The sequence below is a fragment of the Microbacterium sp. W4I20 genome (assembly GCF_030816505.1).
In the GTDB taxonomy this organism is placed as follows: domain Bacteria; phylum Actinomycetota; class Actinomycetes; order Actinomycetales; family Microbacteriaceae; genus Microbacterium.
In genome coordinates, this window is record NZ_JAUSYB010000001.1 from 1,696,662 (window position 1) to 1,754,332 (window position 57,671).

At 68.8% G+C, this 57,671-nt stretch carries 47 protein-coding genes (2 of these 47 cut by a window edge); 21 read left to right on the top strand and 26 right to left on the bottom strand.

Going from position 1 to position 57,671, the window contains the following annotated elements; all coding sequences use genetic code 11:
* Window positions 1-642 carry the 3' portion of a LacI family DNA-binding transcriptional regulator gene (locus QFZ21_RS08295; RefSeq protein WP_307376548.1) on the top strand. Its footprint begins 363 nt before the window's first position, so the window shows 642 of its 1,005 coding nt (coding positions 364-1,005); its start codon lies off the left edge, out of view; it ends in the stop codon at window positions 640-642.
* Window positions 643-679: 37 nt separating this feature from the next.
* Entirely contained in the window at window positions 680-2,494 is a 1,815-nt protein-coding gene (locus tag QFZ21_RS08300; RefSeq protein ID WP_307376550.1) for a glycoside hydrolase family 2 protein, read from the top strand.
* Window positions 2,495-2,546: 52 nt separating this feature from the next.
* Here QFZ21_RS08300 and iolD read toward each other — a convergent pair whose 3' ends face one another.
* The 6 genes from iolD to QFZ21_RS08330 form a co-directional block, all read right to left on the bottom strand.
* Window positions 2,547-4,430, bottom strand: a complete 1,884-nt coding sequence (gene iolD, locus QFZ21_RS08305) for a 3D-(3,5/4)-trihydroxycyclohexane-1,2-dione acylhydrolase (decyclizing) (protein ID WP_307381262.1) — start codon at window positions 4,428-4,430, stop codon at window positions 2,547-2,549.
* A gap of 56 nt (window positions 4,431-4,486) precedes the next feature.
* The gene (iolB, locus tag QFZ21_RS08310; RefSeq protein ID WP_307376553.1) at window positions 4,487-5,374 is read right to left on the bottom strand and encodes a 5-deoxy-glucuronate isomerase; all 888 of its coding nucleotides are present in this window, start codon (window positions 5,372-5,374) and stop codon (window positions 4,487-4,489) included.
* Window positions 5,371-6,318, bottom strand: coding sequence for a deoxyribose-phosphate aldolase (locus QFZ21_RS08315; RefSeq protein WP_307376554.1), 948 nt, complete (start codon window positions 6,316-6,318; stop codon window positions 5,371-5,373). The genes iolB and QFZ21_RS08315 overlap by 4 nt, the downstream gene beginning before the upstream one ends.
* Complete coding sequence (iolC, locus tag QFZ21_RS08320; protein WP_373426007.1) at window positions 6,269-7,270, bottom strand: 5-dehydro-2-deoxygluconokinase; 1,002 nt, start codon at window positions 7,268-7,270, stop codon at window positions 6,269-6,271. The genes QFZ21_RS08315 and iolC overlap by 50 nt, the downstream gene beginning before the upstream one ends.
* A gap of 253 nt (window positions 7,271-7,523) precedes the next feature.
* A complete protein-coding gene (locus tag QFZ21_RS08325) occupies window positions 7,524-8,282 on the bottom strand; it encodes an SDR family oxidoreductase (protein ID WP_307376559.1) in 759 nt (252 codons plus the stop codon).
* Window positions 8,279-9,301 (bottom strand): zinc-binding dehydrogenase, encoded by a 1,023-nt coding sequence (locus QFZ21_RS08330; RefSeq protein WP_307376561.1) that lies wholly within the window; start codon window positions 9,299-9,301, stop codon window positions 8,279-8,281. The genes QFZ21_RS08325 and QFZ21_RS08330 overlap by 4 nt, the downstream gene beginning before the upstream one ends.
* A 58-nt stretch (window positions 9,302-9,359) precedes the next feature.
* Between QFZ21_RS08330 and QFZ21_RS08335 the strand changes: the two genes are divergently transcribed.
* From QFZ21_RS08335 to QFZ21_RS08350, 4 genes are all read left to right on the top strand, one after another.
* Window positions 9,360-10,349 (top strand): aldo/keto reductase, encoded by a 990-nt coding sequence (locus QFZ21_RS08335; protein WP_307376563.1) that lies wholly within the window; start codon window positions 9,360-9,362, stop codon window positions 10,347-10,349.
* A 61-nt stretch (window positions 10,350-10,410) separates the two neighbouring features.
* The gene (locus tag QFZ21_RS08340; RefSeq protein WP_307376566.1) at window positions 10,411-12,759 is read left to right on the top strand and encodes a glycoside hydrolase N-terminal domain-containing protein; all 2,349 of its coding nucleotides are present in this window, start codon (window positions 10,411-10,413) and stop codon (window positions 12,757-12,759) included.
* A 16-nt stretch (window positions 12,760-12,775) separates the two neighbouring features.
* On the top strand, window positions 12,776-13,474 hold the full coding sequence (locus tag QFZ21_RS08345) for a ThuA domain-containing protein (RefSeq protein WP_307376569.1): 699 nt from the start codon (window positions 12,776-12,778) through the stop codon (window positions 13,472-13,474).
* Window positions 13,459-14,562, top strand: coding sequence for a Gfo/Idh/MocA family protein (locus QFZ21_RS08350; RefSeq protein ID WP_307376571.1), 1,104 nt, complete (start codon window positions 13,459-13,461; stop codon window positions 14,560-14,562). The genes QFZ21_RS08345 and QFZ21_RS08350 overlap by 16 nt, the downstream gene beginning before the upstream one ends.
* A 47-nt stretch (window positions 14,563-14,609) precedes the next feature.
* Here the strand turns inward: QFZ21_RS08350 and QFZ21_RS08355 are convergent, their stop codons facing one another.
* Window positions 14,610-16,964: a glycoside hydrolase family 2 TIM barrel-domain containing protein gene (locus tag QFZ21_RS08355; RefSeq protein WP_307376573.1), complete on the bottom strand. Its 2,355-nt coding sequence runs from the start codon at window positions 16,962-16,964 to the stop codon at window positions 14,610-14,612.
* A 352-nt stretch (window positions 16,965-17,316) separates the two neighbouring features.
* Between QFZ21_RS08355 and QFZ21_RS08360 the strand changes: the two genes are divergently transcribed.
* Window positions 17,317-18,642 carry an L-fuconate dehydratase gene (locus QFZ21_RS08360; protein ID WP_307376576.1) on the top strand — a complete coding sequence of 442 codons (1,326 nt, stop codon included), beginning with the start codon at window positions 17,317-17,319 and terminating at the stop codon, window positions 18,640-18,642.
* A gap of 4 nt (window positions 18,643-18,646) precedes the next feature.
* Here the strand turns inward: QFZ21_RS08360 and QFZ21_RS08365 are convergent, their stop codons facing one another.
* Window positions 18,647-19,402, bottom strand: a complete 756-nt coding sequence (locus tag QFZ21_RS08365; RefSeq protein WP_307376579.1) for a FadR/GntR family transcriptional regulator — start codon at window positions 19,400-19,402, stop codon at window positions 18,647-18,649.
* A gap of 258 nt (window positions 19,403-19,660) precedes the next feature.
* Between QFZ21_RS08365 and QFZ21_RS08370 the strand changes: the two genes are divergently transcribed.
* Genes QFZ21_RS08370 through QFZ21_RS08380 form a run of 3 tightly spaced genes read left to right on the top strand, consistent with a single transcriptional unit; the run spans window position 19,661 to window position 23,699 of the window.
* Window positions 19,661-20,641 (top strand): sugar ABC transporter permease, encoded by a 981-nt coding sequence (locus tag QFZ21_RS08370; RefSeq protein WP_307376581.1) that lies wholly within the window; start codon window positions 19,661-19,663, stop codon window positions 20,639-20,641.
* A 5-nt stretch (window positions 20,642-20,646) separates the two neighbouring features.
* Window positions 20,647-21,600: a carbohydrate ABC transporter permease gene (locus tag QFZ21_RS08375; RefSeq protein WP_307376584.1), complete on the top strand. Its 954-nt coding sequence runs from the start codon at window positions 20,647-20,649 to the stop codon at window positions 21,598-21,600.
* A gap of 2 nt (window positions 21,601-21,602) precedes the next feature.
* Window positions 21,603-23,699, top strand: coding sequence for a glycoside hydrolase family 36 protein (locus QFZ21_RS08380; RefSeq protein WP_307376586.1), 2,097 nt, complete (start codon window positions 21,603-21,605; stop codon window positions 23,697-23,699).
* 68 nt (window positions 23,700-23,767) lie between these two features.
* Here QFZ21_RS08380 and QFZ21_RS08385 read toward each other — a convergent pair whose 3' ends face one another.
* Window positions 23,768-27,043, bottom strand: coding sequence for a glycoside hydrolase family 2 TIM barrel-domain containing protein (locus tag QFZ21_RS08385; protein WP_307376589.1), 3,276 nt, complete (start codon window positions 27,041-27,043; stop codon window positions 23,768-23,770).
* 286 nt (window positions 27,044-27,329) lie between these two features.
* Between QFZ21_RS08385 and QFZ21_RS08390 the strand changes: the two genes are divergently transcribed.
* Both QFZ21_RS08390 and QFZ21_RS08395 read left to right on the top strand, forming a co-directional pair.
* On the top strand, window positions 27,330-28,973 hold the full coding sequence (locus tag QFZ21_RS08390) for an extracellular solute-binding protein (RefSeq protein ID WP_307376591.1): 1,644 nt from the start codon (window positions 27,330-27,332) through the stop codon (window positions 28,971-28,973).
* Between the two features lie 84 nt (window positions 28,974-29,057).
* Window positions 29,058-29,942, top strand: a complete 885-nt coding sequence (locus tag QFZ21_RS08395) for an aldo/keto reductase (RefSeq protein ID WP_307376594.1) — start codon at window positions 29,058-29,060, stop codon at window positions 29,940-29,942.
* A gap of 94 nt (window positions 29,943-30,036) precedes the next feature.
* Here the strand turns inward: QFZ21_RS08395 and QFZ21_RS08400 are convergent, their stop codons facing one another.
* The 5 genes from QFZ21_RS08400 to QFZ21_RS08420 are packed head-to-tail and all read right to left on the bottom strand — an operon-like array spanning window position 30,037 to window position 35,588.
* Entirely contained in the window at window positions 30,037-31,041 is a 1,005-nt protein-coding gene (locus tag QFZ21_RS08400; protein WP_307376597.1) for a sugar phosphate isomerase/epimerase, read from the bottom strand.
* Window positions 31,042-31,091: 50 nt separating this feature from the next.
* On the bottom strand, window positions 31,092-32,264 hold the full coding sequence (locus tag QFZ21_RS08405) for a Gfo/Idh/MocA family protein (RefSeq protein WP_307376600.1): 1,173 nt from the start codon (window positions 32,262-32,264) through the stop codon (window positions 31,092-31,094).
* Complete coding sequence (locus QFZ21_RS08410; protein WP_307376602.1) at window positions 32,261-33,823, bottom strand: alpha-N-arabinofuranosidase; 1,563 nt, start codon at window positions 33,821-33,823, stop codon at window positions 32,261-32,263. The genes QFZ21_RS08405 and QFZ21_RS08410 overlap by 4 nt, the downstream gene beginning before the upstream one ends.
* The gene (locus QFZ21_RS08415) at window positions 33,820-34,908 is read right to left on the bottom strand and encodes a Gfo/Idh/MocA family protein (RefSeq protein ID WP_307376604.1); all 1,089 of its coding nucleotides are present in this window, start codon (window positions 34,906-34,908) and stop codon (window positions 33,820-33,822) included. The genes QFZ21_RS08410 and QFZ21_RS08415 overlap by 4 nt, the downstream gene beginning before the upstream one ends.
* Window positions 34,887-35,588: a ThuA domain-containing protein gene (locus tag QFZ21_RS08420; RefSeq protein WP_307376606.1), complete on the bottom strand. Its 702-nt coding sequence runs from the start codon at window positions 35,586-35,588 to the stop codon at window positions 34,887-34,889. Before QFZ21_RS08420 ends, QFZ21_RS08415 begins: the two co-directional genes overlap by 22 nt.
* Window positions 35,589-35,771: 183 nt before the next feature.
* Between QFZ21_RS08420 and QFZ21_RS08425 the strand changes: the two genes are divergently transcribed.
* Complete coding sequence (locus QFZ21_RS08425) at window positions 35,772-36,797, top strand: LacI family DNA-binding transcriptional regulator (protein ID WP_307376609.1); 1,026 nt, start codon at window positions 35,772-35,774, stop codon at window positions 36,795-36,797.
* On the opposite strand, the gene QFZ21_RS08430 is transcribed toward QFZ21_RS08425, so the two are convergent.
* Window positions 36,787-38,619 (bottom strand): beta-L-arabinofuranosidase domain-containing protein, encoded by a 1,833-nt coding sequence (locus QFZ21_RS08430; protein WP_307376612.1) that lies wholly within the window; start codon window positions 38,617-38,619, stop codon window positions 36,787-36,789. The genes QFZ21_RS08425 and QFZ21_RS08430 overlap by 11 nt on opposite strands.
* A gap of 70 nt (window positions 38,620-38,689) precedes the next feature.
* On the opposite strand from QFZ21_RS08430, the gene QFZ21_RS08435 reads away from it, so the two are divergent.
* Both QFZ21_RS08435 and QFZ21_RS08440 read left to right on the top strand, forming a co-directional pair.
* Window positions 38,690-40,879, top strand: a complete 2,190-nt coding sequence (locus QFZ21_RS08435) for an alpha-galactosidase (RefSeq protein WP_307376614.1) — start codon at window positions 38,690-38,692, stop codon at window positions 40,877-40,879.
* Window positions 40,876-42,153, top strand: coding sequence for a glycoside hydrolase family 27 protein (locus QFZ21_RS08440; RefSeq protein ID WP_307376616.1), 1,278 nt, complete (start codon window positions 40,876-40,878; stop codon window positions 42,151-42,153). The genes QFZ21_RS08435 and QFZ21_RS08440 overlap by 4 nt, the downstream gene beginning before the upstream one ends.
* Before the next feature lie 48 nt (window positions 42,154-42,201).
* Here QFZ21_RS08440 and QFZ21_RS08445 read toward each other — a convergent pair whose 3' ends face one another.
* From QFZ21_RS08445 to QFZ21_RS08470, 6 genes are all read right to left on the bottom strand, one after another.
* Complete coding sequence (locus tag QFZ21_RS08445; RefSeq protein WP_307376619.1) at window positions 42,202-43,281, bottom strand: Gfo/Idh/MocA family protein; 1,080 nt, start codon at window positions 43,279-43,281, stop codon at window positions 42,202-42,204.
* A 29-nt stretch (window positions 43,282-43,310) separates the two neighbouring features.
* Window positions 43,311-44,063: a ThuA domain-containing protein gene (locus QFZ21_RS08450; RefSeq protein WP_307376622.1), complete on the bottom strand. Its 753-nt coding sequence runs from the start codon at window positions 44,061-44,063 to the stop codon at window positions 43,311-43,313.
* The gene (locus QFZ21_RS08455) at window positions 44,060-46,369 is read right to left on the bottom strand and encodes a beta-glucosidase (RefSeq protein ID WP_307376625.1); all 2,310 of its coding nucleotides are present in this window, start codon (window positions 46,367-46,369) and stop codon (window positions 44,060-44,062) included. Before QFZ21_RS08455 ends, QFZ21_RS08450 begins: the two co-directional genes overlap by 4 nt.
* The gene (locus QFZ21_RS08460; protein ID WP_307376628.1) at window positions 46,366-47,268 is read right to left on the bottom strand and encodes a carbohydrate ABC transporter permease; all 903 of its coding nucleotides are present in this window, start codon (window positions 47,266-47,268) and stop codon (window positions 46,366-46,368) included. The genes QFZ21_RS08455 and QFZ21_RS08460 overlap by 4 nt, the downstream gene beginning before the upstream one ends.
* Window positions 47,265-48,230, bottom strand: coding sequence for a carbohydrate ABC transporter permease (locus tag QFZ21_RS08465; RefSeq protein ID WP_307376631.1), 966 nt, complete (start codon window positions 48,228-48,230; stop codon window positions 47,265-47,267). Before QFZ21_RS08465 ends, QFZ21_RS08460 begins: the two co-directional genes overlap by 4 nt.
* Window positions 48,231-48,298: 68 nt before the next feature.
* The gene (locus tag QFZ21_RS08470) at window positions 48,299-49,576 is read right to left on the bottom strand and encodes an ABC transporter substrate-binding protein (protein ID WP_307376633.1); all 1,278 of its coding nucleotides are present in this window, start codon (window positions 49,574-49,576) and stop codon (window positions 48,299-48,301) included.
* Between the two features lie 258 nt (window positions 49,577-49,834).
* Here QFZ21_RS08470 and QFZ21_RS08475 point away from each other — a divergent pair, with 258 nt between their 5' ends.
* From QFZ21_RS08475 to QFZ21_RS08495, 5 genes are all read left to right on the top strand, one after another.
* Complete coding sequence (locus tag QFZ21_RS08475) at window positions 49,835-50,836, top strand: LacI family DNA-binding transcriptional regulator (RefSeq protein ID WP_307376635.1); 1,002 nt, start codon at window positions 49,835-49,837, stop codon at window positions 50,834-50,836.
* A complete protein-coding gene (locus tag QFZ21_RS08480) occupies window positions 50,823-51,716 on the top strand; it encodes a nucleoside hydrolase (RefSeq protein ID WP_307376637.1) in 894 nt (297 codons plus the stop codon). Before QFZ21_RS08475 ends, QFZ21_RS08480 begins: the two co-directional genes overlap by 14 nt.
* A gap of 86 nt (window positions 51,717-51,802) precedes the next feature.
* Window positions 51,803-51,952, top strand: a complete 150-nt coding sequence (locus tag QFZ21_RS08485) for a hypothetical protein (RefSeq protein WP_307376640.1) — start codon at window positions 51,803-51,805, stop codon at window positions 51,950-51,952.
* A gap of 426 nt (window positions 51,953-52,378) precedes the next feature.
* The gene (locus QFZ21_RS08490; protein WP_307376642.1) at window positions 52,379-53,086 is read left to right on the top strand and encodes a GAF and ANTAR domain-containing protein; all 708 of its coding nucleotides are present in this window, start codon (window positions 52,379-52,381) and stop codon (window positions 53,084-53,086) included.
* Between the two features lie 23 nt (window positions 53,087-53,109).
* Complete coding sequence (locus tag QFZ21_RS08495; protein ID WP_307376643.1) at window positions 53,110-53,817, top strand: GAF and ANTAR domain-containing protein; 708 nt, start codon at window positions 53,110-53,112, stop codon at window positions 53,815-53,817.
* Window positions 53,818-53,916: 99 nt separating this feature from the next.
* On the opposite strand, the gene QFZ21_RS08500 is transcribed toward QFZ21_RS08495, so the two are convergent.
* Window positions 53,917-54,048, bottom strand: a complete 132-nt coding sequence (locus tag QFZ21_RS08500) for a hypothetical protein (RefSeq protein WP_307376645.1) — start codon at window positions 54,046-54,048, stop codon at window positions 53,917-53,919.
* Between the two features lies 1 nt (window position 54,049).
* On the bottom strand, window positions 54,050-54,184 hold the full coding sequence (locus tag QFZ21_RS08505; protein ID WP_307376647.1) for a hypothetical protein: 135 nt from the start codon (window positions 54,182-54,184) through the stop codon (window positions 54,050-54,052).
* 291 nt (window positions 54,185-54,475) lie between these two features.
* On the opposite strand from QFZ21_RS08505, the gene QFZ21_RS08510 reads away from it, so the two are divergent.
* Complete coding sequence (locus QFZ21_RS08510; protein WP_307376650.1) at window positions 54,476-54,619, top strand: hypothetical protein; 144 nt, start codon at window positions 54,476-54,478, stop codon at window positions 54,617-54,619.
* A 92-nt stretch (window positions 54,620-54,711) separates the two neighbouring features.
* Here the strand turns inward: QFZ21_RS08510 and QFZ21_RS08515 are convergent, their stop codons facing one another.
* The 3 genes in view from QFZ21_RS08515 to QFZ21_RS08525 are tightly spaced (at most 6 nt apart) and all read right to left on the bottom strand, a layout consistent with a single transcriptional unit that may run on beyond the window.
* On the bottom strand, window positions 54,712-56,127 hold the full coding sequence (locus tag QFZ21_RS08515; protein ID WP_307376652.1) for a glycoside hydrolase family 32 protein: 1,416 nt from the start codon (window positions 56,125-56,127) through the stop codon (window positions 54,712-54,714).
* Window positions 56,128-56,133: 6 nt separating this feature from the next.
* On the bottom strand, window positions 56,134-57,060 hold the full coding sequence (locus tag QFZ21_RS08520; RefSeq protein ID WP_307376654.1) for a PfkB family carbohydrate kinase: 927 nt from the start codon (window positions 57,058-57,060) through the stop codon (window positions 56,134-56,136).
* Window positions 57,057-57,671, bottom strand: partial view of a glycoside hydrolase family 32 protein gene (locus QFZ21_RS08525; protein ID WP_307376655.1) — the 3' portion only. The gene runs 765 nt beyond the window's last position; only the last 615 of its 1,380 coding nucleotides appear in the window; its start codon lies beyond the right edge, outside the window; it ends in the stop codon at window positions 57,057-57,059. The genes QFZ21_RS08520 and QFZ21_RS08525 overlap by 4 nt, the downstream gene beginning before the upstream one ends.

Below are 57,671 nucleotides of genomic sequence, written 5' to 3' on the forward strand. Positions count from 1 at the left end.
TTCCAGCCGACGCTCCTCTCCGCCCCGGACATCGAGAAGCTGAGGAGCACGACCCCGCTGGTCCTGCTCGGGGAGATCCCCCCTCCCCCGGCGGTGGATCATGTGATGGTCGACAACCTCGCCGCAGCTCGGACGGCGACCTTCCATCTGCTGCAGTCCGGGCGCACGAGGGTGGCCTTCCTGGGTCGCAACCACGATGTCGGGCACGTCACCGCGACTCTTCGCCTCGCCGGCTACCGCGCGGCCCTCGAGGAACGCGGTGCCGAGCGGGGCGACGACCTCCTCATCCCGATGACGCGCTTCGGAGCCTTCGCCGCCGAGGCCGCCGTCAGCGATGCCCTCCGGGCGGGCGCGCAGTTCGACGGTCTCATCTGCTTCGACGATCTCTCGGCGATCGGCGCGATGAAGGCGCTCGCACGGAGCGGGCGCTCCGTGCCCGACGACGTCGCGGTCGTCGGGTGGGACGACATCCTCATGACGCAGTTCACCACTCCCGCCCTGACGACGATCAGACCCGACAAGGCGACGCTGGTCCAGACGGCGTTCTCGTTCCTCCGCGATCGGATGGGCGGGGAGCGCGGAGAAGGACGCCACGCGCTGGTCGGATTCGACCTCGTGGTGCGCGGGAGCACCGCCACGTAGATTTGCAGCGCTGGAAAAAGTGCGCCACAGTATCCGCATGGACACAACGACGTCATCCGCATCCGAATCCATCGGCTCCTACCCGCGTCCGCAGCTGCGGCGCCCCCTGTGGCACAGCCTCGACGGCGAGTGGCGCTTCGCCTACGACGATTCCGAGATCGGCACGTCCGAGAAGTGGTTCCGTCAGGGGGACTTCCCGCAGACGATCGTCGTGCCGTACCCGCCGGAATCCCCCGCGTCCGGCATCGGCGACCCCTCGTATCACCCGGTCGTCTGGTACGCGCGTACCCTCACCGCCGACGAGACGGCACGTGACGATGACGCCGCACGAGTCGTGCTGCACTTCGGCGCCGTGGACTACGCCGCGACGGTCTGGGTGAACGGCAGCCAGGTCGCCACGCACGCAGGAGGTCATTCCCCCTTCTCTGCCGACATCACCGATTACCTCGACGGCGGCGACGACCTGCTCGTCGTGCGCGCCGTCGACCGTCCGCTCGACGTGGGGCAGCCGAGAGGCAAGCAGGAGTGGCTGCCCGAACCGCACGAGATCTGGTATCGCCGGACGACCGGCATCTGGCAGCCGGTCTGGCTCGAGCAGGTCGCACCGACGCACATCACGGAGCTCTCCTGGCGGGTGACGCGTGGCACCGACAGCGTGGAACTCGAAGTGCTCGCCAACCGGCCGCTCACCGCCGGTGCCACCGTCGACGTCGAGCTGAGCTACGACGGAGAGCCCCTGGCGCGCGTGTCGTCCGTGGTGACCAGTGCGGGCGCGCCCCTCATCGTGATCCCCCTACGGGATCAGCGCAACGGCCAGCACTACGAGAAGCTGACCTGGTCTCCGGAGAATCCCCGCCTCATCGATGCGACCGTGACCGTGACCGACGGCGACTCCGTGGATACGGTCGAGTCCTATCTCGGTCTGCGCACGGTCGGCACCGCTGCGGGGCGCTTCCTCCTCAACGACCGGCCCTACTTCGTCCGGGCGGTGCTCGAGCAGGGCTACTGGCCCGAATCGCATCTCGCCGCACCGAGCGCCGACGCCCTCCGCGCCGAGGTCCAGCTGATCAAGGACATGGGCTTCAACACCGCGCGGATCCATCAGAAGGCGGAGGACCCGCGGTTCCTCTACTGGGCCGACCGGCTGGGTCTGCTGCTCTGGGGCGAGGCTCCCGCCGCCTACGAATTCACCACGAACGCCATCGCCGACCTCACCCGCGAATGGCTGGAGCTCGTGCGCCGCGATCGCTCGCACCCGTCGGTGGTCACCTGGGTGCCGTTCAACGAGAGCTGGGGGCTACGCGACATCCTGACGGATGCTCCGCAGCGCGCGTTCTCGCGCGGACTCGCCGATCTCACCCGCGCGCTCGATCCGACCCGGCCCGTGATCTCGAACGACGGGTGGGAGCACACGCACTCCGACATCCTCACGGTGCACGACTACGACGGCGACCCCGAGACCTTCGCGCGGCGCTACGCCGATCACGATGCGCTGAAGACGCTCTTCTCCGGCTACGGGCCCTCCCATCGGATGCTGATGGCGGAGGGCGAGGCCGACACCGCCGCCCTCCCGGTGATGGTCAGCGAGTTCGGCGGGGTCAAGTACGAGAGCGCACCGTCGGAGCCCGCCTGGGGATATACGACGAGCACCACCGTCGAAGAGCTGGAGAGTCACCTGCGCGGGATCTTCGGCGCCCTGCTCCAGAGCAGGGTCCTGTCGGGCTTCTGCTACACCCAGATCACCGACACCATGCAGGAGGCCAATGGACTCGCCGACGAGAACCGCGTGCCGAAGCTCCCGCTCGACGTGATCCGGTCGATCGTGGCGGCCGAGTCACACTCCACGCCCTGATCGCACGAGTGCCCATCGGGCGGCGACCTCTGGTCGTCGCCCGATACGCGTGTCAGCCGAGCAGCGGTCGCTGAGCGGTGCGGAGACGTTCGTAGTCTTCTCGGGCCTCGCGAGTGCTCGCGAGCGTCGAGCTCTCGGCGACGGGGACGTCCCACCAGCCTCCGCCATCGGGGCCGTAGCGGAGCGGATCCGCATCGACGTGGATGAGCGTCGTCGTCGAGGACTGCTTCGCCCGACGCACGGCGGCGTGAAGATCACCCGCCGCGTCTGGTCCGGGAGCGACCTCGATCACATCGACCCCGTACGATCGCGCGTTCGCCGCGAGGTCCACCGGCACGAATCGTTCTTCGACGAAATCGAGCGTCTCGGGGTCCTGCGCCCGGTACTTGGTGCCGAATCGCGCCGACCCGACGGTCTCCGACAGATGCCCGATCGAGGCGTACCCGTGGTTCTGGACCAGCACCACGATGATCTTCAGCCCTTCGGCGACGGCGGTCACCAGCTCGGTGTGCAGCATCAGGTACGACCCGTCTCCGACGAGGACGAGCACATCGCGGTCGGGGGCGGCGCGGCGGACCCCGAGGCCGCCCGCGATCTCGTAGCCCATCGTGGAGAAGGCGTATTCGACGTGGTAGCCGAGCGGGTCGCGCACGCGCCAGAGCTTGTGCAGGTCACCCGGCAGCGATCCCGCGGCCTGCACGAGCACGTCCGTCGGGTCGCTCGCGGCGTTCACCGCACCGATGATCTCCGGCTGGCCCAGCAGGTCCCCACCGGTCGGCGCGAGCGCCCGATCGACGACAGCATCCCACCGGCTCTTCTCCTCGGCGATGCGCTGCGCGTACTCGGGCCCGACCTGCCAGCCCTCCAGCGCCGCGTGCACGCCCTCGATCGCTCGGCGCGCGTCGGCCACGACGGGGAACGGGGTGCCGTGCTTGTACGCGTCGAACGACGCGACGTTGATGTTCACGAATCGCACCCCCGGATGCTGGAATGCGGTGCGACTGGCCGTGGTGAAGTCGCTGTAGCGGGTTCCGATCCCGATGATGACGTCGGCGTCGGCGGCGAGCGCGTTCGCCGCCGTCGTTCCGGTCGCACCGACGCCGCCGACGTACCGGGGGTGATCCCAGGGAAGGCTTCCCACGCCGGCCTGGGTCGCACCGACCGGCACCCCCGTGGCGTCGGCGAAGGCCCGAAGCGCGTCCTCCGCGCCGGAGTACAGCACGCCGCCGCCGGCGATGAGGAAGGGCCGCTTCGCCGCGCGGATGACCTCGACCGCCCTCGCGAGCTCCTCCGGCTCGGGCACGGGTCGACGCACATGCCAGTCGCGCGGCTGCAGGAACTCCTCGGGCACCTCGAGCGCCTCCGCCTGCACGTCTTCGGGCAGAGCGATCGTCACGGCGCCGGTCTCGGCGGGGTCGGTCAGCACCCGCATCGCCGCGAGGGCGATCGAGAACAGCTGCTCGGGGCGTTGCACCCGATCGAAGAACCGCGACACCGGGCGGAAGGCGTCGGTCACCTGCATCCCCGGATCGTGCGGGTGCTCCAGCTGCTGCAGGACGGGGTCGGCGACGCGGGTGGCGAAGGTGTCAGAGGGCAGCAGGAGCACGGGGAGCCGGTTCGCCGTGGCCAGCGCCGCGCCCGTGAGCATGTTGGCGGCCCCGGGACCGACGGATGCCGTCGCCGCGAAGGTCGCGCGTCGCCGTCGCATCCGGGCATAGCCCACGGCCTGGTGCACCATCGCCTGCTCGTTGCGGGCCTGGTGGTAGGGCATGAGCCCCGGCTCGTCGGTGTGCAGCTGCAGCAGGGCCTGTCCGACGCCCGCGACGTTGCCGTGGCCGAAGATGCCGAAGGTGCCCGCGATCGTCCGCTCCCTGGTGTCGCCGTCGACCGTCCACTGATTCGCGAGAAAGGTCATCAATGCCTGGGCCACGGTCATCCGGCGCGTGCGGCCGTGGCGGGGTGCAGCGCGGTCGAGATCGTCGTTCGGTCGTGTCACTGCGTGGTCTCCTTCGACAGGTACGGCAGACGCGGATCAGGGTGCTCTCCGCTCCAATGCTCTCGGATCCAGGCCTGTGCGGGGTCGTCGGTGATCCGCCATGCGCGTTCCGCCCCGGGGCCGGCCATCACGTTGAGGTAGTAGAGGTCGTACCCCGGCGCGGCGACCGCGGGCCCGTGGAACCCGTAGGGGACGAGGGCGATGTCGCCGGTCTCCACGCGGGCCGCGGTCTCGATCGCCCGGTGGTCGGAGGCATAGGCGGTGAACATCCCGAACGGCCTTGCGTCGAGCGGCGCCTGCACTCCCCGCGCCACTGCGGACTCGAAGTAGTAGATCTCCTCCAGCTCGCTCTCGGATGCGCTGGCGCTGTCGTGTTTGTGCGGCGGATACGACGACCAGTTCTCCGCGGGGGTCACCACCTCGCAGACGATGAGCCGGTGTGCCGCGAGCGCCCCGGGAACGCCGAAGTTGTGCACCTGGCGCGTTGACCGCCCGGCGCCGCGGATCTCGACCGGCACCCGGTCGCGCCGCAGGAGTGACGGCGGCAGCTGCCGGGTCGTCGGCGATTCGGCGACGGCGACGCGACCGACTCCCTCGATCCGGAACCCGGTCATCGTGCCCACGTACAGCACGTCGGTCGGTCCGTCGAAGACGGATCGGCGTCCCTCGAGCATCCATCGTTCCTCGGCCGTCGAAACGACGAACGATCCCGCGAGGGGAACGATCATGCGCTCCGCCGCAGACGGCGGCAGGGTGATCGTTCCGTCGAGTTCGGCGACGCGGATGCCGGTGTGCTGCCATCCGGGATGCTCCGCTCCGACCACGCTCTCCCAGCGCCCCTCGGCGAGCGAGCCTCGGGGGAACACCCATTCGTTGGTCGTCATCGCCCACGCATGTGCGTACGCGCCGCCACGGTCTCATGCACGAGAGAGGCGGCGATGTCGATCGCCCGGACGACGTCGTCATCATGCGGATAGAGCAGGGAGCGTCCCACGACGAGCCCGCGCATTCCGGGGAGTGTGAGCGCGTGCTGCCACGAGGCGAACGTCTCGTCCTGGCCCGTCACCGGGTCTCCCCCGAGCAGCAGCGTCGGCATCGTCGCGGCTTCTGCAACGCGTTCCATGTCGGCGACCACCGGGAGCTTCAACCAGGTGTACGCGGAGGAATCCCCCAGACCCGCAGCGATGGCGATCGAGCGGATCACAGCATCCGTGGAGAGGTCGTTGACGAACCGGTCCCCGTTCCGCCGGCTCATGAACGGCTCGAGCATGATGGGCAGCTGCGCGGCGGCGGCGGCCGAGACCGCTGCGGCCGATCCCTCGAGCACCGAGGCGGTCCCGGCATCCTCCAGGTTGATGCGCAGGAGCAGCTTTCCCAGGTCGATCCCGTCGCGCACCAGCGCCGGCACGTCGTAGGCGGTGAACCTGTCGTCCATCTCGAACGCCGCACCCTGCAGGCCACCGCGGTTCATCGAACCGACGACGACCTTGTCATCGAGCACGCCGAGCAGAGCGAGGTCCTCGATGATGTCGGGGGTGCCGAGGACGCCGTCGACGCCGGGTCGCTCGAGCGCGATCGCGAGACGCTCGAGCAGAGCCACTCGACTGCCCATCGCGAACCGGCGTGCGCCGACTCCCAGCGAGCCGCGCGCCGGGTGGTCGGCGGCGATGATGAAGAGGCGACCGTCGTCGCCGAGCAGCGCGCGCCGTCGTCGTTCGCGCAGCGTCTGCCCGACCAGGGCGGGATTCTCCGCCCGGATCCGTCGGATCTCCGCGATGTCAGGCACGCGCGACCGCCTTTCCGAGGAATTCCTCGACCTCAGCCGCATCCGGCATGGCTGTGGAGCACTCGCGTCTCCCGGCGACGATGGCGCCGGCCGCGTTGGCCCAGAGCATCGTCTGCTCCAGCCCCCACCCGGCCAGGAGACCGTGGCAGAGCGCACCCCCGAACGCGTCGCCCGCGCCCAGACCGTTCACGACATCGACCGCGAACGGGGCGACCTCCACGCGTTCATCCTTCGTCTTGGCGAGCACACCCTTCGGGCCCTGCTTGACGATCGCGAGTTCGACGCCTCGCTCCAGCAGGGCGTCCGCTGCCCGATCAGGATCGGTCTCATCGACGGCGATCTCGCACTCCTCGCGGTTGCCGACCGCCACGGTCACATGATCGAGCGCTCGAGCGACGTGTTCCCTCGCCACCTCCGCGCTCTCCCAGAACATCGGACGGTAGTCGAGGTCGAGCACCGTGAGCGGACGTCGGTCGCGCGCACGCCAGGCCGCGAAGTGCGCGGATCGACTGGGCTCTCGGCTCAATCCGGTGACGGTCGACCAGTACACGCGAGCGCCGATCACCGCGTCGAGGTCGATCTCGTCGGCATGGATCACCAAGTCGGGTGCGATCGGGTCGCGGTAGAAGTAGAGGGGAAAGTGATCGGGCGGAAAGATCTCGCAGAATGTGACCGGAGTGTGCAGCTCAGGTACGACGTCGACGAAGCGGTCCGAGACACCCAGGCGCACAAGCTCGCGGCGCGCGTAGCTGCCGAACGGGTCGTCTCCGGTCCGGGTGATCAGCGCGGATGTGCGGCCGTATCTGGCGGCAGCGATCGCGACGTTGGTGGCCGAGCCTCCGAGGTATCTCCCGAAGCTCGTCACGTCTTCCAGGCCCACGCCGTCTTGCAACGGATACAGATCCACGCCGATCCGCCCGATGGCGAGAACGTCGATCGACGACGCAGGTGGACTGGGGTTCACGGGTGATCCTCTTCGATCAAGAGCCTTCATTTGTTCTAACAAATAGAGACTAGAGCCTGAACACACGATTGGCAATCGCGCACGCTCCGTCGGGTCAGGAGCGCGCGCACGCACCGAGGCTCGTCGGGGACGAAGGGAGTGGCGGCGGTCTATGACGCTGATCCGGGCGCTGAATGAGCCTGTCGGGTGCTGAGCCGAAGTCTGCGTGGTGAGAAATCGACGTCAACGACGGGTACACGGGTGGTGGGACGACCGGTAGCCGCCCCGGGTCGACGTCGTCGTGTCAGCGGCCCAGCCATCCCCCGTCGACCGGCAGGGTGATCCCCGAGACATAGTCGGATGCCGGTGCGGCGAGGAACACCGCGGCCCCACCGATGTCGGATGCCGCGCCCCAGCGTCCCGCGGGGATGCGCTCGAGGATCGACCGCGAGCGCTCCGGGTCGTCCTGCAGCGCCTGGGTGTTGTCGGTCGCGATGTAGCCGGGGGCGATCGCGTTGACCGTGACGCCGCGGGCCGCCCACTCGTTCGACAGTGCTTTGGTGAGACCGGCGATCGCGGACTTCGCGGCCGCATACCCGGGCACGTTGATGCCGCCCTGGAACGCGAGCAGGGAGGCCGTGAAGATGATCCTGCCTCGGCCGCGCTCCAGCATGCCCTGCGCGAGCGCCTGGGTGAAGGCGAACTGACTCGACAGGTCGACCTGGATCACCTCGTCCCACCATTCGCTCGGATGCTCGGCGGCGGGGGCTCGACGGATCGTGCCCGCGTTGTTGACCAGGATGTCGACGGGCCGGTCACCGAGTCGAGCGCCGAGCGCTGCGACGGCGTCGGGGTCGGCGAAGTCGCAGGCGAAGGCCTCGAACGCGCGTCCGCGCGCGGCGACGGCATCCCCCACCGCGCTTCGCTCGGGATCGATGGACGCACTCACCGCGATGATGTCCGCGCCCGCGTCGGCGAGCGACTCGGCGATCGCGCGGCCGATGCCGCGGGATGCGCCCGTCACGACGGCGAGACGTCCGGTGAGGTCGAACGGGCCGCTCATGCGCCGGCTCCGACGTCGACGAGGATCTTCAGCGCGTTCCCCTGCTCCAGATCGTCGAACGCCGACTGCACCTGCGAGAGCGGAACGACCTTGGTGATCAGCAGCTCTGTCGGGATCGCCCCCTCCGCGAGCAGTTCCACCGCCGTGTCGAAGTCGCGCCGCTCATAGACGCGGGCGCCGAGCAGACGCAGCTCGCGCCAGAACACCCGCTGCAGATCGATCGGCCGCGGAGTCGGATGGATCGCGACCACCACGATCGTTCCGCGGACCTTCGCCAGCGACGTCGCTCCCCGCACCGCGGCCTCCGCGCCGGAGACCTCGAAGACGACGTCGGCCCCCGCACCCTCCGTCCACCGGTCCACCCAGGCATCCTGGTTCGTCACACGCGGGTCGAGCGTCTCGAAGCCGAGCTCGGCGATCTGCGCGCGTCGGGCGGGTGCCAGCTCGATCACCGCGACCTCGGCACCGAAGTGGCGGGCGACGCTCGCGATGAGCAGTCCGATCGGCCCGCCGCCGATCACGACCACCTTGTCGCCAGGACCGAGTTCGGAGCGTCGCACGTCGTGCACGGCGACCGCTGTCGGCTCGGCCAGCGCGGCGATGTCGAGGGGCATGTCGTCGGGCAGGGGGATCAACCATTCGGCGCGCACGTTCCAGCGCTGCTGCAGCGACCCCGGGGAGTCGATCCCGACGAAGTCGAGGTTCTGGCAGATGTGCTGATGACCGGCGAGGCACGCGGGGCAGGTGCCGTCCCACTCCAGGGGCATGACCGTGACCCGGTCGCCGACCGCCCACCCTTCGACGTCCGCGCCGATCTGCTCGACGGTGCCGCTCATCTCGTGCCCGAAGACCAGAGGAGTCGTCACGCGCGCGTCCATCGATCCGTGGATGATGTGCATGTCGGTGCCGCAGAGGCCCGTGAAGGCGACGGCCAGCTGCACCTCTCCGGCGGCGGGAGCCTCGGTCGGCTGTTCTGCGACCTCGACCCGGCCCGACCCGATGTACGACACGCTCTGCATGGCAACTCCTACCGCAGTCAAAGATATGATGAATTCACTGTAGCGCGAATGGAGAATCATGAACGGTCGGCTTTCGCCCGAGCGGCTCGCACTCCCCCGGATCGGCCTCGGCGGCAGCGCCTTCGGCAACCTGTACCGGGTGACGAGCGACGAGGACTGCGCCGCGGCCATCGACGCGGCCTGGGATGCCGGCGTGCGCTACTTCGACACCGCGCCCCACTACGGACTCGGACTGTCCGAGCGTCGGCTGGGCGCCTTGCTCGCCGACCGGCCGCGGTCGGAGTGGATCCTGTCGACCAAGGTCGGCCGCCTCCTCGAGCCCTCCCCCGAGCACGCCGACCGCCTGGACGACGACTTCGCGGTGCCCGCCACGCACCGTCGCGTCTGGGACTTCTCACGCGACGGGATCCTGCGCTCCCTCGAAGCGAGCCTCGAGCGACTCGGCCTGGATCGGATCGACGTCGTGTATCTCCACGACCCCGACGATCACGGGGAGCAGGCCTCCACCGAGGCCGTCGACACCCTGATCGAGCTGAGGGATGAGGGCGTGATCCGGGCGATCGGAGCCGGGATGAACCAGTCGGCGATGCTGGCCGAGTTCGTGCGCCGGTGCGACATCGACGTGGTCATGCTCGCCGGCCGGTACACGCTGTTGGATCGCTCGGCGGAAGCGGATCTGCTCCCTCTCGCGCAAGAGCGCGGAGTGGCCGTCGTCGCCGCAGGCGTGTACAACTCCGGCCTGCTGAGCCGTGCACACGTGGACCCGGCTTCGCGGTTCGACTACCGGACGACGCCGGAGCATCTCGTTCGCCGCGCAACACGCCTCGCCGAGATCTGCCGCTCGCACGGAGTGACGCTGCCGGATGCCGCGGTGCACTTCCCCCTGCGGCATCCGGCGGTCGCATCGGTCGTGATCGGCGCGCGAGACAGGCGGCAGGTGGAGCAGGGCATCGAGCGGGCTTCGGTACCAATCCCGGAGAGCCTGTGGGACGAGATCGACGCCTCGCTCAGCGAGGAAAATCTCGCATCCGAGGACGAATTCATTTGATGATTACCGATAGAGTGTCATCAACGCCGTTGTTGCACTGACCGCCGGGAGGAACCGCGCCGTGTCCGAAAGATCCGGGTTCTGGAGTTCATCCGCTGCTCTCGATTGGGAGCACGGCCTCGTCGCGGGGACGGGCTCGCTCGGCGCCGTGCTGTCCGGCACCCCGGCACGGCATGTCGTGCACGTCTGTCACGAGGAGTTCTTCCTCCCCGTGAACTCGGCGATCCCCGCACCGCGCATCGGCGAGCGGATCGCCGACGTCCGCGCGGCGCTCCTCGCCGGGGACGCGGATGCCGCGGCTGAGATCACCTCGGCTGCCGCCGCGCAGGACGGATTCGACGGGCGATTGATCTGGACCGACCCGTTCATCCCGGTCGGCGCGATCTCGTGGACGCCCGACGACCCGACCGAGGAATCGACCTACCGCAGGGTCGGCGACTTCACGACGGGTCGGGTCGCAGCGGAGTGGACCACCGCCGACGGAGAGCGGAGCAGCATCGCCCTGATCCCCGACCGCGCCGCGGGAACCCTGGCGCTCGAACTCTTCTCCACCCGCGGGGCGGCCGGTGTGCTGTCTCTCGACTTCGGTCCTGACGAGCGGATCGAGGGCGACTACCCCTCCACCGACTACGGCGTCTTCCTGGCCCCTTCCGAGCCCGTGTTCGAGGGCCGTCGGCTGACGGTCGACGTCGAGGTCGACGCGCAGGCACTGCCCCCGTTCGTCCGCGAGCATCCGCCGAGCCCGTCGCAGCCCACGGGCGCCCGACTCGAGGTGGATGTCTCCGACGACCTCGACCCGCACCCCGTCGACGGCGGCGTGCACGTGCGGCTCCCGGCAGGTGTCGCCGTACGCCTGCCGATCCACGTCGAACTGTCCGGCGGTCGCGTCGAGCCGATGCCACAGGCCGATGCTTCGCACGCATCCCTGTTCGCCGCGACCTCGCTCGATCTGCACAGCGGCGTCGACGACGCCGTCTCCTACGACGACGTGCTCCTCGGGGCACGGACGGGTGACGCTGACCACGTGCTGGCCGCACTCGAACTCGCCTTCGCGTCGGGGCGGCACACGATCATCTCCTCTACCGGGGTGCTGCCGCCGACGCTGGTCGGCATCTGGCAGGGAACCCGTCGGCCCGCCTGGTCGGGCGACTGGACCCAGAACGGCAACGTGCAGCACGGTGGAGTGGCCTCGCTGGTCGCATCCGGCACCCCGGAGCTTTTCACCTCCTACCTGCGGGCGATCTTCCGTCACGTCGAGGACTACGTCGAGAACGCCGAGCGCGTGTTCGGCGCCGAGGGCTGGCTGCTCCCCGCCCGCTTCGACTCGCACGGCCGCAGCAATCACTTCGCCACTGCGTATCCCCACCTCTACTGGATGGTCGGTGGGGCGTGGGTGCTCCGGCTCGCGTGGGATCAGTTCAGCGCGACCGGCGACCTCGGGCTGCTGCGCGAGTACGCCTGGCCGCTCGCCCGGAACGTCATGGCGTTCGCGACGTCGGTCGCGTCCGCCGATGAGGCCGGAACCCTCCACCTCGCGCCGTCGTACTCCCCGGAGAACACCCCGGCCAATCGCACGAACCCGCTCGCGGTCGACGCGACCATGGACGTCGCCGCGTTCCGCGACGCCGCGCGGCTCAGCATCCGGATCGCCGAGCTGCTGGGCGAAGACGTCGATCGCACGGCCTGGGAGTCTTTCGCCGAACGTCTTCCGCCGTACCGCGTCGCCGACGACGGGACCTTCGCCGAATGGCTCGATCCGCGGTTCGACGAGCAGCTCGCGCACCGTCACGTCTCGCAGCTCTACCCGTTCTGGTACGAGCAGGATCCCGCGGCTGAGACGCCCGAACTCCGCGCGGCGGCGCTCGAGACGATCCGCCGGAAGCTGGACTGGCGGGACGAACGACCCTGGGCCGGACGGGACGGCCACCAGGAGATGGCGTTCGGTCTGGTCGGTCTGGGCCTCGCAGCCGCGCGGCTCGGGGATGCGGACTCCGCGCTGCGGTGCGTCGAGTCCCTCGCCCGCGACTTCTGGCGCCCCAACGCCGTCTCCACGCACGACGGCGACTCGATCTTCAACGTCGACGCGAGCGGGGGGCTCCCCGCCGTCGTGATCGAGATGCTGATCCAGTCGCAGCCCGGATCGCTGACGATCCTCGCCGCGCTGCCCGCGTCATGGCCCTCCGGTTCGATCCGCGGCGTGCGAGCGCGCGGCGGCGTCGTGATCGAGGAACTCACCTGGGATGCCGACGGCGCAACGCTCTCGCTCGCGCTCGTTCCCGGATCGGATGCCGCCCGCCAGGGCGATGTCGTGTCGGTGAGCGGCCTGGGCACCTCGCTCTCGGTCGATCTGTCGCGCGGACCGCGCACCGTCCGACTCGATCGCGCCCCCCAAGCGACTACAGACCACTGACACGAAAGCCGACACCATGACGCAGAACAAGCAGGCCCTGATCGTCCGCGGAGGGTGGGATGGACACGAGCCGGTGCAGACCACTGACTCGGTGATCCCGTTTCTCGAAGCGGAGGGATACCACGTCCGGGTCGAGGAGGGGACGGCCGTCTACGCCGACGCCGAGACCATGGCGGGCATCGACCTCATCGTCCAGGTCAACACCATGAACACGATCGCCGACGACGAGCTCGCCGGGCTGATGGCCGCCGTCGTCGCCGGTACCGGACTGGCCGGATGGCACGGCGGCATCGCGGACTCCTACCGCAACAGCGCGGACTACCTGCAGCTGATCGGCGGGCAGTTCGCCCATCACGCCGCCGTGCCGAAGGACGAGCGCACGGGCGAGCAGTCCGACCACTACCTCGACTTCACCGTGAACATCGTGCCCGAGCGGCGCGATCACCCGATCGTGTCGGGCATCGAGGACTTCTCCCTGCGCACGGAGCAGTACTGGGTGCTCTCCGACGCCTACAACGACGTGCTGGCGACGACCGAGATCGTGCACCGCGACTTCGACGCCTGGCACCACTCGTTCACGTCACCGGTGGTGTGGACGCGGCTGTGGGGTGCCGGCCGCGTCTTCGTCTGCACCGCCGGGCACAAGCTCGACGTGCTCGATGAGGCGCCGGTGCGCTCGATCGTGGAGAGGGGGCTGCTGTGGGCCAGTCGCTGAACGGGGGCGATGCTCCGCTGCGAGTCGGGATGGTCGGTGTCGGCTTCATCTCGCGGATGTACTTCGAGACGCTGCAGCGGATCAGCGACGAGGTGCGCCTCGTGCGCGTCGCCGATCTGGATGTCGAGCGCGCCGCGGCCGTCGGCGCCGCCCAGGGGGTACCCGGTGGCAGCGTCGACGATCTGCTCGCGGATCCGGACGTCGACATCGTCCTCAACCTCACGATCCCCGCGGCGCACGCCGACGTCTCCCTCCGTGCGCTCGAGGCCGGCAAGCACGTGTACGGCGAGAAGCCGCTGACCGTCACGCTGGCGGAGGCGCGGACCGTGCGCGAACTCGCCGCGCAGCGCGGGCTCTGGGTGGGCTGCGCTCCCGACACGGTTCTCGGAACCGGTATCCAGACCGCCCGTCGCGCCGTGGACGACGGTCTCATCGGACGACCGGTCGCGGCGACGGCGACCATGGCGATCCCGGGTCATGAGGCGTGGCATCCGAATCCCGACTTCTACTACGCGCCCGGAGGCGGACCCCTCTACGACATGGGTCCGTACTATCTGCACGCGCTGATCACGCTGCTCGGCCCGGTCGCGCGGGTCTCGGCTGTCGCATCGCGTCCACGAGAAGAACGGGTCATCGCCTCGGGTCCGCGCGCGGGCGAGCGCGTTCCCGTGCGCACCGACACCCACATCACCGGTCTGCTCGAGCACGTCGGAGGTGCGACGACGACACTCACCATGAGCTTCGACACCGTCGGCACCCGCGCGGTCCCGATCGAGGTGCACGGGCTCGAGGGATCGCTGATCGTGCCCGACCCGAACGAGTTCACAGGTACCACGCTGCTCAAGGTCCGCGGCAAGGACTGGGAGCCTCTTCCCGTGTCGGCGGGCTACGAGAACAGCGCCCGCGGCTTCGGTCTGCTCGACTTCCACCGCACCGCGGCCGGTGACGTACCGCGCGCGGACGCCGGCATCGCGTTCCACGCTCTCGAGATCATGGAGACCATGATGACCGCCTCGGTCGAGGGGCGACGTCTGGACCTCGATCCTGCGGCGGACCGGCCGACGGCCGTGCCTTTGACGTCACTCTGAAGGGTGCAGGCCGGCACTCAGCCGGCCTGCACTCAGCCGGACTGCGTTCAGCCGGCCTGCAGCTCGATCGAGACGGACGGCAGCCCCGGCGCGGACGCGGTCAGCACGATACGACCCACCCCCGTCGAGCGGACGACCGCGAGCGCGCGCCCGTCGTAGAGGCGATGGCGGGAATCGGCGAACGATTCCTCGGTCTCCGGACGTGCGCTGCCGAATCCCTGCAGCACCCCCGCACCGTCGATGGCGACCTCGACCTCCCCGTCGCCGTCGGTCGCTCGCACCCCGAGATCGTCCACGAGCTCGACGACGACGAACGCGAGGCGGTGGCCCGCGGCATCCGGTTCAGAGAGCTCTGCGCTCAGCGCGAGCCGACGATCGGCCCCGGCCGTCTGCAGTGCCGTGCGCTCGGCGAGGACACCGTCGCGCACGGCGACCGCCTCCAGCGCGCCCGGCGCGTACGGCACCGCGAACAGGGCGCGGAAGCCGTGCGCGGCCCCGGCAGGCTGTCGTCCGAGCGACGTGCCCGCGACGAACAGCTCGACCTCGTCCGCGTCGCTGTAGACCTCGACCTCCAGAGGGTCTGCGCCGGTGTCCGACCACGTCCAGGAGGGGATGCTGTCCGTCCACGACCACGGGGCGGCCCTCATCTCACGCCCGCGGGTGTGCGGCCGCCGCACCGCGATGAAGGGCTCGGAGCGCAGGCCGTAGACGATCTCCCGGTAGTACGACGCGGGGCGCCGCTCACCCGTGATGTCGATGTCGCCGGCGGAGGAGAGGAGGAACGGGTAGGCGCCGAGCGCCCCACCGCCGGGCTGGTCGTCGCGGTAGTGCATGCGCCCGAGGCCCGGCTCGCCGAGATAGTCCCAGCCGGTCCACGTGAAGTCGCCGATGACGTGAGGGTGGGCCAGGACAAGGCCCCACAGCCGGTCGATCCGGGTCGGGAACGTCTCGGATCCGACGATGACCCGATTCGGGTACCGCTCGTGATCGAGTTCGTAGCGGGCGTCCTGGTAGTTCATCCCCGCGATGTCGAGCGCGCCGTAGGCCTCTTCCGTCAGTGCGGCGACGGCGTCGGTGACGGCCAGTGAACTCATCCGCTCCTCGAGGCTCAGCGAGCGGGCGTTGATCTCGGCCACGGGCTCCAGCGACGCCCCGCCCAGCAGCTCCGGGTCGATGTCGACCGCCTCGTCCATCACGAACAGTGCGCCGTTGACGGCCGCCGTCACATAGCGGGTCGGGTCGAGCGTGCGCGTCGCGGACGCCATCGCCCTGGTCAGTTCGCTCCCCGACCGCGTCGCCGCCTCGGGGATCTCGTTGCCGATCGAGTAGATGATCACGCTGGGGTGGTTGCGGTCCTTGCGGACCATCGCCTCGAGCTCGGACTGCCAGCGGTCGAGGAAGACATCCGAGCCGTCCTCGGGCGACTTCGCCACGGTCCACACGTCGGTGAGCTCGTCCATGACGAGCATCCCGAGCCGATCGCAGGCGTCCAGCATCGCCCTGCTCATCGGCTGGTGGGCGCTGCGGATCGCGTTGAAGCCGGCTGACTTGAGGATCGCGACGCGGCGCACCTCCGCGACGTCGAACGTCGCGCCGCCGATGACCCCGTTGTCGGCGTGCACACAGGCGCCGCGCAGCTTCACCGGCTGCCCGTTCACCCGCAGGCCGCGCCGCGCGTCCAGATGAAGCGATCGGATGCCGAAGGCCACGTCACTCCGGTCGGTCTGGTCCTGGTCCCCGTCACCCGCAGTCAGAAGCGAGGTCGCGCGGTACAGCTCCGGAGTGTCGACGGACCAGCGCCGAGGCTCCTCCACCAGGATGCGCTGACTGACATCCACCTCGCCGCCGGCCGGCACGCTCACTCTCGTCCGGTCCACGCCGACCACCTCACCCGCGGGGCTCAGAATGCTCGTCTCCAGCCGCCGCACGACGGGGAACGGATCGCTGTTGCGCACCGTCGTGACGATCTGCACGAGCGACGCGTCCGCATCGTGCTCGGGAGTGGTCACCACGACGCCGTCGAGCGGGATGTGCACGCGGGGTCCGACGGAGAGGTGCACGGGTCGGATGATTCCGCCTCCGGTGTACCACCGCGCATCTCGATCGGTGCGGAACTCGACGACGATCTCGTTCTCGGTGCCGAAGCGCAGGAACGTGTCGAGCTCGACGGAGAAGGTGGTGCTCCCGGACGGCTGACGGGCGGCGAGGTTTCCGTTCACGAACACGGCGGCGGAGCGGTGGACGGCCTCGAACTCGAGGACCACATGGCGATCGCGCCAGTCCGCAGGCGCGAAGATCCGGGTGCGGTACTCCCCCTTCACTCCGGGGAAGTATCCCGAGGCCATCTGGCGCGAGTCCGCGACACGCGCCATCGCGAGCACCGCATCGTGCGGCACGGCCACCGCGTGTGGGTCCCCCGGGATCCCTCCGGTGAGCTCCCGATACTCCCATGGCTGTGAATACGCATCCCGCTGCATCCGGGGTCTCCTCCTCATTGACGACACGTCACGCTAACATCGTGGCCAGTTCGTGTAAACATCAGATCTTTCGCTCGTAATGCCGGTAGCATGGAGCAAGTCGTGATCGAGGTGCCACGGAGCAAGAACCGTCCAGAACACCGGAATATCGATGAATTCAACGGAGAATCGATGCGAGCGTTCGAGTGACGCGGCGATCGACGTGGAGACAAACCTCTACGAGAACAGCGATAGATCGAATGATGTCCGATCTATCACCAGGAAGAAGGTACGACTGATGGCGACCATCACCGGCGTGCGCGTACACGACATACGCTTCCCCACCTCGCTCGACGCCGATGGCTCCGACGCGATGAACAAGGACGGCGACTACTCCGCCGCCTACGTCATCCTGGAGACCGACGGCGAGCTGCGCGGCCACGGCTTCACCTTCACGATCGGACGCGGGAACGACCTGTGCGCCGAGGCGGCCCGGCAGCGCGCCCAGCCGCTGATCGGTCGCGACGTCGACTCCCTCCTCGACGACCTCGGAGGTATCTACCGCGAGCTCGCGTCCGACTCGCAGCTGCGCTGGCTCGGTCCCGAGAAGGGTGTCGTCCACCTGGCGATGGCAGCGGTGATGAACGCCCTCTGGGACATGGCCGCCCGACGTGCCGGGGTGCCGCTGTGGCGGCTCCTCGTCGAGATGACCCCGGAGCAGCTCGTGGACGCCGCGGATCTCCGATATCTGTCCGACGCTCTGACCCGCGAGGAGGCGCTCGACATCCTGCACGCGTCGGCGCCCCTCCGCCAGCAGCGCATCGCGGAGCTCACCGCCCGCGGCGGCTACCCGTGCTACACGACCAGCGCCGGCTGGCTCGGCTACTCCGACGACAAGCTGCGCACTCTCCTGCAGGAGGCCGTGGACGAGGGCTACCGCCACTTCAAGCTGAAGGTCGGCGCCGACCTCGAAGAGGACCGTCGGCGACTGCGCGTGGCGCGCGAGATCATCGGTTGGGATGCCGAGCTCATGATCGACGCCAATCAGGTCTGGGACGTTCCCCAGGCGATCGACTGGATCAACGAGCTCGCGGAGTTCCGCCCGCTGTGGATCGAGGAGCCGACGAGTCCCGACGACGTGCTCGGGCACGCCGCCATCCGCAAGGCGGTCAGCCCCATCGGTGTCGCGAGCGGTGAGCACGGCATGAATCGCGTGCTCTTCAAGCAGATGTTCCAGGCCGAGGCGATCGACTTCTGCCAGCTGGACTCGGCCCGCCTGGCCAGCGTCAACGAGATCCTCTCCGTGTACCTCATGGCCCACAAGTTCGGAGTGCCGGTGTGCCCGCACGCCGGCGGTGTCGGGCTGTGCGAGCTCGTGCAGCACCTGTCGATCTTCGACTTCGTGGCCGTGTCAGGGTCGCTGGACAAGCGCCTCACGGAGTACGTCGATCACCTGCACGAGCACTTCGTCGACCCCGTCGTCGTCGTCGGCGGTCACTACCTGCTGCCCTCGAACCCGGGATACAGCGCGGAGATGTTCGAGGAGAGCATCCAGCGCTACGAGTTCCCGACCGGCGGCTACTGGGTGGAGTCGGCGGCCGCGGCGGTGCTCGTCGCGTCCTGACCGCTCAGGCCCTGGGCACCGGCGGCTCGTCACCCTTGACGGGGTGATCGGCCGCGAAGACCTCGACGCCCAGCAGATGCGCGGCCATGCGGATGCGGGCGCGCTCCGCATCGCGCGTGCGCAGGGCGGCCAGGATGGCCCGGTGATCGGCGTGCGCTTCACCGAGGGAGTCCCGTTCGGTGATCGCGCGCCAGAGGCGTCCCCGCAGCGTGCGGGTCATGAGGCTGTCGATCAGCGCCGCCAGGGCGGCGTTGCCGCTGGCGATCGCGATCTGGCGGTGGAACGCAGCATCCGCGTCGATGAAGGACTCCGGCTCGAGCTCGCCCGTGACGAGTCCGGCATCGATCTCCGCGAGGATGCGCTCCAGGGCGTCGAACTCGTCCTCGGTGAGCCGCACCGCGGCCAGACCGGCAGACTCGGTCTCGAGCACGCGACGCACCGCGAGAAGGTCGACCGACTGGTTGGCCTCCTGCAGGCCGGCCCAGAACTCCAGGTGACGCAGAAGAGAACTCGCGTCGAGCTGCGTCACGTACGTGCCGTCGCCCTGCCGCGTCTCGAGCACTCCGAGCGTGGCCAGCGAGCGCACGGCCTCTCGCAGCGAACCGCGGGAGACGCCCAGCTGCGCGGCGAGCTCCTTCTCGATCGGGAGCCGGTCCCCCGCCCGCAGTTCGCCGGACGCGATCATCCGCTTCACGTGGTCGATCACGTGATCCGACCGGGAGAGGGAACCCGTCGGGAGGTCTTCAGTCTCAGCAGCCACGTGCCCAGTGTAGATCGTCAGACGAATTTGCCCACCCCGTACCGCGAACGCCTCTCCCGCGGCTGATTGATTGAATCAATCGCGTACGTAGGCACGATAACTCGCGAGAAGCCGTGGCAATTGACAGGGATTGATCTGACGTTTATCGTGAAGTGTGCCTGCATCGAAGCAGAGAGGAAGCCAGATGAACATCCGCCCGAGGTTGATCGCCGGTTCCCCTCCCCCTCCCGCGTCCCCCGGCCTCGCGAGGTCCTCATGGTGAGCCCGCCCGGTGTCGGCCTCGACGTCGGCGGCGTCACCCGAAAGCTCCGCGACCGGCGCAACTCCCGCGGATTCCGCGGACTCAAGCGCAGCTGGCGCCGGCATTGGCAGCTCTACCTGCTGATCCTGGTCCCGATCGCCTACTTCGTCATCTTCAAGTACATCCCGATGGCGAACGCCATCATCGCGTTCAAAGATTACAACGTTATAGACGGCGTCTGGGGAAGCGACTGGGCCGGGGTGAAGCACTTCGAGCGCTTCTTCAACAACCCGATGTTCTGGCCGGTGCTCCGCAACACCTTCATCCTCTCCGCGTATGTCGTGCTGGCGAGCTTCCCGATCCCGATCATCCTCGCGCTCGCGCTGAACGAAGTCCGCCTGCGGTTCTTCAAGAACACCGTGCAGATGGTCACCTACGCCCCCTACTTCATCTCGACGGTCGTGGTCGTCTCCATGACGATCCTCTTCCTGTCGCCACGGCTGGGCATCGCCGGGCATGTGACCCAGTTCTTCGGCCTGGGGTCCATCGACTTCCTCAGCGACCCGGAGTTCTTCCGGCACATCTACGTCTTCAGCGACATCTGGCAGACGATGGGCTATTCCGCCGTCATCTATCTGGCCGCCCTCGCGGGGATCGACCCCACGCTCTACGAAGCCGCACGGGTCGACGGCGCCACCCGCTGGCAGAAGATCCTCAACGTCGACCTGCCCGGCATCCTGCCCACCGCGATGATCGTCCTCGTCCTCGGCGTCGGCAACGTCATGGCGATCGGCTTCGAGAAGGCCTACCTGCTGCAGAACAGCCTCAACATCTCGCAGTCCGAGATCATCGCGACCTACACCTACAAGGTCGGCCTGCTCAGCGCCGACTTCAGCCAGGCGGCGGCGATCGGACTGTTCAACGGCGTGATCAACCTCGGGCTGCTGCTCGGTGTGAACGCGATCGTGAAACGACTGACAGGAAACGGACTGTGGTGAACACGATGCTGAAAGAGACCTCCGGCAAGGCCGGCAGGAAGTCCCGTCTCCCGAGGTCGCGCAACGATTTCACGCCGACGCGCATCAAGGAACCGGTGGTCGACCGGTGGTTCATGGCGGGCGTGTACATCCTGCTCACCACCTTCCTGCTCGTGGTGCTGCTGCCGCTCATCTACATCCTCGCCAGCTCCTTCAGCGACCCGCTCGCGGTGTCGTCGGGCCAGGTCACCTTCTGGCCGATCGACTTCACGCTCGAGGGTTACCAGCGCGCGCTCAGCGACAGCTCGATCCTCACCGGATTCGGCAACTCGCTGTTCTACACGATCGCGGGCACGGCGATCAGCCTGGTGCTCACGGTCGCGATCGCCTATCCGCTGTCCCGACAGGACTTCTGGGGCCGACGCGGCATCACCGTCTTCGTGGTGTTCACCATGCTGTTCGCCGGCGGCATCATCCCCATGTACCTCGTCGTCCAGAACCTCGGTCTGCTCGACACCCGGTGGGCCATCATCCTCCCGCAGGCCATCGGCGTCTGGCAGGTGATCATCGCCGTCGCATTCTTCCGGTCGTCGATCCCCGATGAACTCTACGAAGCCGCCCAGCTGGACGGCGCGAGCGATCTGCGCTTCCTCTTCTCGACGGTGCTGCCCCTGTCGAAGCCGCTCCTCGCGGTGATCGCGCTGATGTACGCGATCTTCCAGTGGAACTCCTACTTCGATGCGCTGCTCTATCTGCGCAATCCGGATCTCTTCCCCCTCCAACTCGTGCTCCGAAACGTGCTGATCCTCAATCAGGCCGCCCCCGGCCTGGACGCGGCCGCCGCCATGGAACGGCAACAGCTCGCCGACCTGATGAAGTACTCGCTCATCGTCATCTCGACCGTGCCGGTGATGCTCGTCTACCCGTTCGTCGCCCGCTTCTTCAACAAGGGGATCCTGATCGGGGCCGTCAAGGGGTGACCGTGGGCGAGCGGATCACCTGGCGTCCCGGCGCCATCGAGCTCGACATCTCGACGCCGGAAGCCGGGCCGCCGATGGTCCAGCGCTTCACGCGTGTCGGCGACGAGAGCAGCCCGGATCCTGCATGCGCTCTACCGATCGCCGAGATCCACCTCGGTGGCGAAGGCTCGGGCATCTCCTCATCGGAACGGCTGATGGGCAGCGCGGTGGGGCGCCGGCTGCGCTTCGTCGACCACCGGGAGTGGCATCAGGACGGGATGGCGCATCTCGCAGTGACCTCGCAGGATCCGGCGACGGGCATCAGCGTGGTCTCACGATGGTCGAGCTGGCCGGACCTGCCCGTCGTCCGATGCGAGACCGAGGTCGTCGCCGGCGCGGAGCCGGTCGAGCTCCGCGCGGTCTCGTCGGTCGCGCTCGGCGGCATCTCGGCGCCGGGCTCGAGCTGGTGGCGCGACCACGAGGTCGGCTTCGCGCACAACACCTGGTTCCGCGAGATGGTCTGGCAGCGTCGCACCCCGGCCGAGCTCGGACTCGACGACTCGGGACTCGACCAGTGGGGCATCACCAGCTCCCGCGCGTCCTTCGCCATCGGCCAGCGCGGAAGCTGGTCGACCGGCGGCCACCTGCCGATGGGCGTGCTGCGGGCCCGGGATCAGCCGCGATCTCTGCTGTGGCAGGTCGAGCACAACGGGGCCTGGCGTTGGGAGCTGGGCGATCAGGGCGGAGCGCTGTACCTCGTGGCCAGCGGTCCGACGGACCAGAGCGCCGCGTGGATGCGCCGCCTCGCACCCGGCGAGCGCTTCTGCTCCGTGCCTGCGACCCTCGTCCTCGGCGGAGACGACGACGAGCTGTTCGCAGACCTGACCCGCGCGCGACGCCGGGTGCGTCGCCCGCACCCGGACAACGAGGCGCTGCCGGTGATCGTGAACGACTACATGAACGCCCTCATGGGCGACCCGACGAGTGAGAACATCCCGCCGTTCATCGACGCCGCGGCGCACGCCGGCGCGGAGATCTACTGCATGGACTCGGGCTGGTACACCGACGGGGCGACCTGGTGGAACGACCTCGGCTCGTGGGAGCCGTCCCTCCGCCGGTTCCCCGACGGCCTGCAGGCGATGACGAATCGGATGCGCGACGCCGGCATGGTGCCGGGGCTCTGGCTCGAGCCCGAGGTCGTCTCGGTGTCGAGCCCCGTCGCCGCGGCTCTGCCGCCGGAGGCCTTCTTCCAGCGGGACGGGCGGCCGGTCATCGAGTCCGGTCGACTGCAGCTGGATCTCCGGCATCCGTCCGCACTCGCCCACATCGACGGCGCGGTCGAGCGACTGATCGCCGACCTGGGTCTCGGCTACCTGAAGTTCGACTACAACATGGATGTCACGCAGGGCACCGACGTCGACGCCGACAGTCCCGGCGACGGGCAGCTCGGCCACCAGCGGGTGCTGCTGGACTGGGTGCGAAGCCTCATGGACCGGCATCCCGGACTCGTCATCGAGAGCTGCGCGAGCGGCGGACAGCGGATGGATGCCGCGACCCTCGCGGTGCACCCCGTGCAGTCGACGAGTGACAATCAGGACCCGCTGTTCACCGCCGCGATCGCGGCGGCGGCACCGACGGCGGTCACTCCCGAGCAGGGGGCCGTATGGGCCTACCCCGACCCGTCCTGGTCCGACGAGCGGATCGCGTTCTCGCTCGCGAGCACGCTGCTGGGGCGCGTGCACCTCGGCGGGCGGCTCGACCTTCTCTCACCACCGCAGATGGAGCTGGTCAGGGCGGGGCTCGCCGCGTACCGCGAGACACGGGACAGGCTTCCGGCAGCCGTGCCGTTCTGGCCCCTCGGCCTGCCCGGCTGGCACGATCCCGTCGTCGCCCTGGGCATGCGTGACGATAGAGGCGAACTGCTCACCATCTGGCGCCGGTCCGGTCCCCGCACCGTGCGGGTCCCGCTCACGGGGTACGCCGGGCGCGGACTCGACGTGGAGATCGTGTTCCCGAAGGAGCTTCCGACGCGGGCGACATGGGATGCCGACGCCGGCGAACTCGTGATCGAGCTGCCGGACGAGCCTGCGGCGCGGACGTTCCGCCTGCGGGGCGCGTAGCCTTCGGGCCCCGGCCCCGGTGGATCGCCTCCGCAGAGGCGATCCACCGGGCGTTTCTGCAATCCTGGCTAGGCGTCAGTCGCCGGGCTCGGCTGCGGAGCGACTGCGGGCGAAGAGGCCAGGTCGGTCTCGACGTACCTGCGGGCCGCCTCACCGGGGTCTTCTCCTGCGCGCAGCGGCAGCATCCGATAGAGATGCCGATACGGGCCCTTGGCGGGCATGTTGCTGAACCTGTCGGGGCGCGTCATGACATCCCAGTTGCCGCCGTGCATGCCCTCCTGCGCCGCATCGACGCGGACCACGGTGCGGTCGGATGCCGGGACCTCATGCCAGTGTCGGCGGTCCGCGAGCTCGACCGGGCTGTTCGGCTGGGCGTTGAAGAACATGCTCCCGCCCGCGGCGAAGAGCACGCCGGCTCCGTCGCGGTCCGTGACGGCCGCCCAGCGGGCGTCCGCCTTGTTGGCCGAATCCTGAGGTCGGCTGTAGGGGGTGATCTGCTCGGCAACCGAGCCCGAGTACCGCCCGAAGAACGCGGAGGACCGTCGGTCAGCGGTCGACTCCCACGGGCCGCGACCATACCAATGGACGGTGTCGAACTCCTGGCGGAGTCCGAGCGTGGTGCCGATCACCTGCGGGTTGGGGGTGCCCGTCACGGGCTCGAACGTCGTCAGGACATCGACCTGTCCGTTGCCATGGATCGTGTAGACGATCGACTGCGGTGAGGTGGTGATCTGATCGCTCGGACGGAAAGGCACCTTCGTGGTGACGGAGCCGCGGACGCTGATCCGCACAGCCCCGGTCATCGGCTGCACCTCGACCTCGTCGACGGCCCAGTCCTCGCCGACGCCGCGCCATGGCAGCGACGGCTCCGGGCGCTTCAGACGGATGTCGGGGATCGCCAGCTCCGAATCGTTCGGCGTGCGCCAGAAGTTCGGCATCAGGTCACCGGCGAGCAGTTCGCGCCCGTCGTACACCAGCGACGTGAGGCGTCCGGTCGCACGCGAGACCACGGCGTCGAACCGGTCGCCGCTGACGTGGAGGGAGCCGGCCTCATCGACCACCTCGACAGGCGGAAGATCCTCGGCGGGGACATGCGTCGCCTCCGGTGCCGAGACCGGGACGTCGAACTGTGCACGAGCGACGACGTGCCCGCGCTCGGCCCAGGGGCTGTCTTCGGCGAGCGTGAGCGCGACGTCCAGCCGGTACTCCGCGCCCGGGCGAGGACTCTCGGGAAGCTCGAACGGAAGCGTGACGTCGGAGCTCTCCCCCGGGCCGATGGCCAGCGCTGCCCCCGGCACGGTTCCCTCCTGCAGCGTGACCCCGTCCTCGGTCAGCGACCACTCGAGCGTGTGCCCCTCGAGACCCGTGAACAGGTACTCGTTCGAGATCGTGATGCTCCCGCTGGGCACGGCGATGCCGGTGACCGTGATCGGCTGGTAGGCGAGCTTCGCTTCCTCGAGCTTGGCCGTGGGAGTGCGATCGGCGAGCGTCAGCCCGCTCATGTGCGCGCTCTCCTCGTTCGGGTCGTCGCCCCAGTCGCCGCCGTAGGCGATGAACTCGACCTCCGGGTTCCCCGGTGTCGGCCACCACAGCCCCTTGTCGGCCCAGTCCCAGAGGAAGCCGCCGAACATCTGCCCCGGGTGCTCTCGAATGGCACCCCAGTACTCGTCGAGGTAGCCGGAGGAGTTCCCCTGGCCGAAGGCGTACTCGATGAGCAGGTACGGCCGCGGGTCGCGCTGAGAGCGTGTGATCAGCTGGCCGGTCGGCGGATAGAAGTCGCCGTCGAAGTCGGAGAGCTCCGTCGGGACGACCGGCGTCCCGGAGCCGGTCGGGTCCTGGTAGCTGACCGGACGAGTGGGGTCGTGCTCCTTCGTCCAGTCGTACATGGCCTTCAGATTGGATCCGACGCCCGACTCGTTCCCGATCGACCAGGCGATGACGCACGCGTGGTTCTTGTCGCGATCGACCACGTTCCCCATCCGCCACAGCAGCGGGTCCCGCAGTTCCGAGCGGTTCCCGGGGATGTTGGGCTTGCCCTCTGCATCGACGCTGTTGATGTGGGTCTCGTTGTTGGCCTCGTCGAAGAGGTACAGCCCGGAGGAGTCGGCGAGTTCGTACCACCGGGGATCGTTCGGGTAGTGCGAGGTGCGCACGGCGTTGATGTTGGACTGCTTCATGAGCCGGATGTCGGCGATCATGTCGTCGACGGAGAGCGTGCGCCCGGTCCGCGGATTCCACTCGTGGCGGTTGACACCACGGATGGACAGCGGCCGACCGTTGAGCAGGAGGGCGCCGTCTACGATCTCGACCCGTCGGAAGCCGACGCGGGTGGAGATGCGCTCGACGACCGCACCGTTCTCGTCGCACAGTTCGAGGACCAGTGTGTAGAGCTGCGGATGCTCGGCCGACCATAGACGCGGCCGCCGGACCGGCGCCGACAGGCTGGCGCGGGAATCGACCCCGGTGCCGGCGACCTGTACGCGACCGGCCTCTGCCCACACCTCGGCCGCCGAGGGCTCGGTGCCGTCGAAGAGCCGCCCGCGGAGGCTGTAGTCGAGCCCGGCGCTCTCCCCTGCGTAGTCGCGGACGTCTGCGGTCACGTCGAGTACGGCGTCGGTGAAGGAATCATCCAGCAGCGTGCGGACGGTGAAGTCGCGGATCAGCACCGGCGATCGGGAGATCAGCGAGACGCTGCGGAAGATGCCCGAGAGCCGCACGTTGTCCTGGTTCTCCAGGTAGGAACCGGTGCACCACCGGTAGACCTCCACCGCGATCAGGTTGTGCCCCGGGCGGAGGTGGGCCGTGATGTCGAATTCGCCGGGCGTGTAGCTGTCCTCGCGGTAGCCGATCTTCTGGCCGTTGATCCACACGTAGTAGGCGGACTCCACCCCGTCGAACCGGAGGAAGGTGCGGCGCGGCGCCCAGCTCTGCGGCAGCTCGAAGGTCGTGCGGTACTGGCCGACCGGGTTGTACGCGGTCGGGGCATGGGGATAGTCGCCGTGCGGATCGGGCTGCTCGCCTCTGCCGTTGGCCCCGGTCCACGGCAGGACGGTGTTCGTGCCGATGGGGAAGTCGTAGCCGTGCAGCTGCCAGGAGGACGGGACCGGGATCGTGTCCCACCCGGCATCATCGACGCCGTCGCCGGCGAAGTCGAGCATCCTCGTCGCGGGGTTCTCCGACCAGAAGAACTTCCACTCGCCGTCGAGGCTCAGGCGATAGGGGGAGTCGAGCCGGTCTGCGTGAATGGCCTGCGTGTCCGTCTCGTAGGGCATGAGCGCGGCGTGAGCGGGCTCGGTCCCCCATTCGTAGACGGCGGGATCGTTCCACTCCGGTGTGTTCGTCATCGTGCATCCTCTACTGGTGTCGACGCGCCCCTGCTCGGAGCGTGAGTCATCAGATGTTTAGACTACCGCGCTGGGGCTTCCACCGCGAGAATCTCTGTATTGACACCGAATGGTCTGACGTTTACCGTGAAGACATGCCTGCAGAGCCGCAGCCGTCTCCTGATGCCACTGATGCTCCGGTACCTCATCGTCGCTCACATATCCGCTGAGGGTCATTGACTCCTCGACAAGGCCGTACCCACCACAGAGAGGCAAGACATTGTCCAGACAACACCTATCCGACAGGATGCGACACAGCCGTCGCTCCGTCGCCGGCTTCGCGGCGGTCGCCGTACTGGCCACCGCGATGGTCGCCTGTTCCCCCAGCTCGGAGGACGACCAGAAGGTCATCACCATCTTCGGCGAGCAGGGCGGGCAGATGGATCTGAACACCAACTCGTTCACCCTCCTCATGGAGGAGAAGTTCGACGTCGACATCCAGTTCGAGACGACCGGCTACGAATCCGGGGCGGCGAACGAGGCCCGCCAGGTCTCCCTGGCCGGCGGCGACCTGCCCGAGGCGTACATGCTCGTCCCGTGGGCTTCGCAGTTCAACAAGGCGGAGCTGCAGCGCTACGGCGACCAGGGTGTGATCCTCCCGCTGAACGACCTCATCGACAAGTACGCGCCGAACATCGCCGACGCCCTCGCCGCCGAGCCCGGCTTCGAGTCGCTCGCCACCGCACCCGACGGCAAGATCTGGGGACTGCCGCAGTGGAACGACTGCTACCACTGCTCCTACCCGTACAAGTTCTGGATCAACCAGGAATGGCTGAAAGCACTCGGACTCGACGCGCCGACGACACCCGATGAGTTCTTCGACGTCATGATGGCGTTCAAGACGGAAGACCCCAACGGCAACGGCGTCGCGGACGAGATCCCGATCACCGGCAGCTCGCAGTGGTCGATCGTGCCGTTCATCATGAACGCCTTCGTCTCCAACTCCTTCAACACCGGAGCCGGTGCGAACGGGCAGCCCATCTCCCTGGGACTCGACGGGGACACGGTACAGATGCAGCCGATGCAGGACGGATGGCGGGAGGGCCTGGCGTTCCTCAACAAGATGTGGGAGGCAGGGCTCATCGATCCCGCCGCGTTCTCGCAGGGTGACGACACCATGCAGGGCACGGGCAACAACGCCGAAGCGGTGATCGTCGGCGGGGCCACGGCCATCCACTCCGGCATCTTCGTGAGCATCGGTCAGGAAGACGGTCGCGACAACCAGTACTTCCCGATCGCGCCGCTCGAGGGACCCGGCGGTGCGAATGCGACATACCAGCTGCCGAGCATCCCCGGTGCCACCTTCGTCGTCACGAAGGCCGCCGACGAGACGGAGCAGAAGGTCATCATGGAGATGATGGACTACCTCTTCACCGAGGAAGGCCACATGCGCGGCGAGTTCGGCGAGCAGGACATCGGCTGGCGCGCGGCGGAGCCGGACGAGATCGCCCTCGACTCCGACCTCGAAGCGACCTTCTTCGACATCCTGGTGGATGAGGAGAACGAAGCCGACTACAACGGCAGCTGGGGCCCGATGGCCCAGGTGTTCGAGACCACGGAGTTCCGCAACGCCCAGGTGGCGCCGCTCGACATCAACACGCAGCCGGGCTTCGAGCGTCGACTCTTCGAGGCGACCGAGCTCTACGACGGCAAGGACTCCGATGCGATGTTCCCGTACTGGGACCTCTGGGTCCCCGTCGAGGAGGGCAACGAACTGTCCACGCTGACCGCCAACATCGAGAGCAATGTGGCGACATCGACCGCCGAGTTCGTCACCGGGGTGCGCGACCCGAACAGTGACGGCGACTGGAACGGCTACCTGGACGGCCTGAAGGGCCTGGGCGTCGACCGCTACCTGGAGATCTGGCAGGCCGCGTACGACGCGAGCTGACCGGAGTATTCCCTGATCGGGGGGCGAGGCGCAAGCCTCGCCCCCCGATTCGCTCATTCCACCCCACCCCGAAAGGATTCACTCATGCACACACGCACACTCGGCAACGACACCGTCGGCCGCACCGAGGTCGGAGCGATCGGGCTCGGCCTGATGACCTTCGACCAGACGGGCCATCAGCCCAGACCGCAGCTGCTCGACACCGTGCGCGCCGCGCTCGACGCCGGCGTCACCCTCTTCGACACCGCCGATGCCTACGGCCCCGGCGATGAGCTGGGTGCCGAGGCCCAGGGCGAGAACGAGAGGCTCATCGCCTCGATCCTCGACGAGCTGGGCGTGCGCGATCGCGTTCTCCTCGCCACCAAGGGCGGTGCGTTCCGCATCGAGGGCGGCGGCTGGGACCACGATGGTCGTCCGGAGCACCTGCGTCGCGCGGTCGATGCCAGCCTGTCTCGACTCGGAGTCGAACAGATCGCGCTCTGGCAGCACCACCGTCCCGACGCCACGATCGACTATGCGGAGACGATCGGCGCACTCACCGAGATCGCCGCCAGCGGCAAGGTGCGGATGATCGGGATCTCCAACGCAGACCCTGCGCAGATCCGGGCCGCGCACGCGGCGCTGGGCGACAGCCTGGTCAGCGTGCAGAACCAGTTCAGCCCGAAGTTCCGCAGCAGCCGACCCGAGATCGACGTCTGCAATGAACTGGGTCTGGCCTTCCTGGCCTGGAGCCCGCTCGGCGGGCTGTCGGATGCGAAGGAGCTGGCCGACCGGCATCCGGCCTTCCAGCAGGTGGCCGAGGCCCGCGGCGTGAGCGCCCAGCAGGTGGCGCTGGCGTGGGAGCTCGCGCAGGCGCCGGTGGTCATCCCGATCCCGGGAGCCAAGCGGCCGCAGTCGGTCATCGACTCCGCCGCGGCCGCCGACCTCGAGCTGACCACCGACGAGCTGGCCGCGCTCGACCAGGTCTGAGTCCCGCAGGCTGCACACCGCACCTGCACATCGCAGAGGACGCCCGCTCAGCGCACAGCGCTCAGCGGGCGTCCTCTGGTTTCAGCGGGCGTTCTTACGCCTTGGTGGAGAATGCCGCGTCGAAGGCGGCATCGGGTGGGGTGATCGCGGCGAGCTTCTGCACGAACGCGAGCGCCTCCGGGGCTCCGTGCAGGCGGTCCATGCCGGCGTCCTCCCACTCCACACTCGTCGGACCCGTGTACCCGATCGCATTCAGCGCGCGGAACAACGGCTCCCACTTCACCGCACCGTGCCCGGTGGAGACGAACGTCCACCCGCGCCGCGGATTCGCCCACGGCAGATGCGAGCCCAGCACCCCGTTACGGCCGTCAAGGTTCGTGATCGACTCCTTCACGTGCACGTGGAAGATGTGCTCCGCGAAATCCAGCACGAATGCGACCGAATCCAACTGCTGCCAGACGAAGTGCGACGGATCGAAGTTGAACCCGAAACTCGCCCGGTGCCCGATCGCGTCGAGCGTCGCCTTCGCGGTCCAATAGTCGTAGGCGATCTCCGACGGATGCACCTCGAGCGCGAACCGCACACCGACCTCCTCGAACACATCCAGGATCGGGTTCCACCGGTCGGCGAAGTCCTGGTACCCGGCCGCGATGAACTCATCCGACGCCGGCGGGAACATCGCCACGGCCTTCCAGATGCTCGACCCGGTGAACCCGTTCACCGTCGACACACCGAGCTTCGCGGCGAACCGGGCCGTGTCCTTCAGATCCTCCGCGGCGCGCTGTCGCACGCCCTCCGGGTCGCCGTCGCCCCATACCCGGTCGGAGAGGATGTCACGGTGGCGGACGTCGATCGGGTCGTCGCACACCGCCTGCCCGGTCAGGTGGTTCGAGATCGCCCACACCTGTAGCCCGTTGCGTTCCAGGATGTCGCGACGCGACTGCACATACTCCTCGTCGTCCCAGCGGGAGACGTCGATGTGGTCGCCCCAACAGGCGATCTCCAACCCGTCATACCCCCACTCCCCCGCAAGACGCGCGACCTCCTCGAACGGCAGATCGGCCCACTGACCGGTGAACAACGTGATCGGACGTGCCATGAACGACTCCTTCGTAGAAACGTGGCGGGTGATGCGGTGGAGGATGTGCGTCAGCGTACCCGGGTGTAGCGGCCTTCGTCGCCGGCGCTCTCCTCGACCGCCGCGAGCACCCGCTGCACCTGATAGGCGTCGGCGAACGTCGGCGGTTCCGGCGTGCCGTCGATCGATCGCACGAAGTCGACGACCTGGTGCGTGAACGTGTGCTCGTAGCCGAGACCGTGCCCGGTGGGCCACCACGCGTCCGCGTAGGGGTGCGCGGGATCGGTGGCCTGGATCGTGCGGAATCCGCGGCGATCGTCGGCGTCGTCCTCGCTGTAGTACTCGAGCTCGTTCATCCGCTCGAAGTCGAACGCGATCGAGCCGCGATCGCCGTTGATCTCGATGCGATTGGCATTGCGGTGCCCGAGCGCCATGCGCGTCGCCTCGAACACCCCGAGCGCGCCGCCGCTGAACCCGGCGATGAACGCCGCCGCGTCGTCGACGTCGACCGGCAGGCGCTCGGCGTCGAGGTCGCCCGTGCCGCCGAGTCCCACCTCGGCGCTCCGCTGGGGGCGTGAGGTCACGAACGTGCGGAGGTGCGCCGACACGCCCTCGATCCGTTCGCCGGTCAGCCACTGCGCGGTGTCGATGCTGTGCGCACCGATGTCGCCGAGAGCGCCGGAGCCCGCCGAGGCCCGGTCGAGACGCCAGGTGTGCGGGGAATCCGCGTCGCTCAGCCAGTCCTGCAGGTACTGGGCGCGCACATGCCGGATGGTGCCGAGGGCGCCCTCGGCGATCAGGCGACGGGCCGAGGCGAGCGCGGGCGTGCGACGGTAGCTGTAGCCGCACAGCGCGACGATGCCCTGCCGTGCGGCGGCATCCGCGGCGGCGACCATCTCGGCGGCATCCGCCGGATCGTTCGCGAGCGGCTTCTCGCACAGGACGTGCTTGCCTGCCCGGAGAGCCGCGATCGCGATCTCCGCGTGCGTGTCGCCCGGCGTGCAGATGTCGATCACATCGATGTCATCGCGTTCGACCACGGACCGCCAGTCGCCCGACCAGCTGTCCCAGCCCCAGTCGTGCGCCGCCTTCTGACCGCGCGTCTCATCGCGCGACACCAGCACCGAGAGCCGGGGCTCCCGCGGCAGGTCGAAGAAGCGTGGTGCGGTGCGCCAGGCGTGCGAGTGCGCCCGCGCCATGAAGCCTGCACCGATCACGGCCACCCGCAGCGGACTCGTCGTCATGACGCCACTTCCTCTCGCTCGATCGCCGGGTGTTCCGGCTCCAGTTCCAGTTCTACCGTGGCGAAGGAGTGCGGCGGCAGGGTCACGGTCAACATCCCGTCGCGCAGCACGGTCTCGAGCGCGCGCGGGGCCACCCGGTCGGGCGTCTCGGCATCGTTGAACGCCGAGGCCTCGTCACCGGTGAGCACGCGAGCCCCGGTGACATTCGCTCCTCGACCGCGCAGATCGATGCTCACGGTGCAGTCGGCGTCGAGCCCGAGGTGGCTGAGCGAGATCAGCGCGGTGTCGTCCCGCGTCGAAGCCGACATCGACACCAGCGGGAGATCCTCGCCGCGCACGCGGGCCGTCGGCACCTGGCGCAGATGCGTCGGCAGGTGCAGCGCGTCCTGATGCCCCTTGTTCATCTCGAACACGTGGTACGTCGGCGTCAGCACGAGCGTGTCGCCGTCGGTGAGGACCATGGCCTGCAGCACGTTGACCGTCTGCGCGATGTTCGCCATCGAGATGCGGCGCGCGTAGCGGTGGAAGACGTCGAAGTGCATCCCCGCCACCAGCGCATCGCGCACGGTGTTCTGCTGGAAGAGGAAGCCGGGGTTCGTGCCGTCCTCGACGTTCCACCAGGTTCCCCACTCATCGCACACGAGCGAGACGCGGTTCTCGGGATCGTACGAGTCCATCACGGCCACGTGTCCCCGCACGACGCGCTCGACGTCGGCGGCGTAGGCCATCGTCTCGTAGTACTTCTCGTCGCTGAAGGGAGCGGCATCCTCGGTGTTGATGCCCGAGCCGGAGTGCGTGTAGTAGTGGAACGAGATCGCCTGGTACGGCAGGTTGCCGTAGAGCGTGCAGCCGTGGCACTCCATGAGCGTCTTCATCAGCACGCGCGTCCAGTCGAGGTCGTCCTCGTTGGCGCCGGCCGCGATGCGGGTGAGCCGGTTGTCGCCGTGATTGTGGGTGAAGGTGGCGTAGCGCCGGGCCTCCTCGGCGTAGTGCGCGGCCGACATGTTTCCGCCGCATCCCCACGCCTCGTTCCCGAGTCCCCAGAACGGGACCTTCCACGGCTCGTCCCGGCCGTTCTCCCGCCGGAGCCGCGCCATCGGGCTGTCGTCGCCCCGGGTCAGGTACTCGACCCACTCGGACATCTCCTGCACGGTGCCGCTGCCGATGTTGCCGTTGACGTAGGCGTCGGCGCCGAGCAGGTCGCAGAGGTCCATGAACTCGTGCGTGCCGAAGTGGTTGTTCTCCACCACGTCGCCCCAGTTGGTGTTCGCGATCTGCGGCCGCAGCTCGCGCGGACCGATGCCGTCGCGCCAGTGATAGGTGTCGGCGAAGCATCCGCCCGGCCAGCGGAGGTTCGGGATGTCGAGGGCCTTCAGGGCCTCGACGATGTCGAGACGGATGCCGCGCACGTTCGGGATCGCGGAGTCCTCGCCCACCCAGAAGCCGTCGTAGATGCAACGGCCCAGATGCTCGGCGAAGTGCCCGTAGATGTGCCGGTTGATGCGATCGCCGGTCACGTCGAGGTCGATGATCGCGCGCGCGGTCGTGGTGGTGGTCAACGCTTTCTCCAGGAGTTCTCGGGGGTGAAGGGGATGAGTGCCGGCCGCTCCGGAGCAGTGGTCAGGTCGATGCGTCGGCCGCTGGCCGCGGACTCCGTCAGCGCCGTCATGATCTCGAGCACGTGCAGGGCGATGTCGCCGCGTGCGCTCCCGGCGCCGGTGGCGAGGCGGTCGAGGACGCCGATCCCGCGACCGGCGTTCTCGTACCCGGCGCGCTCGGTCACCGGGGTCCAGACGCCCTCCCCCGGCCGCCGCAGCCGCACGACGCCCTCGAAGAGGTTGGGGTCGGGCACCGACAGCGTGCCGGTCTCTCCGTGGACCTCGAGCGGAGCGGCATCCGTCGCCGTCCCGTCGAAGCTGAAGGTGACGGTCGACACCGCTCCGCCGACGTGCTCGAGGATGCCGGTCACATGGGTGTCGATCTCGACCGGGATGGTCTCCCCCGCCCGCGGTCCCGAGCCGATCGTGCGCACGGCCTTCGGGCGGGACGACGCCCCGGAGACGCGGGCGACCGGGCCCAGCAGATGGAACAGCGTCGTGAGGTAGTACGGCCCCATGTCGAACAGGGGCCCACCCCCGTCGCGGTAGTAGAAGTCGGGGTGCGGATGCCACGCCTCGTGCCCCGATGAGACCCAGGTCGCCACTGCGGCGACGGGGCGGCCGATGGTGCCGGCATCCACCGCGGCCCGCGCTGTCTGCACACCCGTGCCGAGCACGGTGTCCGGCGCGCAGCCGACCCAGGCCGACCCGCCGGCCTCGATGACCAGGCGGGCATCGTCGAGCGTCGCCGCGAGCGGCTTCTCCCCGAAGACGTTCTTGCCTCCCGCGAGCGCAGCGAGCGCGACCTCGGCGTGCGCGGCCGGGATCGTGAGGTTGATGACGGTGTCGACGGACGGGTCCGAGACGAGGTCGTCGACGCTGAGCGCGCGGCACCCCGGATACCGGGCGGCGACCGCCTCGGCTCTGGCGGTGTCGAGGTCGGCGGTCGCGGCGATGCGCACGTCCGGGTGCGCGCCGAGCGTGTCGAGGTACTGCGTCGAGATGACGCCGAGACCCACTATTCCTATGCCGTGCGGCTGGCCCACAGCATCCCCCTCTCGATGATGGTGCGGACGCTCGTGTCGCGCAGGACGGCGAGGCTGTGCCCCGGTGTGGCGACGAACACCCGGCCCTGACCCCATTCGCGGGTCCAGACGGCCGGTGACGTGATCGGCCGATGCCACGGGTGGAACGGCTGCACAGGGTGGGTGGTCGTGGCGAGGACGTCGTTGAGGTCATCGGTCAGCACCCAGTACTGCTCGGTGCGGAGCGTGAAGTCCTCGATGCCCGCCATGATCTCGTGCCCGCGGCCGAGGTCGGTGACGTCGACGGTGTAGCAGAGGAAGTTGTCGGCCTCGCCGCCCTCGCGCGCGTCCGGGTGCTTGCCGGGGTGGGTGGCGAACTGGCCGCCGACGAGCTGCAGGTAGTCGGAGCTGTTGCGGTACGAGTCGGCGATGCCGCCGTGCCATCCGGCGAGGCCCGTGCCGCGCTCGACCGCACCGCGGAGGCCCTTCAGCGCCTCGTCCGAGATGTCCGACATCGTGACGCTCTGCACGATGAGGTCGGTGCGGTCCATCTCCTCGCGGTCGGCGTAGATCTCGTTGGAGTCCTCGACCCGCACGTCGAAACCGTTGTCGGCCAGGAACGGGAGGAACATGTCGGTGGACTCGACGGGGCGGTGCCCTTCCCAGCCCCCGCGCACCACGAGTGCTCTGCGCGCGGTCATGGCGTCTCCTCCCACCGGGCGCCCGGTTCGTCAGGGCGTACCTCGGTTCTGCGCGCGTTCCGCGCTGTCGGCAGCGTCGTCTTCATCGACAAGTCCCTCCGCATCGACGGGCATGTGTGCAACCTCCGACACGATGCCACCGACGTGTGGCGGAGTGCACGGATTTTGCGCAAAAATGGTGCGATGACCACGTCGCCGCGCATCACGCTCACCGACGTCGCGAAGCGCGCGGGGGTCAGCGTGGCCACGGCGTCACGCGCGCTGCGGGCACGGGGCGAGATGGCGGCGGACACCCGATCGCGCGTGCTGCGCGCGGCGACGGAGCTCGGATACCCCACCGTCGGGCAGGTGCGCGGGCGTCCGCGACGCGGCACATCGCTGATGTTCGACCTGGTGCTCGGGCACTTCCACGATCCCTACACGCAGGAGATCACGGCGGGTGCCCGCACCACCGCCTCCGAGCTCGGCTACGACCTGGTCCTCACGGCCGAGCGCGACGATCCGGCGGACGACTGGCCGGAACGCATCCGCTCCCGAGGCTCCGCCGGCATCATCGTCGGCCTCATCGTGCCGACCAGCACCCAGATCGCCGCGATGCGTCGCGCCTCCATCCCGCTGGTGCTGATGGAACCGCCCTCGGAGGCGTCGAGCCCCCTGCCGAGCCTGCGGACCACCGATCGTGCGGGTGGCGGCGCGGCAGCCAGGCACCTGATCGAGCGGGGCGCTCAGCGCTTCATCGTGATCGGCGGAGCACCGTCCTATCGCTACGGACGCGCACGGGTGGACGGCTTCGTCCGCACCATCGACGAGATCGCACCGGGCGCGGCGTGCGTGCGCACCAGCGCGGACTGGAGCGCCTGGGATGCCCGGAGGGCGTGCGCCCGCGCGCTCGCGGAGCTGCCGGGCAGCGGGCCGATCGGGGTGTTCGCCTGCTCCGACGAGATGGCCGCCGGCGCCTACCGCGCGATCGCCGACAGCGGCCGGAGCATCCCCCGCGACGTCCTGGTCGTGGGCTTCGACGATGTGCGCGGAGCGCGCTGGCTGCATCCGTCACTGACCACGATCCGCCAGCCGATCCGTGAGATGGCTTCGGCGGCGGTGCGCATCCTCGCCCAGGCGACGGCGGGCGGCGAGGTCTCGACCGAGGCCATCGTCATGCCGACCGAGCTCGTCGAGCGCGGCTCGACCCGCCCGCTCGTCAGGGAGTGACCGCCGGACGCACCGGGAAGTAGACCGAGTAGCGCTCGTCGGTCACCTCGTTGAGCGGGATGAAGCGGATGCCGGCGTCGCGGCCGACGGTGCGATACCGCACCAGCCACTGGGTCCACTGCCGCTCGTCGTCGGCGGCGAGGAGGGTGGATGGCTTTGCCGGGTCGCCCTCCAGGCAGACCTCCCTGTCGACGAGGCCAGCGAGGACGATCGGCCCCTCGACGAACGCGACCGTGTCGGGCTCATCCGGGATCGGCACGGTGCGCAGCACGAAGGGGAACTCCACATCGACGGCCGTCTCCCCGCCGGGATGAACGAGCTCGAGGAACCGGTCGTCGCGCTGCCACGACGCGGCGGTCGTCACCACCGGCTCGCTCGACGTCCACTCCGGGATGCGGAGGCGCACCCGCGCGGCCGCTCCCTCCGCCGAGCTGACGGTGACCTGCACGCGCAGCGCCTGCGGGCGGTGCAGTTCGCCACCGGGACCGCCGTTCGCATCGGGGCCGACGTAGCTGGCGTCGTCGCGGAGGCGCACCTCGACGGTAACGGGCTGACCGGATGCCGTGGCCTCCGCCCGCACCGGCAGGTACTGCGCGACCGTCAGCGTGGTGTCGTCTGCGTAGACGGCGAGCGGCGCGATACGCGTGTGCGCCTGCACGAGACTCCCGTGGCAGCACCAGAAGTCCTCCGTCGGCGTGCCCCAGTTCTTGCGAGCGCCGCCCTCCAACGGCAGGAAGTACGCGACCATGCCCGTCTCCGGATGCTGCTGCGCGAGCAGTCCGTTGTGCAGATTCGCCTCGATGTAGTCGAGGTGCGCGGGGTCGCCGCCCCAGCGATACAGCACGTCGGCGAGCCGGATCATGTTGTACACCGAGCAGTGCTCCTGCGTCTTCGGTCCGCGGCGAGCCGCGAAGGAGAACGGCGGCGTCCAGATCTCGCCCGACGTCTGGCCGCCGGTGCAGAAGGTGCCGCGGCGGGTGACCGCCCACTCCCAGTACTGTTCGACGACGCGCTTCCAGCGCTCTTCGCCCGTGACCTCGTACGCGCGGGCGGCACCGAGCACCTCGGGAATCGTCGTGTTGGCGTGCATGTTGGTGAGCGCGTCCTCTCCGGCCAGCAGCGCGTCGAACAGCGAACCGTGCCAGTAGAGCTCGAGGAGCTCACGATAGAGGTCGTCGCCGGTGGCCTCGAGGAGGTCGGCCCAGACCTCCAGCATCCCCCCGGTCTCCATGTCGAGGATCTGCTGGAACTTCTCCCGCTCGAAGCCTCGCGCCCACTCGGCGATGGCGCCGGCCGCGCGGTGCGCGATCCGCAGCGCGCGCTCGTCACCGAGGTCGCGGTACACGTCGACGAGCCCCATGAACGTCTTGTGGATCGCGTACTGCGGCGCCCAGACGTCGCGGCCCTCCGCGAGCCGGCGGAGGAAGGAGGGTGGAGTCGCGAAGACCCACTCACCCCCGTTCTCCTCCTGGCACCGGGCGAGCAGATCGAGCACCCCGTCGAGCTTGGCGCGCAGCATGACGTCTCCGGTCGCCGCGGTCTCGCGGGCCGCCGCCGACATCCAGTGGCCGAGGAAGTGCCCGCGCAGCAGCGAGCCCGGCGTCTCCCACCCCCAGTGCCGGTCGAGCCCCCGGTCGGCCGCCGACGAACCGGACGGCTTCAGGTGCCAGAGCTGGTCGCCGATGCCCGCCTCGATCAGGTGGTTCTGCACCAGATTGCGCTCGGACAGCGACACGAGGTAGTCGCGATTGCGGCGCCGACGCCGGTCGAAGGTCCCCGCGGTGAGGCGCACGGCCGAGGGCGGGAGAGCGAGAGCGGACATGGATCCTCCTGGGTTTGCGAGATCGATCTCTGACTGTACTCCAGCGGGGCGGCCGTGCAGAATGGTCGGCATGCACTCCCCTCGCGTGATCCACCTCACCGCCGGCGATGTCTCCCTCGTGCTGGCAGCGTTCTCGGACGATCTCCCGGTCATCCTGCACTGGGGGGCCAGGGTAACCGCGACCGATCAGGACCTGGAGGCCTTCGCTCTTGCCGAGCAAAGACCAGGTCTGGGTGGGATTTCTGATCTTCCGTACCGGCCGTCGGTCCTTCCCGAGCACAGCCGAGGGTGGTTCGGTCGCCCCGGACTGAGTGCGCATCGCGGGGGCGCCGGGTGGGCGCCCGCGTTCCGCGTCGACACGATCGCGGTCGACGGGACACCGGTTCCCGCGGGGGTGATCCAGGCCGGAGCGGCGTCGATCCAGGTTGACGCGCACGACGAACACGCGACGATCTCGGTCAATCTGGAGATCGATCTCACGACCGCGGGACTGCTCCGCCTGCGCTCCAGCGTTCGCAACGACGCGGCGGAGGGCGCGCCGCTGGAGGTCGAAGACCTCATGGTCGCCTTGCCGGTCCCGACGCGAGCGACCGAGATGCTCGACTTCTCCGGACGCTGGGCGCACGAGCGCATCGCGCAGCGGCACCGCGTGGTGCGCGGCACCCACGGCCGCCCCTCGCGGCGAGGGCGGACCGGCCTGGATGCCACGACCGTGATGCTCGCCGGCACCCCGGGGTTCTCCGCCGAGGCGGGGGAGGTCTGGATGTTCCACGTCGGCTTCAGCGGCGATCATGAGCACGCCCTCGAACGCGGCGACGGGACGCTGGCCTTCCGCGGCGGTGAGCTGCTCCTGCCCGGCGAGATCCGACTCGATCCCGGCAAGGAGTACGTCGGCCCGTGGGTCTACGGCAGTCACGGCGCGGGGTGGGATGCCGCTTCCGCACGGTTCCACGCCTTCCTGCGCGGCGTCTCGCGGTCGGCGCGAAGGGACCGGCCCGTCACCCTCAACGTCTGGGAGGCGGTCTACTTCGATCAGGATGCCGCCACCCTCACCGACCTCGCCGAGCGCGGTGCCGCACTCGGGGTCGAGAGGTTCGTGCTCGACGACGGCTGGTTCCGGGGTCGCACCGACGACCGCGCCGGCCTCGGCGACTGGCAGCCCGATCCGGTGGCGTGGCCCGATGGGTTGCGACCGCTCGCCGATCGGGTGCGCGACCTCGGGATGGAGTTCGGGCTGTGGGTCGAGCCCGAGATGATCAACGAGGACTCCGATCTCGCCCGCGCCCATCCCGACTGGATCCTGCGGGCCGGCGAAGAACTCCCCGCCCAGTACCGCTTCCAGCAGGTGCTGGATCTCACCCAGCCGGAAGCCTTCGCGTACATCCTCGGCTCGCTCGACGGGCTGATCCGCGACATCGGCGTCAGCTACCTCAAGTGGGACCACAACCGCGACCTCGTCTCGGCCGGGCACCCGGCCACCGGCGCGCCCGCCGTGCACGAGCAGACGCTCGCTCTGTACCGACTGCTCGACGAGCTGCGGGCACGACACCCCGAGCTCGAGATCGAGAGCTGCGCCTCCGGCGGCGGCCGCGTGGATCTCGGCATCCTGGAGCGCAGCGATCGCATCCATCCCTCCGACAGCCATGACCCGATCGACCGCTTCGACATCCTGCGGAACACCGGTCTGCTCGTGCCGCCCGAGATGATGGGCTCGCACGTCGCCTCGCGGGTGTCGAGCGTGACCGGACGCACGTCCGACCTCCACTTCCGGTGCGCCGTGGCCTTCCTCGGGCATTTCGGCATCGAGTGGGACATCCGCGAGCTGAGCGACGGGGAACGCGACGAGCTCGCGACGTGGATCGCCCGTTTCCGTCGTCTTCGTCCGCTCATCCAGACCGGGCGCACCGTCGGCGGCGGCGAGGACGACCCGTCGGCCCCGTCGATGCGCGGTGTCGTCGCCGAGGATCGCGGCGAGGCGCTGTACACCGTCGTGACGCCGAGGACGACGGCCGACACCCTCGCTCGGATCCGCTTCGCGGGGTTGGACCCCGCGAAGCGCTACCGGCTGACGGCCAGCGTGCCGGACTCGCTCGGACCGCCCTGGCAGGTGCCCGACTGGCTGCGGGCGCCCGACCTCGACGATGACGGACCGGCGCCCGTGTTCTCCGGTGCTCTGCTGTCGACGGCCGGGCTGGAGTTCCCGACGTTCCATCCGGAACGCGCGGTGGTCGTGCACCTCCGCGCCGAGGAGGCTTCGTGAGCGATGCGCGCCGGGCCGCCGCCGCACTGCCGCCGATGGGCTGGAACAGCTGGGACTGCTTCGGCTCCTCCGTCACGGAGGAGGAGGTCATCCGCAACGCCGAGTTCCTGGCGGAGCACCTCGCACCGTTCGGGTGGGACACGGTCGTCGTCGACATCCAGTGGTACGAGTCCGATCCGGGCCATCACGACTACCGCGAGGTGTCGCGGCCCGAGCTCGACGAGTGGGGCCGTCCGCTGCCCGCGGTCAGCCGGTTCCCGTCGGCGGTCGGGGGGTCCTTCCGGCCGCTCGCCGACCGCATCCACGCCCTCGGTCTGCGGTTCGGCGTGCACATGATGCGCGGAGTGCCGCGCGTCGCGGCGGAGCAGGAGCTGCCCGTACTCGGCGCGCCCGGTGCGACCTGCGCGAGCATCGCCGATCGGACGAACGTGTGCCCGTGGAATCCCGACAACTTCGGCGTAGACATGAGTGCGCCCGGCGCCCAGGAGTACTACGACTCGCTCGCCGCGCAGTTCGCCGACTGGGGCGTGGACTTCATCAAGCTCGATGACGTGCTCTATCCGCCGGTGCAGACAGCGGAGGTCGCGGCGTTCTCCCGGGCGATCGACCGCACCGGACGCCCGATGGTGCTCAGCCTCTCCCCCGGCAAGCAGCTGTCGACCGCGCACCTGGAGACGCTGCGCACGCACGCCCAGCTGTGGCGCATCTCGGACGACCTCTGGGACGAGTGGCCGCAGGTGCGGGAGCAGTTCCAGCGCGCGGCTCGCTGGGCGCCGCTGCAGCAGTCGGGTGCGTGGGCGGATGCCGACATGCTGCCGTTCGGGCGCATCGGCATCCGCGGGCATGTCGGCCGTGACCGGATCAGCCGCCTCACGGTGGAGGAGCAGCGCACCGTGATGACCCTGTGGTGCCTGCTGCGCTCCCCGCTCATGTTCGGAGGCCACCTGCCGGACACCCCGGCCGAGACGCTCGCGCTCCTGACGCGCCGCGCGGTGCTGGCGCTCCGCGAAGGGCGGGATGCGGGCGAGATCGTGCGCGACGGCGATCTGGTGGTCTGGAGATCACAGGTCGGCGACCGCGAGTATCGCGCGCTGTTCTGGCTCGGCGATGAACCGAAGACCCTGCGCGCCCACGTCGACGACCTCGGCGTCGATCCAGCCGCGTTCACCGGTGCGTGCGAAGACGCGTGGTCCGGCGAGACACGTGCCGTCGACGACGGATGGGTCGAGGTCGACGTACCCGCGCACGGCGTGCGGCTGCTCATGTTCGGGTGAGGCGGATTCGCGGGAAGCCGTGATCCGCGAAGCCGCGGCTCGTGTCACTCAGCGCGGCGGACCACCCTCCCACTCACGCAGTTGGTCGGCGATCTCGACTTCCCCTGCCGCCTCGGCTTCGGCGAGCGCCGCGGCACCGGCGCGCGCGAAGACGGAGTCCAGCTCGACCCTGCTTCCGGTCGCCGCCGACTCCCCTGCCGCCTCGACCATCGCCAGGCTGCGGATGTTGCGGCGGATCTCCCCGGACGGAGCTTCGCCCCCGCCCAGCGCGGTCAGGAACTCCGTGAGCGCGGCGTCGAGCCCCTCGCTCGCCGAACCCACCGGCACGTCCTGCCCCGGCCCCTCCGCGCCCTGCATCCGCACGGTCGTCTCACCGTCCCACGTCGCCGAACCGAGCGGCGCGCTGCCCCGCCAGTCCCCGTTCCACGATGTCATCAGGCCGTCGGCGCACCAGCTCCCGGCGTATCCGAAGCGCGAGCCGTCCGAGAAGCGGAAGATCGCCTGCGCCGCAGCTGCCCCGCGGTACCAGCTCCACGAGGGCGAGAACTCTTCGCAGTAGACCGACTCCGGCTCGCTCCCGAGCAGGAACCGCGCCTGGTCGAACTGGTGGATCGCCATGTCGACCAGCAGCGGCGAGGCCATCTCGTCGCGGAACCCGCCGAACCGGGGGTTCTGGAAGAACTGCGTCTCGAGCTGGCCCGCGCCGCCGAGATCACGCAGCGTCTCGCGGAAGGCACTGATCCCGGCCGAGTGCCGGCGCGACTGGCTGGTCGCGAGCAGCACCCCGCGCGTGACGCTCAGTGCGCTGAGCCACATCGCGTCCGCCACGGTCGGGGTCACCGGCTTCTCACTGAGCACCGGGACGCGGGCGCGGATCGCGGCCTCGCTCACCTCCCGGTGCGCCTCGGGGATCGTGACGTTCAGCAGCAGATCGGCCGGCGCCTCGCGCAGCGCGGTGGCCACATCGTCGAAGACCGGCACATCCCAGCCGCGCTCCGCCGCCGCTGCTCGCGCCGCCGAGGGATTGATGTCGACGACGGCCGACGCGCGCAGACCCTCCCTCGCCTGCACGACATCCATCCATGCCCGGCCCATGCCGCCGGCCCCGACCACGATGACGTCGCGCATGGCAGCATCCGTAGATCCCCTGTCCCGGCTCATTCCGGCGGCAATTCGAGCTGGCCGTCGCGCTGCATCGTGATCCGCGGCTGCGCGCGCGGCCGATCCTGGAAGGCCCACCCGACGGCGTTGGCGAGCACCCGCTTGATCTCCGGCTGGTGATAGACGGGATAGTCCTGGTCGCCGGGCGAGAAGTAGAAGATGCGGCCGTGACCGCGCGAGAACGTCATGCCCGAGCGGAAGATCTCGCCGCCGGAGAAGCTCGAGACGAACACCAGTTCGTCGGGTGCCGGTACGTCGAAGAACTCCCCGTACATCTCCTGCGCGGGGATCACGAGCGGATGCGGCACGCCCTCGGCGATCGGATGCGTCGGCGACACCGTCCACACCAGCTCGCGGTCATCGCCCTGCCGCCACCGCAGGGTGCAGGTGGTCCCCATCAGTCGGATGAAGATCTTCGAGAAGTGCGCCGAATGCAGGGGGATGAAGCCCATGCCTCCGAGCACGTGACGGTGCACGCGTTCGACCACCTCGTCGTCCACCGCGTCGTGCTTGATGTGCCCCCACCACAGCAGCACATCGGTCTGGGCGAGCCGTTCCTCGCTCAAACCGTGCTCCGGGTCGTCGAGCGTCGCGGTCTCGACCACGACGTCATCCCCGAGGAGCTCGCGCAGGCCGGCGGCGATCGTGCCGTGCATGGTGTCCGGATAGATCCGCTGCGGAATCTCATCGTGCTTCTCGTGATGGTTCTCGCCCCAGACCAGAACCCGTATCGGTCGCTTCGCAGTCATTCCTCATCCTCTCCATGATCGACATCCCACGCGGTTCTCCCCGCGCGGGCCAGCACCAGGTGTCGCGGTCCGGTGAGCCGGACGGACACCGCACATTCTCGGTCCGCCGCCGACGGGCCCGCGGCGAGCACCACGGTACCCGGGTCCACACTCAGCCGACCGTCGAGCCCGGTCGCGGCCAGGCGCGCGGCCTCGAGCGTGAACCGCACGGTCCGGCGGGCCCCCGCGGGGATGCGGATACGGGCGAAGCCGACGAGCTGCGCCTCCGGACGCACCACCGGGCCGGACGGGTAGGAGGCGTAGAGCTGCACCACCTCCACTGCCGATGCGCCCGTGTTGCGCACGGCGACGACGACCTCGGCGGCCCCGTCGGTGCGGAGGGCGGCCGGCACGTCGATCGACTCGTACTCGACGCGGCCGCGGGTCAGTCCGTATCCGAACGGATAGAGCGGCGTCGGGTCGGCGACCGTGATGCCTGCGTTGTGGCGGCCCAGCGGCGGCTCGAGATACGTGGTCGAGGCCGAGGGCGATCGCGGGATCTGCACGGGAAGCCGCCCGCTCGGAGCGACCCGACCCGAGAGGATGCCGGCGATAGCGCCCGCACCGTCCGCACCCGGGAAGAAGGCCTGCACGATCGCGCGAGCCGCGCCGTACTCCCCCAGTGCATAGGGGCGTCCGGAGACCACGACCAGCACCGTCGGCACGCCCGTGGCGAGCACCGCCAGGACAAGATCGTGCTGGCGGCCGGGAAGCCGCAGGTCGGGGGCGTCGCATCCCTCGCCGGAGGTGCCGGCGCCGAAGAGCCCGGCCACATCGCCGACGACCACCACGGCCACGTCGCTCTCTCGGGCCGCCTTCACGGCGGTGGCGATCTCCTCGGCGTCGTCGAGGATCTCGCAGCCGCGGACGAAGCGCAGCTCGCCGACACCCGGCTCGGTGCGCAGCGCCGCCTCGATCGTCGGGATCGTGATGCCGGGGTCGTGCCCCGGGTACTTCGTGAGCACGTGGTTGGGGAAGGCGTAGCATCCGAGCAGGCTCCGGTACTCGGCAGCGGCCGGTCCGATCAACGCCACCCGGGAGTCGACGGTCAAGGGCAGGATGCCGTCGTCTTCGAGGAGCACGATCGACTCCTCGGCAATCCGGGCCGACAACGCCCGGTTGCGCTCGCTGTCGAGGTCGACGTCCTCCGCCGCGGGCGGCACCGCCGATTCCTCGTCGAGCAGTCCCGCCTCGATCTTGTGCCGCAGATGACGCACCGCGGCGCGGTCGATGTCGCTCTCGTCGACGATGCCCTCGCGGACCAGTCGCGGGAGAGCCGCGAACGCGACGGTGGACGGGAGTTCGACGTCGACGCCGGCGCGGAGCGCGAGTGCGCCGGCCTCGGCGGCATCCGCCGCGACCCGATGCATGGAGACGAGGAACGGGATCGCCCAGTAGTCCGCCACGACCGTGCCGTCGAATCCCCACTCGGTGCGCAGGATGCCGTCGAGCAGCACCCGATTGCCCGTGCTGGGGATGCCGTCCACATCGGTGTAGGAGGTCATCACGCTGCGCGCGCCGCCCTGCCGCAAAGCCATCTCGAAGGGCGGGAGTACGGTGTCGGCGAACTCGCGCGGCCCCATGCTGACCGGTCCGTGATTGCGGGCGCCCCGGGACGCGGCGTAGCCGGCGAAGTGCTTCAGCGTGGCGATGATCCCGGCGCTCTCGAGCCCCGCGACGTACGCGGCGCCGAGCTGTCCCACGAGATACGGATCCTCGCCGAGCGTCTCCTCGACGCGCCCCCAGCGGTAATCGCGCACGACGTCGAGCACCGGCGCCAGGCCCTGGTGCACGCCGATGGCACGCATGTCGTCGCCGATCGCCCGGGCCATCTCCCGCACCAGCTCGTCGTCGAATGTCGCCGCCCAGGCGAGCGGCGCGGGAAAGGCCGTCGCCCCGTATGCGGCGAGGCCGGTCAGGCACTCCTCGTGCACCAGTGCCGGGATCCCCAGGCGCTGGTTCTCCGTCACCTTCCGCTGCAGAGCGCGCAGCTTCGTCACACCGTCGCGCAGGCTGATCGGCGCGGTGCCGAAGACGCGCGTGAGCTGGCCGAGGCCGAGCGCGAACGGGTCGATGACGGCATCCGCGAGATCGTCCGAGAGGCGCGGCGCGAAGGCATCGGCGCTCTCGGTCAGCCACACCGATCCGAGCTGGGCGACCTTCTCCTCGAGAGTGAGCTCGTCGACCAGCGCCTGCGCACGCTCGCGCGCGCTCAGCGTCGGATCGCGCCACCGATGCTGGTCGACGGCGCTCAGCTCGACGGTCATCCCTTGAACGCCCCGTCCATGATGCCCGCGACCATGCGGCGTCCGACGAAGAAGAACACGATGAGCAGCGGCAGAGTCGCCATGAACGAGCCGCCCATGGTCAGCGCCAGGTCGATCGTGCGGTTCGCCTGCAGCTGCTTCAGCGCGATCTGCACCGTGAACAGCTCGGGCGACTTCAGCACGATGAACGGCCACATGAAGTCGTTCCACACCCCGGTGAACGTGATGAGTCCGAGGACGAAAGCGGCCGGCCGCACGACGGGGAACCCGATGCGCCAGAAGATCTGCCAGCTGTTCGCGCCGTCGATGCGCGCGGCGGCCATCAGCTCGTCGTTCAGCGTGGTCGACAGGTGCTGCCGCATCCAGAAGATGCCGAAGGCGCTCGCGAGTCCCGGCAGGATGATCGCCTGGAGCGTGTCGACCCAGTCGAGCCACGAGATGATCAGGTACTGCGGGATCACGCTGAGCTGCGCCGGAACGGTCATCGTCAGGAGCACGATGAGGAACAGGGTGTTGCGGCCCGGGAACTGCAACTTCGCGAAGGCGAATCCGGCGAGCGCACACAGCAGCGCGGTGACGACCGCGACCACGAGCGAGACGATCACGCTGTTCAGCAGCGACTGCAGGAACGGCACGGTCTCGAACACCTTCGCCGCGATGTCGAAGAAGTTGAACCCCGGGTACAGCCGCGGCGGGATCGAGGTGACGGCCGACGCTCCGACCGAGGCGATCACGAACATGTAGTAGAGCGGGAAGACGCTGACCACCACGGCGACGATGAGGAACGCGTAGACGTACCAGCGCACCTTGCCGACCCGGCTGCCGCGGCTGCGACGGCGAGCGGGGACTTCGGGCTTCACCTGCGACACGACGGTCGCCTCCTGGGTCACGTGAGTCATGCGCGTGCCTTCCTGGTGCGGGTGGTCAGGTAGAAGTTGATCAGCGACACGACCACGACGATGACGAACAGCGCCACCCCGATCGCCGAGCCGTAGCCGAACTCGAACTGTCCGAAGCCCTGCTCGTAGAGGAAGAGGGCGAGGGTCTGGCACTGACGACCGCCGCCGCAGGTGAGTCCCGCTTCGGGAGCGACGAGCAGCGGTTCGGTGAAGATCTGCAGTCCGCCGATCGTCGACATGATCACGGTGAAGATGATGATCGGCCGCAGCGACGGGATCGTCAGGTGGATGAACTGCTGCCATCCGGATGCTCCATCGACGGATGCCGCTTCGTACATCTCCCGCGGAAGGGCCTGGAGTCCGGCGAGGTAGAGCAGGGTGTTGTAGCCGAACCAGCGCCACATGACCATCGACGAGATCACGATCCAGGAGCCGAGCTGCGACGACATGAAGTTGACCGCCGGCGCCCCGACGAGATCGAGGACCCAGTTGATGAGTCCGAAGTTCTTGTCGAAGATCTGCGCGAACACCAGCGCGGTCGCGGCGACCGAGGTGATGTAGGGGATGAGCAGGGCCATCCGGAAGAAATTCGCCAGCTTCAGCGTGGCGTGATTCAGCAGGTGCGCCAGGCCGAGTGCCAGCAGCAGCTGCGGGATCGTCGAGATCAGGAAGATCCCGAAGGTGTTGACGAAGGCGTTCCAGAACCGCGGGTCCTGGAAGAGCCGCTCGAAGTTCGCGAGACCGACGAATGTCTGCTCGCCGATCGGGTTCCAGTCGAACAGCGCCACGTAGAAGGTGAACAGCAGCGGGAAGAGGCCGAAGATCGCGAAGATGACGAAGAACGGCGCGACGTAGAGGTACGGAGCGACGCGTTCGGCGAGCGGCTGCCTGATCTTCTGGGTGGGCGGCCGGTCACGCCGGCGGGTCTTCTGGACGGGGATTGCGGTCGCTGTCGCGGTCATGGTCCTACCTCGGTGGGGATGGTGGCCCGCCCTCCCCGGCACGGGCCACCATCGATCGGTTCGGTGGGTCAGCCGCCGATGGCGGCTTTGGCGCTGTCGAGCCCGGTCTTCCATGCGTCAGCCGGTTTGACGTTGCCGGCCTCCATGTCGACCAGGGCGTTCAGCAGCGCGGCACCGATCGCGCTGGTGTCCGGACCGTTGTAGAACGAGCTGAACTCGAGCACCGAGTCGCTCATGGTCGCACCGACCGGCGAGTCGCCGAAGAACGGGTCGGTGTAGTTGCGCACCTCTTCGCTCTCCAGGGCCGCGTTCGCGGCGGGGAAGGTGCCGACCGTCGCGAAATGCTCGGTCTGACCCTCCGGCGACAGCATCGTCTCGATGTACTGCCAGGCTGCCTCGGGGTTGTCGGCCCGAGCCGGGATCGCGATGACGCTGCCACCCCAGTTGCCGCCCACGCCGGGGATCGACGCGATGCGCCACAGTCCCTCGGTGTCGGGGGCGTCGGTCTTGAAGCCGGACAGCATCCACGAGGGAGCCGTCGTGACGGCGAACGCGCCGTTCGCCTTGCCGGGCGCCCAGCCCGACGACCAGGCGGGGATGCTGGCGCTGATGCCGGCGTCGTAGGTGCGCACGGCGACGTCGAACGCCTCCTCGACCTCGGGGTTCTTGTCGTAGATCAGCTCGCCGTCGGGCGAGTAGTACTTCTCGCTCACCTGGTTCACGGTCGAGAAGAACACGCTCGTCTCGACGTTGTCGACGAAGGGCTCACCGGTCGCGGCAGTGTACTTCTCACCCATCTCGATGAACTTGTCCCAGGTCGACCACATCTCGGCCACCTCGGCCGGGTCGGTCGGGAGGCCTGCTGCCTCGAACAGGTCGGCACGATAGGCGAAGCTCAGGCCTCCCACATCGGTCGGGATCCCGATGATCGAGCCGTCCTCCGCAGTCGCTCCGTCGATCGCCCAGTCGAGGTACTCGTCGCCGATGTCGTCGCCGCCGAGGGTGCGCAGGTCGACGAAGTTGCCCGGGTTCTCGACGAACTTGGGCAGGTCGTCGTTCTGGATCATGACGAGATCGGGCACGCGACCGCCGGCGAGGGCGGCGGTGAGAGCGGTGGCCGTCTCGGTCGTGCTGCCGACCTCGCTCAGCTTCACCTTGGCGTCGGGGTTCTTCTCCAGGTACCGGTTGACGGAATCCTTCTGCCCGATGCCGGTGAACGACCAGAACTCGAACTCGGCGTTCGGATCACCGGATCCGGAGTCCGATCCGCCGGATGAGCATCCGGAGATCAACAGCGCGAATGCGCCGATCGCTGCGACGGGCAGGGCCAGTTTGCGACGGTTCACAACAGCTCCTCTTCTTCGGGGACATGTGAGTGCGGGGCGAGCGGATACTCGCTGAGAGATCGATCTCTCGTTCGGGTCACAGTAGCCAAGATCGAGAGACACGGCAACCCTGGCGATCGAGATGGCCGCAGTGGGGGCAGTGCACTGCGGTGGGCGATATTTTGCAGCGGGACTCGCGGACGATCATCCGATTTCGTGCAATGATCTCTTCAATCAGAGATCGATCTTCGATCCACCACCTACCTCGCGGAGAGAGCCATGGTCAGACCCACCATCGTCGACGTCGCGCAGGCCGCAGGGGTCTCGCGCGCCACCGCGGCGCGCGTCCTGGCCGGCGCGACGAACGTCGACCCGGCGATGACCCTGTCGGTCGAGCGGGAGGCGCAGCGCCTCGGCTACGAGACGAACTTCGCCGCGCGGGTGCTCCGCGGCGGTCGCGCCGGCGCCGTGGGCCTGGTGATCGCCTTCGAAGAGCTCGGCAGCCACAGCGGAACCTTCTTCACCGCCGTGCTCAAGGGCGCGGCCAAAGGCCTGTCGGCGGGCGCGGTGCAACCGGTGCTCCTCCCCGCGGATGAGGAGGACCTCGACCGCATCCCGCGCTTCCTGCGCTCCGGCGCGCTCGACGGCGCCATCGTGATCCTGCAGCACGAGATCACTCACCTGGTGGAGCGGCTGGCCGACTCGCCCGTTCCGATCGCCTGGGTCGGACGCCCGCACGCCGACATCGGCCCCGACCCCATCGTGATCGACTCGGACAACTACGGCGGCGGCGTGCTCGCCGCCCGGGCCCTCGTCGAGGCGGGACGCCGGTCGATCGGGATCATCACCGGCCCGCTCGATCTCGAACAGGCCAGGGACCGGACACGCGGGTGGACCGACGAGCTCGCCCGACACGGCATCGCTCCGGGCCCGATCGTGCACGGAGACTTCACGCTCGACAGCGGCACCGCGGCGATGGCGCGGCTGCTGCAGCGAGCACCCGACCTCGACGGCATCTTCGCGTCGTCCGACCTCATGGCCGCGGGGGCGCTGCGCGTACTGCAGGCCGCGGGGCGTCGGGTTCCGACAGACGTGTCGGTCGTGGGCTTCGACGACATCCTCATCGCCGGCACCTCCGATCCGCCGCTGACCACGGTGCGCCAGCCGCTCGAGGAGATGGGCCGGGCGGCGGCCGACACTCTTCTCGCCACCATCCGCGGGCTGCCGGCCGAGAAGGAGCAGCTGCTGCCGACCTCCCTGATCCTCCGTGAATCGCTCTGACGTCCGGCACACTCCTCCGCGCCGCAAGGTGCTGATCAGTACGGATGCCGCGAACGAGGCCGACGATCAGTTCGCGATCGTGCACGCACTGCTCTCGCCGGTGCTCGACGTGCGCGGAGTGCTGCCGGCGCACTTCGGTCGCGAGGGCAGCAGAGCGGCGTCGCGCGCCGAGGTCGAGCGGCTCCGCAGCCGGATGGGGGCGTCGGGGGATGTCGCGGTCGCCGAGGGCGCCGACGGCCCGCTGCCCGACGCGCGAACACCTCGCCCCTCCGCGGCATCGCGGCTGATCATCGATGAGGTGTACTCCGACGAGCGGCGGCTGTGCATCGCCGTGCTCGGCCCGCTCACCGACGTGGCCTCCGCACTCCTGGAGCACCCCGAGCTCGTCGCGGCCGATCCCCTCGTGGTGTGGGTGGGCGGTCCTCCCTACGAGGGGTTCGCGGGCTACTCCCCCGAGTTCAACCTCGTGAACGACGTACCGGCCGCCGAGGTCGTCTTCGCCTCCGGTGTCGAGATCTGGCAGATCCCGATGCCGGTGTACACGATGATCGGCGTCGGGCACGCCGAACTCCACGAGCGCCTCTCCGGCACCAGCACGCTCGGCGACTACCTCGTGGATCAGCTCATCGCGTTCAACGCGACCGTCGAGTACGGACCGCTGGACTTCCGCTCGCTCGGCGACAGCCCCGCGATCGGCGCGCTCCTGAATCCGCTCGGCGCACGCTGGAGCCTGCGTCCGCCGCCGCGGTTCACGGCCGACGCGCAGATCGACGGGGTGCTCGACGTCGACCGGCGCATCCGCGTGTGCGAGGCGTTCGACACCCGCTGGCTGATCGAGGACATGTTCGCGAAGCTGCGCGCGTTCGGCACCGACGGCTGATCAGGCTTCGCGGTCGTCGACCGGCATGCTCTCGGCATGTTCTTGCCGAGACGAGATCAGTCGAGCTCCGGGAGCATCACTGTCGAATGATCGTTCTCGCCGGCGGCGATGCGGTCCGCGCGCTGAGCGAGGAAATCCGCGAGGAGCGCATTGACGGCGGGGTCGATACCCGCCTCTGCCAGGCGCCGAAGCTCGTCTTCGGCGTTGCGAAGAATGTCCGCTCTCTGTATGCGTGAGCGATCCGAGTCCGGCATCAACTGTTCTCTGCCGCGGGATCGCTCCACGCATCACCGCCGTGTCGAGCGTCGGCGGGATACCGGCCAGGCCTCGTCTTCTCCGCAGCTGAGGGCATCGGTACCGACTCGCCGGCGGTGTCGACGGCTGTGCGCCCGAGCCCGTCCTGACCGGCACGCTCGCCTCGCAGGATGCGAAAACTACCCATGGAATGACCACCCTTGAACTCACTGGAGGAGTCAAGTCGGGGTCTGGGACCTGAGTCGTCTGCTACCCGCGTCAGGCTGGAAAGCAGATCACATCCACCATACGCCTGTCTCGCGATGGCGCCTCCGCGAACGCACTGTTCCGGCGGCACGGATGTGTACGATGAGAGAACGGCACCGAGACCCAGCGCCTGGTCAATTGCGACAAACAGGCAGGAAACCATGGGACCGGCATTGCCAGGTGACGACCGAGACGCATTCGTCCGCGCAGTCTCCCATCTCTCCGCCGCCACGGGCGCGAGCGCAGACCTGTGCGGCCCCTTCGTCGACGCGATGCAGGTATCCGGCGGAGTGGTCTCCACTCTCGGTCGGCCGCTGGGCAACCAGACGGTGTGCGCCAGCAGCACACTCGCCGCGCGGATCGACGAGATCCAGATCGATCTCGGCGAAGGACCCTGCTGGGAGGCCCTCCGCACCCGCCGCCCTGTGCTGGAACCGGATCTGCGTCACCACGGCGGAGACGCCTGGCCCGGAGCGCGCGAGGCGCTGCGGCAGCTCGACGTCCAGTCGCTGTTCGCCTTCCCACTGTTCGTCGGAGCGCTCGATGTCGGAGTCGTCGACCTGTATTCGACAGCGCGGCGAGATCTGACTTCGGAAGACGTGCAGGATGCGACCGTGCTCGCGACCATCACGGCCCGTGTCGTCCTCCGGCGTGCACTCGACGCCATCGACGATGCCGAGGAGGGTGCATCCCCCGGGCCCTACTCACAACGTGAGGTGCACCAGGCGACCGGCATGGTGGCGGCCCAGCTGAAGATCAGTCCGAAGGATGCACTCGTCGTCCTTCGAGGTCACGCCTTCGCCAACGGGCACAGCGTGCGTGAGGTCGCATCCGACGTCGTGGCCCGCCGCACCACCTTCGAGCCCTGACAGTGCCGGTCTAGACTCCAGCTATGAGGACGCGCGAGGACCATCTGCTGCAGACCGTCTCTGCGCTGGCCGACTCACTCGTCGCCGATTTCGCCGTCGTCGACGTGCTGCAATTGCTCGTCGACGAGTGCACGGCGCTCTTCGACGCGTCGGCCGCCGGCATTCTCCTGAAGAGTCCGGACGGAGAGCTCGAGGTGATCGCATCGACCAATGAGCGCAGCGAGTTCGTCGGGCTCATGCAACTCCGGGCAGGTGACGGCCCCTGCGTGGAAGCGGTCACCACGGGTCAGGTCGTGTCCGTCCCCGACCTCGCCCAGGCGGCGGACCGGTGGCCGACGTTCGCCGCGGATGCCCGCCGATCCGGGTATGCGTCGCTGCACGCGATCCCGATGCGTCTGCGGCAGTCGACGATCGGATCACTCAACCTTTTCGGCGACCGCGTCCGCGCGCTGAACGAACCCGATGCGATCGCAGCCCGAACCTTCGCAGACATCGCGACGATCAGCATCCTCCAGCAGCGCCTCGTCGAGGAATCGTCCCTCGCCCAGGCGCAGCTTCAGCGAGCTCTCGACAGCCGTGTCGTCATCGAACAGGCCAAGGGCTACCTCGCCCAGAGCCATGGCCTCGATATGGACGCGGCCTTCCAGCGACTGCGCGCCCATGCCCGATCGACCCGGACCCGGTTGTCGGACGTCGCCGAAGAAGTCGTCGCCGGTCGTCTCGCACTCTGAGGTCTGCAGCAAGCACAGGACCCGCGCGGCACCGAGGCGGCTCGCGGACCGATCGATCCCGCGTTCGCCAAGCTGCGCGCGTTCGGCGCCGACGGCTGATCAGGATCCGGTGACCAGCGCCCGCAGCACCTCGACGGGCAGCTTGGGTGAGCGGTCGGCGCGCAGCAGCCCGTTCGCCTCCTGCATCGTGTCGGTCAGCTGCGTGTAGCAGAAGCCGGTGACGACCGGCATGTCAGCGGCTCGCTCCCTTGCGCGGCTTGAGAAATGCATCGGGCTCGCGCTTCTCGCGTTTTGCCGCGCGCTTTTCCTTGATCGACAGTTGAGGAGCCTTTTTTGCTCCGCGTGTGTGTGGTGATTTACCGGACATGGTATCCCGCTTCCCCTTTTCGGCTGGCGCATCAACCATTGACCATAGCCGCTTTCCAGGGGAAGTCAAATTGGTCCATGTTCGCCGTTCAGGCCCGCGATATCGCCGAAGAATGCGTTTGTGGCAGGCCGGGCAACTCAACGCGTGACGCGAAAAAGCGATGGGCGAAAGCCCTGGACAAAATGCTACCGGTTGGTGGCGATTTGCATTTTCCGTGGGTGCGGCTATGGTGAGGGTCAGAACCATTCTCGCGTCGCAGCAGCGCGCTTTTTTTGCACCCGAGGAGCAATCATGACAGCCCGCACAGCCCGCGAGGTCACGGTCGACACCCCCGCGAGCGTCAGGAAGCACCTCGAGCAGCACCTCCGGGAGCGTCGGATCCTCGACGGCGCCGAAGCCGGAGGAGGGACCTGGTATCTCCGCCGGGCGCCTTGAGAGGGCCGGCTCCACCCGTGAGCTGCCAACCCGTCGGAAGTGACGTGAGGCTGAGACAGTTCGTGGCGACCGCTCGAGAGCGATCCGAGCCTCTACCCGAACCGCCTCACTGTCAGCCCCCGGAACGTGCTCGACCCGTCACGCGAGAAGAGCCGGACGCGGTTGTCTCCGTCGAGGGGGAACACGCGGTGCGAGTGCACCGCGCGACCGTCAGCGATGAACATCTCGACGCTGGTGCGATCGACGAGGATCCGCAGGGCCAGCCGCCCCGTCGACGAGTCGACCGGAGTCTGCGTCTCGCCGGCGGTCGGATTGATCGTCGAGCTCCGATTGACGTACGCGTACCCGCCGGACACATGCGCTCCTGCCGCGACATGACGCCAACCTCCGGGTGAGCGGCATACCTCGATTCCGACGCTCGCGGGCGGCACCTCCGGGTCCCAGACGATCTCGCAGGTGACATCGTAGGTGGATTCCTGAAGATCGAGATCGTACGTTCCCGAGACCTCGATGTCGCCCAGGTCGTGCGTGTGCGATACGTAGTCGCCGAGGGCAGCTGTCGGGGTCGAAGCGAGGTAGTAGCCGTCGCCTCCCTTCTTCAACCGGATGTCGCGGACGATCATGTCGTCGCCGTTGTAGCCGTCCGTGACGAGAGTCGGCGTGTTGTGCGGGTAGTCCCAGAAGTTGGCCCAGCCCAGGGCTCGACGCAGCGTCGGATCCTCCTTCCCCGTCTCGTCGTGATGCGGGTAGGTGACCGCGCCGTAGAAGTCGAAGCCGTAGTCGAGCCATTCCGGCTCATCGCGGTCGGGCACGAACGCGGAACCGTCGAAGCTGCCAGTCCAATAGGCGTAGGTGGCAGGAAGACCCCGGTGCTTGGCGTTCCCGCTGGTTCCGAGAATCCAATGCGAGGATCCGTCATCCGCCATCATCCGGAAGATGTCCGGGCACTCGAGGATGCCGATGTCGGTCCGTACGAACTCCCCGACGCGCTCCCAGGAGCGCAGGTCAGCCGAGACGTAGAAGCCCAGAGCGTGCCCTTCGGCGTTGACCATGAACCAGCGGTCTCGGTCGGCGTCCCAGATCACCTTGGGGTCGCGGAAGTCCAGCACGCCCGGGTTGGCGAGCACAGGCTCGATGCCTCCCGGGAGGAAGGATCGACCGCGATCCGTGGAGTACCAGAGGAACTGCGCCTGCCCGCCCTCGGGCGCCTGGGTGATGAGGGCGATCACGGCCCCCGCCCCGTATCCCGCCGTGTTATCCTCATCGACGACCAAGGATCCCGACCAGCAGTCGCCGTTCCCGTCGCTGAACTTGGGGATCGCCTCGCCCCGGTCCTCGAAGACGACGTGGTCGCGAGTGGTGGCGCGGCGCCACGACGTACCGGCTCCTCCCTCAAGGTAGTCGGCGTTGTAGAGGTAGTAGTAGTGATACTCGCCGTCGAGGTAGATCGGCCGCTGAGGATCGTTCTTCCAGTTGTCGGGAACGCTGAAGTGGTACGTCGGTCGCATACGCGATCATCCTTTCGATGGTGAGAGCAGCTCGGCTCCCGCGAGTTCGTCCTGCCATGGCAGATCAGCACCGGCCCGGGAGACCGTGATGGCCGCGGCACGAGCCGCACGGCGGCCCAGCCACTCGAGCCTCGTCCGATCGAGATCGCGATCGGACAGCGCCAGCACGTCGGCGATCAGCGAGGTCATGTATGTGTCTCCGGCCCCGATCGTGTCGATGACCGGCACGATGGACGCAGCGATCGATACGGCGGCGGCCTCAGCCGTGAGCATCGATCCGCCCTCCCCGCGCGTGATCACCACCAACCGAGGTCCGAGGGCACGGACGCGATCACTCACCTCGGTGGGCGACAGCCTCGGATACAGCCACTGAGCGTCTTCATCGCTCATCTTCACGATGCCCGCACGCGCAGCCATGTCCTCGAAGTCTGCGAGCGTCTCGGCGTGGGTGCCGAGCAGGGCCGGGCGGATGTTCGGGTCGAACGTGACGAGGCGGGCTCCGAGCCGATCCAGATGCGCAATCACGGTCGCGCGTCCCGGGTGCAGGAAGGCGCCGATCGACCCCGTGTGCACGACGACCGGTGACACCGCCAGCGGCGCAGCGCCGGGATTCCACTGCACATCGAAGAGGTAGGACGCCGAACCGTCATCGCGCAGAGTCGCGGTTGCCGTGGACGTGGGCCGATCCGAGAACGATTCAGCCAGGACACGCACCCCCGATCGTTCGAGATGACGCGCGATCCGACTGCCCCGCGGGTCTCGTCCGAGGTCGGTCAGCAGTGCGACGTCGATGCCGCGGCGGCCGAGCCCCAGGGCGACGTTGGCGGGGCTGCCGCCCGGATGCTCCGTCGCCGAGCCGCCACCCTCGACGATGTCGACGAGCGCCTCGCCGACGACGAGGACATCAACCGGTTCGGCCGGGGCGCCGATCATCCGCGATCCAGATCGGTGATCACCAGCGAGTCGATCGTCGCACCGAGCCGATCCGCGCCGATGCGGACGCCGATGCGCTCGTCCGCGGTCACGATCTGTTCGCTGATCGTGACCGCGCCTCCGTCGGCGAACACCTCGACGGAGGTGGTGTCGACCCAGATGTCGAGATCGAGCACCCCGTCGCGCAACTCGACCGGTGCCCGGGAGACGAGTCCGTAGGAATCCGAGAAGGAGGTGTTCGACGTTCCGGATCGATCCACCGTCAGCACCCCCTCGTCGTATCGCACCACGATGGCTTCGCCCCGCTCCGCTCCGGCCCGGACGTGCAACTCGATTGCCGCCCCGGCGGGGCGGATCGTGGTTTCGATGCGCCGCGCGGTCCCCCGCGTCTCCTCAGGCAGCCCGAACCCGGCCACCGGGATCGGCGTCGCCTCACAGGAGAAGACTGCCGGGCGATCGAGCTCGACGGCGGGCGACTGCAAAAGCACATCTCCGCGAAGCGAGAGCCGTCGCGGAAGCGCCATGCTCCCGCGCCATGGGTGCGTCGGCACTTCGCGGGCGTACGACCAGTTGTCGAGCCAGGCGAGCATCACCGGTCCGTCCAGACCGCT

Excerpts from the sequence above, each read along its gene's own strand:
- QFZ21_RS08300 (WP_307376550.1), top strand. The coding sequence starts at position 680 with ATGGACACAACGACGTCATCCGCATCCGAATCCATCGGCTCCTACCCG.
- iolD (WP_307381262.1), bottom strand. The coding sequence starts at position 4,430 with ATGACCGTGGCCCAGGCATTGATGACCTTTCTCGCGAATCAGTGGACG.
- iolB (WP_307376553.1), bottom strand. The coding sequence starts at position 5,374 with ATGACGACCAACGAATGGGTGTTCCCCCGAGGCTCGCTCGCCGAGGGG.
- QFZ21_RS08315 (WP_307376554.1), bottom strand. The coding sequence starts at position 6,318 with ATGCGGCTGAGGTCGAGGAATTCCTCGGAAAGGCGGTCGCGCGTGCCT.
- iolC (WP_373426007.1), bottom strand. The coding sequence starts at position 7,270 with ATGAAGGCTCTTGATCGAAGAGGATCACCCGTGAACCCCAGTCCACCT.
- QFZ21_RS08325 (WP_307376559.1), bottom strand. The coding sequence starts at position 8,282 with ATGAGCGGCCCGTTCGACCTCACCGGACGTCTCGCCGTCGTGACGGGC.
- QFZ21_RS08330 (WP_307376561.1), bottom strand. The coding sequence starts at position 9,301 with ATGCAGAGCGTGTCGTACATCGGGTCGGGCCGGGTCGAGGTCGCAGAA.
- QFZ21_RS08335 (WP_307376563.1), top strand. The coding sequence starts at position 9,360 with ATGAACGGTCGGCTTTCGCCCGAGCGGCTCGCACTCCCCCGGATCGGC.
- QFZ21_RS08345 (WP_307376569.1), top strand. The coding sequence starts at position 12,776 with ATGACGCAGAACAAGCAGGCCCTGATCGTCCGCGGAGGGTGGGATGGA.
- QFZ21_RS08360 (WP_307376576.1), top strand. The coding sequence starts at position 17,317 with ATGGCGACCATCACCGGCGTGCGCGTACACGACATACGCTTCCCCACC.
- QFZ21_RS08375 (WP_307376584.1), top strand. The coding sequence starts at position 20,647 with ATGCTGAAAGAGACCTCCGGCAAGGCCGGCAGGAAGTCCCGTCTCCCG.
- QFZ21_RS08385 (WP_307376589.1), bottom strand. The coding sequence starts at position 27,043 with ATGACGAACACACCGGAGTGGAACGATCCCGCCGTCTACGAATGGGGG.
- QFZ21_RS08390 (WP_307376591.1), top strand. The coding sequence starts at position 27,330 with ATGCGACACAGCCGTCGCTCCGTCGCCGGCTTCGCGGCGGTCGCCGTA.
- QFZ21_RS08395 (WP_307376594.1), top strand. The coding sequence starts at position 29,058 with ATGCACACACGCACACTCGGCAACGACACCGTCGGCCGCACCGAGGTC.
- QFZ21_RS08400 (WP_307376597.1), bottom strand. The coding sequence starts at position 31,041 with ATGGCACGTCCGATCACGTTGTTCACCGGTCAGTGGGCCGATCTGCCG.
- QFZ21_RS08405 (WP_307376600.1), bottom strand. The coding sequence starts at position 32,264 with ATGACGACGAGTCCGCTGCGGGTGGCCGTGATCGGTGCAGGCTTCATG.
- QFZ21_RS08420 (WP_307376606.1), bottom strand. The coding sequence starts at position 35,588 with ATGACCGCGCGCAGAGCACTCGTGGTGCGCGGGGGCTGGGAAGGGCAC.
- QFZ21_RS08425 (WP_307376609.1), top strand. The coding sequence starts at position 35,772 with ATGACCACGTCGCCGCGCATCACGCTCACCGACGTCGCGAAGCGCGCG.
- QFZ21_RS08430 (WP_307376612.1), bottom strand. The coding sequence starts at position 38,619 with ATGTCCGCTCTCGCTCTCCCGCCCTCGGCCGTGCGCCTCACCGCGGGG.
- QFZ21_RS08435 (WP_307376614.1), top strand. The coding sequence starts at position 38,690 with ATGCACTCCCCTCGCGTGATCCACCTCACCGCCGGCGATGTCTCCCTC.
- QFZ21_RS08445 (WP_307376619.1), bottom strand. The coding sequence starts at position 43,281 with ATGCGCGACGTCATCGTGGTCGGGGCCGGCGGCATGGGCCGGGCATGG.
- QFZ21_RS08450 (WP_307376622.1), bottom strand. The coding sequence starts at position 44,063 with ATGACTGCGAAGCGACCGATACGGGTTCTGGTCTGGGGCGAGAACCAT.
- QFZ21_RS08455 (WP_307376625.1), bottom strand. The coding sequence starts at position 46,369 with ATGACCGTCGAGCTGAGCGCCGTCGACCAGCATCGGTGGCGCGATCCG.
- QFZ21_RS08460 (WP_307376628.1), bottom strand. The coding sequence starts at position 47,268 with ATGACTCACGTGACCCAGGAGGCGACCGTCGTGTCGCAGGTGAAGCCC.
- QFZ21_RS08465 (WP_307376631.1), bottom strand. The coding sequence starts at position 48,230 with ATGACCGCGACAGCGACCGCAATCCCCGTCCAGAAGACCCGCCGGCGT.
- QFZ21_RS08475 (WP_307376635.1), top strand. The coding sequence starts at position 49,835 with ATGGTCAGACCCACCATCGTCGACGTCGCGCAGGCCGCAGGGGTCTCG.
- QFZ21_RS08485 (WP_307376640.1), top strand. The coding sequence starts at position 51,803 with ATGATCGTTCTCGCCGGCGGCGATGCGGTCCGCGCGCTGAGCGAGGAA.
- QFZ21_RS08490 (WP_307376642.1), top strand. The coding sequence starts at position 52,379 with ATGGGACCGGCATTGCCAGGTGACGACCGAGACGCATTCGTCCGCGCA.
- QFZ21_RS08495 (WP_307376643.1), top strand. The coding sequence starts at position 53,110 with ATGAGGACGCGCGAGGACCATCTGCTGCAGACCGTCTCTGCGCTGGCC.
- QFZ21_RS08500 (WP_307376645.1), bottom strand. The coding sequence starts at position 54,048 with ATGCCGGTCGTCACCGGCTTCTGCTACACGCAGCTGACCGACACGATG.
- QFZ21_RS08505 (WP_307376647.1), bottom strand. The coding sequence starts at position 54,184 with ATGTCCGGTAAATCACCACACACACGCGGAGCAAAAAAGGCTCCTCAA.
- QFZ21_RS08510 (WP_307376650.1), top strand. The coding sequence starts at position 54,476 with ATGACAGCCCGCACAGCCCGCGAGGTCACGGTCGACACCCCCGCGAGC.
- QFZ21_RS08515 (WP_307376652.1), bottom strand. The coding sequence starts at position 56,127 with ATGCGACCGACGTACCACTTCAGCGTTCCCGACAACTGGAAGAACGAT.
- QFZ21_RS08520 (WP_307376654.1), bottom strand. The coding sequence starts at position 57,060 with ATGATCGGCGCCCCGGCCGAACCGGTTGATGTCCTCGTCGTCGGCGAG.